54 protein-coding genes and 1 tRNA gene (2 of these 55 cut by a window edge) are annotated in these 56,318 nt (G+C 71.5%); 23 read left to right on the forward strand and 32 right to left on the reverse strand.

Annotation, left to right across the window (positions count from 1 at the left end; translation table 11 throughout):
* Positions 1-2,166, forward strand: the 3' portion of a protein-coding gene (locus tag AB0F98_RS10675) for a discoidin domain-containing protein (protein WP_357731983.1). 660 nt of this gene lie to the left of the window's left edge; only the last 2,166 of its 2,826 coding nucleotides appear in the window; its start codon lies off the left edge, out of view; its stop codon occupies positions 2,164-2,166.
* Positions 2,167-2,278: 112 nt separating this feature from the next.
* Positions 2,279-6,565 carry a discoidin domain-containing protein gene (locus AB0F98_RS10680; RefSeq protein WP_357731986.1) on the forward strand — a complete coding sequence of 1,429 codons (4,287 nt, stop codon included), beginning with the start codon at positions 2,279-2,281 and terminating at the stop codon, positions 6,563-6,565.
* A 60-nt stretch (positions 6,566-6,625) separates the two neighbouring features.
* Here AB0F98_RS10680 and AB0F98_RS10685 read toward each other — a convergent pair whose 3' ends face one another.
* Positions 6,626-7,390, reverse strand: coding sequence for a crotonase/enoyl-CoA hydratase family protein (locus tag AB0F98_RS10685; RefSeq protein WP_357731989.1), 765 nt, complete (start codon positions 7,388-7,390; stop codon positions 6,626-6,628).
* 62 nt (positions 7,391-7,452) lie between these two features.
* On the opposite strand from AB0F98_RS10685, the gene bluB reads away from it, so the two are divergent.
* A complete protein-coding gene (bluB, locus tag AB0F98_RS10690) occupies positions 7,453-8,100 on the forward strand; it encodes a 5,6-dimethylbenzimidazole synthase (RefSeq protein ID WP_357732479.1) in 648 nt (215 codons plus the stop codon).
* Positions 8,101-8,220: 120 nt separating this feature from the next.
* A complete protein-coding gene (locus AB0F98_RS10695; protein ID WP_357731992.1) occupies positions 8,221-9,072 on the forward strand; it encodes a Rieske 2Fe-2S domain-containing protein in 852 nt (283 codons plus the stop codon).
* Between the two features lie 73 nt (positions 9,073-9,145).
* On the opposite strand, the gene AB0F98_RS10700 is transcribed toward AB0F98_RS10695, so the two are convergent.
* The 12 genes from AB0F98_RS10700 to AB0F98_RS10755 form a co-directional block, all read right to left on the reverse strand.
* Positions 9,146-10,306: a LysM domain-containing protein gene (locus AB0F98_RS10700; protein ID WP_357731996.1), complete on the reverse strand. Its 1,161-nt coding sequence runs from the start codon at positions 10,304-10,306 to the stop codon at positions 9,146-9,148.
* Positions 10,307-10,319: 13 nt separating this feature from the next.
* On the reverse strand, positions 10,320-10,745 hold the full coding sequence (locus tag AB0F98_RS10705) for a hypothetical protein (RefSeq protein WP_357732000.1): 426 nt from the start codon (positions 10,743-10,745) through the stop codon (positions 10,320-10,322).
* Positions 10,742-11,224, reverse strand: coding sequence for a TadE/TadG family type IV pilus assembly protein (locus tag AB0F98_RS10710; RefSeq protein ID WP_357732003.1), 483 nt, complete (start codon positions 11,222-11,224; stop codon positions 10,742-10,744). The genes AB0F98_RS10705 and AB0F98_RS10710 overlap by 4 nt, the downstream gene beginning before the upstream one ends.
* Positions 11,209-11,619: a TadE family protein gene (locus AB0F98_RS10715; RefSeq protein WP_357732482.1), complete on the reverse strand. Its 411-nt coding sequence runs from the start codon at positions 11,617-11,619 to the stop codon at positions 11,209-11,211. The genes AB0F98_RS10710 and AB0F98_RS10715 overlap by 16 nt, the downstream gene beginning before the upstream one ends.
* Positions 11,620-11,726: 107 nt before the next feature.
* Positions 11,727-11,936 carry a hypothetical protein gene (locus AB0F98_RS10720; protein WP_357732006.1) on the reverse strand — a complete coding sequence of 70 codons (210 nt, stop codon included), beginning with the start codon at positions 11,934-11,936 and terminating at the stop codon, positions 11,727-11,729.
* 25 nt (positions 11,937-11,961) lie between these two features.
* On the reverse strand, positions 11,962-12,828 hold the full coding sequence (locus AB0F98_RS10725; protein WP_357732485.1) for a type II secretion system F family protein: 867 nt from the start codon (positions 12,826-12,828) through the stop codon (positions 11,962-11,964).
* A gap of 64 nt (positions 12,829-12,892) precedes the next feature.
* Positions 12,893-13,795 carry a type II secretion system F family protein gene (locus tag AB0F98_RS10730; RefSeq protein ID WP_357732011.1) on the reverse strand — a complete coding sequence of 301 codons (903 nt, stop codon included), beginning with the start codon at positions 13,793-13,795 and terminating at the stop codon, positions 12,893-12,895.
* Positions 13,796-13,799: 4 nt separating this feature from the next.
* Positions 13,800-15,344, reverse strand: coding sequence for an ATPase, T2SS/T4P/T4SS family (locus tag AB0F98_RS10735; protein WP_357732014.1), 1,545 nt, complete (start codon positions 15,342-15,344; stop codon positions 13,800-13,802).
* Complete coding sequence (locus AB0F98_RS10740) at positions 15,334-16,134, reverse strand: ParA family protein (RefSeq protein ID WP_357732018.1); 801 nt, start codon at positions 16,132-16,134, stop codon at positions 15,334-15,336. The genes AB0F98_RS10735 and AB0F98_RS10740 overlap by 11 nt, the downstream gene beginning before the upstream one ends.
* A gap of 2 nt (positions 16,135-16,136) precedes the next feature.
* Entirely contained in the window at positions 16,137-16,799 is a 663-nt protein-coding gene (locus tag AB0F98_RS10745) for an SAF domain-containing protein (protein WP_357732021.1), read from the reverse strand.
* 37 nt (positions 16,800-16,836) lie between these two features.
* The gene (locus AB0F98_RS10750; RefSeq protein ID WP_357732025.1) at positions 16,837-17,826 is read right to left on the reverse strand and encodes a hypothetical protein; all 990 of its coding nucleotides are present in this window, start codon (positions 17,824-17,826) and stop codon (positions 16,837-16,839) included.
* Positions 17,820-18,347, reverse strand: coding sequence for a hypothetical protein (locus AB0F98_RS10755; protein WP_357732488.1), 528 nt, complete (start codon positions 18,345-18,347; stop codon positions 17,820-17,822). Before AB0F98_RS10755 ends, AB0F98_RS10750 begins: the two co-directional genes overlap by 7 nt.
* A gap of 629 nt (positions 18,348-18,976) precedes the next feature.
* On the opposite strand from AB0F98_RS10755, the gene AB0F98_RS10760 reads away from it, so the two are divergent.
* Positions 18,977-19,789: an A24 family peptidase gene (locus AB0F98_RS10760; protein WP_357732028.1), complete on the forward strand. Its 813-nt coding sequence runs from the start codon at positions 18,977-18,979 to the stop codon at positions 19,787-19,789.
* Positions 19,790-19,810: 21 nt separating this feature from the next.
* Here the strand turns inward: AB0F98_RS10760 and AB0F98_RS10765 are convergent, their stop codons facing one another.
* Together AB0F98_RS10765 and AB0F98_RS10770 are read right to left on the reverse strand one after the other, a co-directional pair.
* Positions 19,811-20,440: a phosphatase PAP2 family protein gene (locus tag AB0F98_RS10765; protein WP_357732031.1), complete on the reverse strand. Its 630-nt coding sequence runs from the start codon at positions 20,438-20,440 to the stop codon at positions 19,811-19,813.
* A gap of 156 nt (positions 20,441-20,596) precedes the next feature.
* Positions 20,597-21,061 (reverse strand): hypothetical protein, encoded by a 465-nt coding sequence (locus AB0F98_RS10770; protein WP_076468897.1) that lies wholly within the window; start codon positions 21,059-21,061, stop codon positions 20,597-20,599.
* 260 nt (positions 21,062-21,321) lie between these two features.
* On the opposite strand from AB0F98_RS10770, the gene AB0F98_RS10775 reads away from it, so the two are divergent.
* Positions 21,322-22,470 (forward strand): low temperature requirement protein A, encoded by a 1,149-nt coding sequence (locus AB0F98_RS10775; RefSeq protein ID WP_357732035.1) that lies wholly within the window; start codon positions 21,322-21,324, stop codon positions 22,468-22,470.
* Positions 22,471-22,482: 12 nt separating this feature from the next.
* On the opposite strand, the gene AB0F98_RS10780 is transcribed toward AB0F98_RS10775, so the two are convergent.
* The 3 genes from AB0F98_RS10780 to AB0F98_RS10790 all read right to left on the reverse strand — a co-directional run bounded on the left by AB0F98_RS10780 (position 22,483) and on the right by AB0F98_RS10790 (position 26,962).
* Positions 22,483-23,553: a DUF916 domain-containing protein gene (locus tag AB0F98_RS10780; protein WP_357732039.1), complete on the reverse strand. Its 1,071-nt coding sequence runs from the start codon at positions 23,551-23,553 to the stop codon at positions 22,483-22,485.
* Between the two features lie 94 nt (positions 23,554-23,647).
* Positions 23,648-25,621, reverse strand: a complete 1,974-nt coding sequence (locus tag AB0F98_RS10785) for a metallophosphoesterase family protein (protein WP_357732043.1) — start codon at positions 25,619-25,621, stop codon at positions 23,648-23,650.
* Between the two features lie 123 nt (positions 25,622-25,744).
* Positions 25,745-26,962, reverse strand: coding sequence for a HupE/UreJ family protein (locus AB0F98_RS10790; protein WP_357732046.1), 1,218 nt, complete (start codon positions 26,960-26,962; stop codon positions 25,745-25,747).
* Positions 26,963-27,140: 178 nt separating this feature from the next.
* Between AB0F98_RS10790 and AB0F98_RS10795 the strand changes: the two genes are divergently transcribed.
* Positions 27,141-27,812, forward strand: coding sequence for a hypothetical protein (locus AB0F98_RS10795; protein WP_357732049.1), 672 nt, complete (start codon positions 27,141-27,143; stop codon positions 27,810-27,812).
* Between the two features lie 97 nt (positions 27,813-27,909).
* Here AB0F98_RS10795 and AB0F98_RS10800 read toward each other — a convergent pair whose 3' ends face one another.
* Together AB0F98_RS10800 and AB0F98_RS10805 are read right to left on the reverse strand one after the other, a co-directional pair.
* Positions 27,910-28,809, reverse strand: a complete 900-nt coding sequence (locus AB0F98_RS10800) for an SdrD B-like domain-containing protein (RefSeq protein ID WP_357732052.1) — start codon at positions 28,807-28,809, stop codon at positions 27,910-27,912.
* Between the two features lie 260 nt (positions 28,810-29,069).
* Complete coding sequence (locus tag AB0F98_RS10805) at positions 29,070-29,906, reverse strand: LppX_LprAFG lipoprotein (RefSeq protein WP_357732055.1); 837 nt, start codon at positions 29,904-29,906, stop codon at positions 29,070-29,072.
* A 278-nt stretch (positions 29,907-30,184) separates the two neighbouring features.
* Between AB0F98_RS10805 and AB0F98_RS10810 the strand changes: the two genes are divergently transcribed.
* Positions 30,185-30,256, forward strand: a tRNA-Lys gene (locus tag AB0F98_RS10810).
* Positions 30,257-30,365: 109 nt separating this feature from the next.
* Here the strand turns inward: AB0F98_RS10810 and AB0F98_RS10815 are convergent.
* Positions 30,366-31,295 carry an NADP-dependent oxidoreductase gene (locus AB0F98_RS10815; protein WP_357732058.1) on the reverse strand — a complete coding sequence of 310 codons (930 nt, stop codon included), beginning with the start codon at positions 31,293-31,295 and terminating at the stop codon, positions 30,366-30,368.
* A 50-nt stretch (positions 31,296-31,345) separates the two neighbouring features.
* On the opposite strand from AB0F98_RS10815, the gene AB0F98_RS10820 reads away from it, so the two are divergent.
* The 6 genes from AB0F98_RS10820 (at position 31,346) to AB0F98_RS10845 (ending at position 38,552) form a co-directional block, all read left to right on the forward strand.
* Positions 31,346-31,984: a helix-turn-helix domain-containing protein gene (locus AB0F98_RS10820; RefSeq protein ID WP_357732060.1), complete on the forward strand. Its 639-nt coding sequence runs from the start codon at positions 31,346-31,348 to the stop codon at positions 31,982-31,984.
* A gap of 174 nt (positions 31,985-32,158) precedes the next feature.
* A complete protein-coding gene (locus tag AB0F98_RS10825) occupies positions 32,159-32,644 on the forward strand; it encodes a DUF417 family protein (RefSeq protein ID WP_357732062.1) in 486 nt (161 codons plus the stop codon).
* A 197-nt stretch (positions 32,645-32,841) separates the two neighbouring features.
* Positions 32,842-33,030, forward strand: coding sequence for a hypothetical protein (locus AB0F98_RS10830; protein ID WP_357732065.1), 189 nt, complete (start codon positions 32,842-32,844; stop codon positions 33,028-33,030).
* 443 nt (positions 33,031-33,473) lie between these two features.
* On the forward strand, positions 33,474-36,113 hold the full coding sequence (locus tag AB0F98_RS10835) for a TIM-barrel domain-containing protein (protein ID WP_357732068.1): 2,640 nt from the start codon (positions 33,474-33,476) through the stop codon (positions 36,111-36,113).
* A 301-nt stretch (positions 36,114-36,414) separates the two neighbouring features.
* A complete protein-coding gene (locus AB0F98_RS10840) occupies positions 36,415-37,356 on the forward strand; it encodes a hypothetical protein (RefSeq protein WP_357732071.1) in 942 nt (313 codons plus the stop codon).
* A 113-nt stretch (positions 37,357-37,469) separates the two neighbouring features.
* Positions 37,470-38,552 (forward strand): NAD-dependent epimerase/dehydratase family protein, encoded by a 1,083-nt coding sequence (locus tag AB0F98_RS10845; RefSeq protein WP_357732074.1) that lies wholly within the window; start codon positions 37,470-37,472, stop codon positions 38,550-38,552.
* Between the two features lie 145 nt (positions 38,553-38,697).
* Here the strand turns inward: AB0F98_RS10845 and AB0F98_RS10850 are convergent, their stop codons facing one another.
* The 4 genes from AB0F98_RS10850 to AB0F98_RS10865 all read right to left on the reverse strand — a co-directional run bounded on the left by AB0F98_RS10850 (position 38,698) and on the right by AB0F98_RS10865 (position 42,728).
* Positions 38,698-39,855 (reverse strand): hypothetical protein, encoded by a 1,158-nt coding sequence (locus AB0F98_RS10850; RefSeq protein ID WP_357732078.1) that lies wholly within the window; start codon positions 39,853-39,855, stop codon positions 38,698-38,700.
* 112 nt (positions 39,856-39,967) lie between these two features.
* Positions 39,968-40,714: a ZIP family zinc transporter gene (locus AB0F98_RS10855; protein ID WP_357732083.1), complete on the reverse strand. Its 747-nt coding sequence runs from the start codon at positions 40,712-40,714 to the stop codon at positions 39,968-39,970.
* A gap of 92 nt (positions 40,715-40,806) precedes the next feature.
* Positions 40,807-42,006, reverse strand: a complete 1,200-nt coding sequence (locus AB0F98_RS10860; RefSeq protein ID WP_357732087.1) for a GNAT family N-acetyltransferase — start codon at positions 42,004-42,006, stop codon at positions 40,807-40,809.
* Positions 42,006-42,728: a protein phosphatase 2C domain-containing protein gene (locus AB0F98_RS10865; protein ID WP_357732091.1), complete on the reverse strand. Its 723-nt coding sequence runs from the start codon at positions 42,726-42,728 to the stop codon at positions 42,006-42,008. Before AB0F98_RS10865 ends, AB0F98_RS10860 begins: the two co-directional genes overlap by 1 nt.
* A 62-nt stretch (positions 42,729-42,790) precedes the next feature.
* Between AB0F98_RS10865 and AB0F98_RS10870 the strand changes: the two genes are divergently transcribed.
* Positions 42,791-43,879, forward strand: a complete 1,089-nt coding sequence (locus AB0F98_RS10870) for an AAA family ATPase (protein WP_357732095.1) — start codon at positions 42,791-42,793, stop codon at positions 43,877-43,879.
* A 111-nt stretch (positions 43,880-43,990) separates the two neighbouring features.
* Here the strand turns inward: AB0F98_RS10870 and AB0F98_RS10875 are convergent, their stop codons facing one another.
* Positions 43,991-44,548 carry an XRE family transcriptional regulator gene (locus tag AB0F98_RS10875; RefSeq protein WP_357732098.1) on the reverse strand — a complete coding sequence of 186 codons (558 nt, stop codon included), beginning with the start codon at positions 44,546-44,548 and terminating at the stop codon, positions 43,991-43,993.
* 61 nt (positions 44,549-44,609) lie between these two features.
* On the opposite strand from AB0F98_RS10875, the gene AB0F98_RS10880 reads away from it, so the two are divergent.
* The gene (locus AB0F98_RS10880; RefSeq protein ID WP_357732101.1) at positions 44,610-45,824 is read left to right on the forward strand and encodes a benzoate/H(+) symporter BenE family transporter; all 1,215 of its coding nucleotides are present in this window, start codon (positions 44,610-44,612) and stop codon (positions 45,822-45,824) included.
* 14 nt (positions 45,825-45,838) lie between these two features.
* On the opposite strand, the gene AB0F98_RS10885 is transcribed toward AB0F98_RS10880, so the two are convergent.
* From AB0F98_RS10885 to AB0F98_RS10900, 4 genes are all read right to left on the reverse strand, one after another.
* Positions 45,839-46,207, reverse strand: coding sequence for a hypothetical protein (locus AB0F98_RS10885; protein WP_357732104.1), 369 nt, complete (start codon positions 46,205-46,207; stop codon positions 45,839-45,841).
* Positions 46,208-46,285: 78 nt separating this feature from the next.
* Positions 46,286-46,537, reverse strand: coding sequence for a hypothetical protein (locus AB0F98_RS10890; protein WP_357732107.1), 252 nt, complete (start codon positions 46,535-46,537; stop codon positions 46,286-46,288).
* Between the two features lie 81 nt (positions 46,538-46,618).
* A complete protein-coding gene (gene mscL / locus AB0F98_RS10895; protein ID WP_357732110.1) occupies positions 46,619-47,089 on the reverse strand; it encodes a large conductance mechanosensitive channel protein MscL in 471 nt (156 codons plus the stop codon).
* A gap of 39 nt (positions 47,090-47,128) precedes the next feature.
* Positions 47,129-47,812 (reverse strand): FCD domain-containing protein, encoded by a 684-nt coding sequence (locus AB0F98_RS10900; protein ID WP_357732113.1) that lies wholly within the window; start codon positions 47,810-47,812, stop codon positions 47,129-47,131.
* Between the two features lie 50 nt (positions 47,813-47,862).
* Here AB0F98_RS10900 and AB0F98_RS10905 point away from each other — a divergent pair, with 50 nt between their 5' ends.
* On the forward strand, positions 47,863-49,146 hold the full coding sequence (locus AB0F98_RS10905) for an MFS transporter (RefSeq protein WP_357732116.1): 1,284 nt from the start codon (positions 47,863-47,865) through the stop codon (positions 49,144-49,146).
* Between the two features lie 10 nt (positions 49,147-49,156).
* Here AB0F98_RS10905 and AB0F98_RS10910 read toward each other — a convergent pair whose 3' ends face one another.
* Positions 49,157-49,513, reverse strand: a complete 357-nt coding sequence (locus AB0F98_RS10910) for an STAS domain-containing protein (protein ID WP_357732119.1) — start codon at positions 49,511-49,513, stop codon at positions 49,157-49,159.
* 165 nt (positions 49,514-49,678) lie between these two features.
* Here AB0F98_RS10910 and AB0F98_RS10915 point away from each other — a divergent pair, with 165 nt between their 5' ends.
* Genes AB0F98_RS10915 through AB0F98_RS10940 form a run of 6 tightly spaced genes read left to right on the forward strand, consistent with a single transcriptional unit; the run spans position 49,679 to position 55,276 of the window.
* Complete coding sequence (locus AB0F98_RS10915) at positions 49,679-50,536, forward strand: STAS domain-containing protein (RefSeq protein ID WP_357732122.1); 858 nt, start codon at positions 49,679-49,681, stop codon at positions 50,534-50,536.
* Positions 50,536-50,955, forward strand: a complete 420-nt coding sequence (locus AB0F98_RS10920) for an STAS domain-containing protein (RefSeq protein ID WP_357732126.1) — start codon at positions 50,536-50,538, stop codon at positions 50,953-50,955. The genes AB0F98_RS10915 and AB0F98_RS10920 overlap by 1 nt, the downstream gene beginning before the upstream one ends.
* Positions 50,952-51,371: an ATP-binding protein gene (locus AB0F98_RS10925; protein WP_357732129.1), complete on the forward strand. Its 420-nt coding sequence runs from the start codon at positions 50,952-50,954 to the stop codon at positions 51,369-51,371. Before AB0F98_RS10920 ends, AB0F98_RS10925 begins: the two co-directional genes overlap by 4 nt.
* Complete coding sequence (locus AB0F98_RS10930) at positions 51,359-52,381, forward strand: SpoIIE family protein phosphatase (RefSeq protein ID WP_357732131.1); 1,023 nt, start codon at positions 51,359-51,361, stop codon at positions 52,379-52,381. The genes AB0F98_RS10925 and AB0F98_RS10930 overlap by 13 nt, the downstream gene beginning before the upstream one ends.
* Complete coding sequence (locus AB0F98_RS10935) at positions 52,378-53,736, forward strand: sensor histidine kinase (RefSeq protein WP_357732134.1); 1,359 nt, start codon at positions 52,378-52,380, stop codon at positions 53,734-53,736. Before AB0F98_RS10930 ends, AB0F98_RS10935 begins: the two co-directional genes overlap by 4 nt.
* Position 53,737: 1 nt before the next feature.
* Positions 53,738-55,276, forward strand: coding sequence for a SpoIIE family protein phosphatase (locus AB0F98_RS10940; RefSeq protein WP_357732138.1), 1,539 nt, complete (start codon positions 53,738-53,740; stop codon positions 55,274-55,276).
* A 403-nt stretch (positions 55,277-55,679) separates the two neighbouring features.
* Here the strand turns inward: AB0F98_RS10940 and AB0F98_RS10945 are convergent, their stop codons facing one another.
* A protein-coding gene (locus AB0F98_RS10945; protein WP_357732141.1) for an AraC family transcriptional regulator crosses the window boundary here: on the reverse strand, positions 55,680-56,318 show its 3' portion. It continues 180 nt past the right edge of the window; 639 of the gene's 819 nt are visible here — the last part of the coding sequence; its start codon lies beyond the right edge, outside the window; it ends in the stop codon at positions 55,680-55,682.

Raw genomic sequence — 56,318 nt, forward strand, 5'->3', positions numbered from 1 at the left:
AAGCCCGCCAACGTGCTGGACGTGGTGACCGACTTCGGTGCCGACCCGACCGGTGCCACCGACTCGACGGCCAAGTTCCAGGCGGCGGTGGACGCCGGGAAGGCGCAGGGACGCGCGGTCTGGATCCCGTCCGGCACCTTCACCCTCTGGGACCACGTGGTCGTGGACGGGGTGACCCTGCGTGGTGCCGGCCCGTGGTACTCGGTGCTCGGCGGCCGGCACCCCACCGATCGCAAACGTGCCGCCGGCATCTACGGCAAGTACGTCCCCGGCGGCGGTTACAGCGGCGAGATCCGGTCCCACGAGGCCGGCGGCCCGAGCCGCAATGTCACGCTGCGGGACTTCGCCATCATCGGCGACATCCGGGAGCGGGTGGACGAGCACCAGGTCAACGCCATCGGCGGCGCCATGTCGAACTCGGTGGTGGACAACGTCTGGATGCAGCACACCAAGGTCGGTGCCTGGATGGACGGCCCGATGGACAACTTCACCATCCGCAACAGCCGGATCCTCGACCAGACCGCGGACGGGGTGAACTTCCACTGGGGAGTCACCAACTCGACGGTGACCAACACGTTCGTACGCAACACCGGTGACGACGCGCTGGCCATGTGGGCGCAGAACGTACCGAACGTCAACAACTCGTTCACGTTCAACACGATCGGCGTGACCGTCCTCGCCAACCATCTGGTGACGTACGGCGGGCGGGACATCAAGATCACCGACAACGTCACCGCCGACTCGGTCACCAACGGCGGCGGGATCCATGTCGCCAACCGCTACCCCGGCGTGAACGGCCCGACCGCGGTCTCCGGCACGATCACCGTCGCCCGGAACACGCTCATCCGCAACGGCAACTCGGACTACAACTGGCGGTTCGGCGTGGGCGCGATCTGGTTCTCCGCGCTCAACGAACCGATCCAGAACGCCACGATCAACGTCACCGACACCGACGTCCTGGACAGTTCGTACGCGGCGCTGCACTGGATCGAGGGCGCGACCAGCGGGATCAACTTCGACAACGTCCGCATCGACGGCACGGGCACGTACGCCCTGCAGGTGCAGGCGCCCAGCCAGGTGTCGTTCACCAACGTACGGGCCACCGGCGTCGCGCAGTCGAACCCCATCCACAACTGCGTAGGTAGCGGCTTCCAGATCACCCAGGGCCCGGGCAACTCCGGCTGGTACACGGCCACGCCGTACTGCGGCCCGTGGCCGGACCCGCAGTGGGGCGGCGGTCCGACCGATCCGCCCCCGACAGATCCCCCGCCCACCGACCCACCGCCCACCGACCCACCGCCGACGGGCGGGAATCTGGCGCTGGGCCGGACGGTCACCGCGACCAGCTCCACCCAGAACTACGTGGCCGCCAACACGGTGGACGGCAACGCCGCCAGCTACTGGGAGAGCGCGAACAACAACTTCCCCCAGTCCCTCACCGTCGACCTGGGCGCGGTGCGCGACGTCGACCGCGTGCAGCTGAAGCTCCCGGCCGGCTGGGAACGGCGTACCCAGACGCTGGCAGTGCTCGGCTCGACCGACGGCTCCTCCTGGGCGACGCTCGCCGGGTCCGCGGGCCACACGTTCGACCCGGCGTCCGGCAACAGCGTCTCGGTGGCCCTGCCGGCGGGCGACCGCCGGTTCGTCCGGCTGACGTTCACCGGTAACACCGGTTGGCCGGCGGGCCAGCTCGCCGAGTTCGAGGTGTACGGCGACGGATCCACCCCGCCGCCCACCACCCCGCCGGCCGGGAACCTGGCGGCGGGACGGCCGATCTCGGCGACCAGCCACGCCGACGTGTACGTCGCCGGCAACGCGGTGGACGGCAACCCGAACACCTACTGGGAGAGCGCGAACAACGCCTTCCCCCAGTCGGTGACCGTCGATCTGGGCAGCGCCCGACCGGTGTCCCGGCTGGTGCTGAAGCTCCCGCCGGCCCCGGCCTGGCAGACGCGTACGCAGACGCTGGCCGTGCTCGGTTCCACCGACGGCTCCTCGTTCAGCACGCTGAAGGGCTCGGCCGGCTACGCCTTCGACCCGGCGTCCGGGAACACCGTGTCGATCTCCGTGCCGGCGGGCGACCGCCGGTTCGTCCGGTTGACCTTCACCGGCAACACCGGCTGGCCGGCCGGTCAGCTCGCCGAGTTCGAGGTCCACGCCACCTGACGTGCGCCGGTGGGGCTCCGCCGCCGACCGGGGCCCCACCGACGCGCCCGCACCACCCCCCGCACCACCGCACACGCCTCTCCACGTCCCCGGGAAGAAGGTGTCCGCAACCATGTCCAGATTCCGTACCCGAGCGATCGCGGTACTGGCCGTGATCAGCCTGACCGTCACCGCGGCCCCGGCGCCACCCGCCGTCGCAGCGGGCGGCCCGAACCTCGCCGCCGGCAGGAACACCTCCGCGAGCAGCACCAACGCGCCGTACGTCGCGGCGAACCTGACCGACGGCAACCAGGGCAGCTACTGGGAGAGCAGCGGCGCCCTCCCGCAGTGGGCCCAGGTGGACCTCGGCTCCAGCCGGTCCATCGACCAGGTGATCCTCAAGCTGCCCGGCAGCTGGGAGGCGCGTACCCAGACGCTCTCCGTGCAGGGCAGCGCGGACGGCAGCGGCTTCAACACCATCGTCTCCGCCACCGGGCGGTCGTTCAACCCGGCTGGCGGCAACACCGTGACCATCAACTTCCCGGCCACCAGCACCCGGTTCGTCCGCGTCCAGGTCACCGCGAACACCGGTTGGTCGGCCGCCCAGCTCGCCGAGCTGGAGGTGTACGGCGCGGCGACCTCGTCGACCAACCTGGCGCTCGGCAAGGCGATGGCGGAGAGCAGCCACGCCGACGTGTACGGCGCGGCCAACGCCAACGACGGCAACGCCGGCACCTACTGGGAGAGCGCTAACAACGCCTTCCCGCAGTGGATCCAGGTCGACCTGGCCGCCACGGTGAACGTCAACCGGCTGGTGCTCAAGCTCCCCGGTGGCTGGGGCGCGCGTAGCCAGACGTTGACCGTGCAGGGCAGCACCAACGGGTCGAGCTTCAGCACCCTGGTCGCCTCGGCGTCGTACGCCTTCAACCGCGGCTCCGGCAACTCCGTCACGGTCGACGTGCCCAACGCCGCCACCCGGTACGTCCGCCTGCTGGTCACCGCGAACACCGGTTGGCCCGCCGGGCAGCTCTCGGAGCTGGAGGTCTACGGCCCGGCGACCGGCGACATCGAGCCGCCCTCGGCACCCGGCAACCTCGCCTTCACCGAACCGGCCGCCGACCAGGTCCGGCTCACCTGGACCGCGTCCAGCGACAACGTCGGCGTGACCGGCTACGACATCTACGCCAACGGGGTGCTGCGCACCAGCGTCGGCGGTTCGACGCTCACGTACACCGACACCCAGCCGGCCTCCGTCACGGTGACCTACCAGGTGCGGGCCCGGGACGCCGCCGGCAACCAGTCGGCGAACAGCAACTCGGTGACCCGTCCGGGCGAAACCGGTGACACGACGGCACCGACCGCACCGGGCAACCTGGCCTACACGCAGCCGGCGAGCGGGCAGATCCGGTTGACCTGGACCGCGTCGACCGACAACGCCGGGGTGACCGGGTACGACGTGTACGCCAACGGCACGTTGCGCGGCAGCGTCAACGGTTCCACGCTCACCTACACCGACAGCCAACCCGCGTCGGCGACCGTCTCCTACTTCATCCGCGCCCGGGACGCGGCGGGGAACGTGTCGGCGAACAGCAACATCGTCACCCGCCCCGGCAGCACGCCGGGCGGCACCAACCTCGCCGTCGGCAAGCCGATCACCGCCTCCTCGGTGGTGCACATCTTCAACGCCGTCAACGCCAACGACGACGACGTCACCACCTACTGGGAGGGCGCGCCCGGGGCGTACCCGAGCACGCTGACCGTGGCGCTCGGCGCGAACGCGACGATCAGCTCCCTGGTGGTGAAGCTCAACCCCGATCCGGTCTGGGGACCACGCACCCAGACGTTCCAGGTGCTCGGCCGGGAGCAGTCGGCGGCCGGGTTCACCACGCTGGTCGGGTCGGCCACCTACTCGTTCAACTCGACCAGCGGTAACACGGTGACCATCCCGGTCTCGGCGACCGCCGCCGACGTCCGGCTCCAGTTCACCGCGAACTCCGGCTCGTCGAACGGGCAGGTCGCCGAGCTCCAGGTGATCGGCGTACCGGCACCGAACCCGGACCTCACGGTCACCGGCCTCACCGCGTCGCCCGCGTCCCCGGTGGAGACCGACGCGATCACCCTCTCCGCCACGGTCCGCAACGCCGGCACGGCGGGCGCCGCGGCCACGGCCGTCGGCCTCTACCTGGGTACGACGAAGGTCGGCACGGCGAACGTCGGCGCGCTGGCCGCCGGGGCGTCGACCACCGTCTCGGCGAACATCGGCCCGCGCAACGCCGGCAGCTACGAGCTCGTCGCGAAGGTCGACGAGGCCAACACGGTGATCGAGCAGAACGAGGCGAACAACAGCTACACCAGCCCGAACGCGCTCACCGTCAGCCCGGTGGCCAGCTCCGACCTGGTGGCCTCGGCGGTGACCTGGTCGCCCGGCACGCCGAGCGCGGGAGCCACCGTCAACTTCGCGGTGACCATCCGCAACCAGGGCACCGTCGCCTCGGCCGGGGGCGCGCACGGCATCACGCTGACCGTGCTCAACGACTCGGGCAGCGTGGTCCGTACGTTGACCGGCTCGTACAGCGGCACCATCGCCGCCGGCGCGACCGCCGGGCCGATGAACCTCGGCGGCTGGACGGCGGCCAACGGCCGGTACACCGTCCGGGTGGTGCTCGCCGACGACGCCAACGAGCTGCCGGTGAAGCGGCAGAACAACACCAGCGAGCGTCCGCTCTTCGTGGGGCGCGGGGCGAACCTGCCGTACGACATGTACGAGGCCGAGGAGGGCACGGTCGGTGGCGGAGCACAGGTGCTCGCGCCGAACCGTACCATCGGCGACCTGGCCGGTGAGGCGTCCGGCCGACGGGCGGTCACCCTCAACAGCAACGGCGCGTACGTCGAGTGGACCACCAAGGCCCCGGCCAACGCGCTGGTGACCCGTTTCTCGATCCCGGACGCACCGGGCGGCGGGGGCATCGACTCGACGTTGAACATCTACGTCGACGGGGTGCTGCACAAGCCGATCAGCCTTACCTCGAAGCACATCTGGCTGTACGGCGCCGAGGCCGGTCCGAGCGACTCGCCGAGCGCGGGGCCGCCCCGGCACCTCTACGACGAGGCGAACGTCCTGCTGAACTCCACGATCCCGGCCGGCAGCCGGATCCGGCTCCAGAAGGACCCGGCCAACAACACCACGTACGCCATCGACTTCATCAACCTCGAGCAGGTGTCGCCGCGGGCCAACCCGGACCCGGCGCGGTACGCGGTACCGAACGGGTTCAGCCACGCCGACGTGCAGAACGCCCTGGACGCGGTGCGGATGGACACCTCCGGCACGCTGACCGGTGTCTACCTGCCGGTCGGCACGTACGAGACCTCGCAGAAGTTCCAGGTCTACGGCAAGCCGGTCAAGGTCGTCGGCGCGGGCATGTGGTTCACCCGCTTCCGGACGCCGACGTCGCAGCAGAACACCGACGCCGGTTTCCGGGTGGAACCCTCGGCCAGCGGGTCGTCCTTCGAGCACCTCGCCTTCTTCGGCAACTACACGAACCGCATCGACGGGCCGGGGAAGGTCTGGGGTGAGTTGAAGGACGTCGACAACATGACCCTGGACAACGTCTGGGTCGAGCACACCGTCTGTGCGTACTGGGGGGTCAGCGTCAGCGGCCTCACCATCACGAACAGCCGGTTCCGCAACACCTTCGCCGACGCGGTGAACATGACCAACGGCAGCACCGACAACCTGGTAGCCAACTCGGAGGGCCGCTCCAACGGTGACGACGCGTTCGCGCTCTTCTCCGCCACCGACCAGGGCGCGTCGACCGGCAACCACGGCAACGTGTTCGAGAACCTGACCGCCACGCTGACCTGGCGGGCGGCGGGCATCGCCGTCTACGGCGGCTACGACAACGTGTTCCGCAACCTCTACATCGCCGACCAGTTGACGTACTCCGGCCTCACCATCAGTTCGCTGGACTTCGGCTACCCGTTCATCGGCTTTGGAGCCAGCCCACCCACCCGGTTCGAGAACATCTCACTGATCCGGTCCGGCGGCCACTTCTGGGGTGCGCAGACCTTCCCAGCGATCTGGATCTTCTCGGCGTCGAAGGAGTTCCGTGGCATCCGTGCCACGGACGTGGACATCGTGGACCCGACGTACTCCGGGATCATGTTCCAGACCAAGTACACCGGCAGCCAGCCGGAGAACCCGGTCACCGACACCGTCTTCACCAACGTCTCGATCTCCGGGGCGCGACGCAGCGGTGACGCCTTCGACGCCAAGTCCGGCTTCGGCATCTGGGTCAACGAGATGCCCGAGCCGGGTCAGGGCCCGGCGGTCGGCTCGGCGACCTTCAACAACCTCCGCCTGACCGACAACGACGTCGACATCAGGAACACGACCTCGACCTTCACCATCATCCGCAACTGACCATCGGCGCGGGGACGCCGCCGGGGGAGCCCACTCTCCCGGCGGGGTCCGCCGTTCCGATCAGCCGACCGGGGCGCCGTGCCGGCCGGCACCGGCGGCGAACCGCGCCGCCCCCGCCACGGCGTCCGCGGCCAGCGACTCGATCCCGTACGTCAGCTCGGTCGCCATCGCCGCCGGCTCGGGCAGCCCGGCGCCGGCGAGCACCGCCGCCCGGTCGTTGCGCAGGCAGGTTTGCGGGTGCCGCGCCAGCTCGGCGGCCAACTGCTCGGCCTCCGCCCGCGCCGTACCCGGTGCGACCAGGCGGTTGACCAGACCCATGGCGTACGCCTCCTGCGCCGGCACGGGTCTGCCGGTGAGGATCAGGTCCATCGCCCGGCTCTCGCCGATGAGGCGGGGCAGCCGGACCGTGCCCCCGTCGATCAGTGGGACGCCCCAACGCCGGCAGAACACGCCGAGCACCGCGTCGGCCTCGGCGACCCGCAGGTCGCACCAGAGCGCCAGCTCCAGGCCACCGGCGACGGCGTACCCGGAGATCGCCGCGATCACCGGCTTGCCCAGGGCCAGCCGGGTCGGGCCCATCGGGCCGTCCCCGTCGGGCTCCACCCGGTTGCCGCTCGGCGTGCCGATCGCCTTCAGGTCGGCGCCGGCGCAGAACGTGCCGCCGGCACCCCAGAGCACCGCGGCCGAGGCGTCCGGGTCGGCGTCGAAGGCGCGGAACGCGTCGGCCAGCGCCCGCGCGGTCGGCCCGTCCACGGCGTTGCGCGCCGCCGGCCGGTCCAGGATCACCGTGGTCACCGGTCCGTGACGTTCGACCCGTACACCCATCGACACAGCATGCCTGCGGCGGTGCCGGTACACCAGGGGCTACCATGCCCGCGAACGTGATCATGAGGGGTGCCGTGAACACCGACCTGTACGACGTCATCCACCGCCGCCGCGACGTGCGGGCCCAGTTCACCGGGGCTCCGGTGCCCGACGACACGCTGCATCGGATCCTCGCCGCAGCGCACGCCGCGCCGAGCGTCGGTTACTCCCAACCCTGGGACTTCATCGTCGTCCGAGACCCGGAGACCCGGCACCGCTTCCACGAGCACGTCAGCGCCGAACGGGACACCTTCGCCGGCACCCTCACCGGGGAGGCCGCCGAGCGGTTCGCGCGGATCAAGATCGACGGGGTGCGGGAGTCCACCCTGTCGATCGTGGTCACGTACGACCCGGCCCGGGGCGGACCGGCCGTGCTCGGCCGGCACGCGATCGCCGACACCGGGCTCTACTCCGCCTGCCTGGCCATCCAGAACCTCTGGCTGGCCGCCACCGCCGAAGGGCTCGGTGTCGGGTGGGTCTCCTTCTACCGGGAGCCCTGGCTCGCCGAGCTGCTCGGCATCCCGGCCGGCATCCGGCCGATCGCCTGGCTCTGCGTCGGGCCGGTGACCCACCTGGAATCGGTGCCCGACCTGGCCCGGCACGGCTGGCGGCAGAAGCGTCCGCTGGCCGACGCGATCCACGAGGAGCGCTGGCAGCCGGTGGCCGACTGATCGGGCGCCCGGTGTCACCTGCGGAACCCGTCACGGCGGGATCGAACGGTGGTCACGCTCGGCTACGAATCCGTCCTCGGCGACCGGTTTGCGGCGGCGAGGACCGGGAAGTCGGTACCCGTGCGAGCACTCCTGACGAAAATCGAGCAGAACCCGCGGCTGGACCGGGTGGGTGACCCGCTGCAGCGCGCGGTCCAGGCGGTCCTGCGACCGCAGCGGATCCGGGACCTGCTGCACGGTGTCCCGCTGGGCCACCCGCTGCACCCGGCGATGGTGCAGGTGCCGGTCGGATCCTGGATCAGCGCGGCGATCCTCGACCTGATGCCCGGGCAGCGCCGGGCCGCCACGACCCTGACCGCCGTCGGCACGGTGAGCGCCCTGCCGGCGGTCGTCGCCGGGCTCAACGACTGGGCGGCGCTGGCACCCGACCAGCGCCGGGTGGGCCTGGTGCACGCCGCCGCCAACAGTCTAGGGCTGGCCTGCTACACGGCCTCCCTGGCCGCGCGCCTCTCCGGCCAGCACCGGCTCGGTCGCGCGCTCGGCATGGCGGGCCTGAGTGTCGTCAGCCTCGGCGCCTACATCGGTGGGCACCTGGCGTACAAGCAGGGCGCGCAGGTCAGCCAGAGCATCTCCGAGCTGCACCTGATCAGTCAGGGCTGGCATCCGCTGGGCGACATGGCGAGCATCCCGCAGCGGCAGCTGATCACCCGCGAGATCGACGACGTGTCGGTGATCCTCTACCGGCACGGCGACGACGTCACCGTGATGCTGGAGCGCTGCCCGCACCAGAGCGGCCCACTCGGCCAGGGCGAGGTGCAGCAGGTCGACGGGCACGACTGCGTGGTCTGCCCGTGGCACGGCAGCACGTTCCGGCTCAACGGCGGCGAGGTGGTGCACGGTCCGTCCGGCAACGACGGACAGGTGCTGCCCACCCGCATCCGCAACGGCATGATCGAGGCGCGGCTGCCCTGAGCGGCACGCCGGTGCGGCGGAGCGGGCGGTCGGCGCCTCCTCCTGCTGCGCGGCGGGCGGCGTCGGGACCGGTTCAGTCGCGGCGGTGTCGCCCGACCGGCAGCGCACCGACGGCGCGGGTGTGCGCTCCGGCCTGGCCGCTGGGCAGCGCGCGCACCACCCTCGTCGCCGTCCGGCCCGGCCGCGTGGCCGCACCCGGGGCGCCCGTTCGGATGCCGGCGGTGGCCGGGCGGCGGCGCAGCCCGAGGACGGCACCTATCTGCGCGCCGACGATGCTGGCCACGGCGAGCACGGCGGAGACCGCCAACGGGCGGTTCAGCCGGTCCGGCTCACCGGCGCGGGCCGCGCCCACCGTCATCGCGGGCGCCTCGGCGTCGGGCCGGGCGGAGTCGCCGGGCGAGTTTCCGGCATCCGGGGTGCCCGGCCGGGTCTCGTGTGCCCCGGCGACCCGCTCGGCGGCCGGCATGGGACGTGGCGAGGGTCGGCCCACGAGACGACCCGTGGCATGCGGTCGTAAGCCCCGGTCGGTCGCCTGTTCCGGCAGCTTGAGCAGTTGTCCCGGGCGGATCCGGTCAGGGTCGGCGAGCCGGTTGATTCGGGCCAGCTCGCGGTAGTCGGCGAACTCGTCCAGGTAGCGTTCGGCGACCGCGCCGAGGTAGTCGCCCTTCGCGACCCGATACACCGCAGCACCGCTCGCCCGCTCGTCCCGCCCGCTCGCCGTCGTCACCGTCACCGCGCCGGGAGCGATCGTGCCGGGAGTGGCGGAGAACGCGACCGGCGCCGCGCCCAAGGGCGCCGCGTGCACACCGGCTGCGGCCGGTCCGGCGTACGCCTGGGTGGCGACCGTGGCGGCGCTGGCCGCCGGGGCGGCGGCGACGATCAGCGCGACCGAGCCGACCAGGGCAGCCGCCGCGCGCTGCTGCCGGCTCATGCCCGGCAGCCGGGGCGCCGGTCGGCGCAGCGCCTGCGCGCCCAACTCGACGAGCACCGAGAGGGTGAACGTGGCCCAGCCGAACCAGCCGACGACGGCCAGCGCCCGCAGGAAGAGTTGCCCGTCGTCGCGGCTGGTCAGCGTGGCGCCGACCTCGGCGAGAGTCGGTACGTGGTCGGGGAGCGGATTGCCGGCGAGGGCGAGCAGCGCCACCGGGGCGCCCACCAGCACCGCACAGAGCACGATCAGCGCGCCGAACCCGGTGAGGATCCGTCCGGTCCGGCGTAGGGCGGAGCGACCCATGGCTGCCTTCCTTCTACGGTCCGGTGAGGGCACGCGCGGTCGCCTCACCGGTGACGGTGACGGTGTCGTCGAGGCCGAACAGGCCGAGCATCGACCTGCGGTACGTGACGGTGACGCGTACGCGGATCAAGGTCTCGCCGGCCACGACCGGGAAACTGACCGTGTGTCCGGCGCTGCCGGCGGCGGCGAGGTAGTCAGCCACCGCGACGCGCGCCTGCCGTTTGTCGATCCGCTTCGGCCCGCCGGCGATCGCGGTGGCCCGGTCGACGGCCTGCCCGCCGGCGCGGGCCGCCTCGGCGGCCAGGTTGTCGGCGCGTTGCAGGGTACGCAGCTGGCCGGCCCCGTCGTAGGAGAGCCCGATGATGGCGAGCACCCCCACCATCGCCACCGCGAGGAAGATGCTCACCCGCCCGGCGTCGCGGCCCGGCCCGGCGGTCATCCACGGCTCCGGTACCGGTCCAGCGGCGAGGTGAAGCTCGCCGAGACCGCGTTGCCGCTCGGCATGCCGGGCAGCACGGAGAGGTGCAGGTCCGCGTAGGACAAAGTGCAGCTCACCTCGACGGTGACCGTGGCCTCGCGGCCGGCCCGGCTGTGGAAGGCCGCGCCGAAGCTGGTGGGACGGCCGGCGACCGAGCCGCTGAACGTGAAGGTCGGGCCGTCGACGCAGGTCATGTCCTCCCACTTCAGCTGCTGCCGGGCCGCTTTCCGAGCCTCCTCGCGGGCGGTGCCGGCGTCCCGGGAGATGGAGGCGGCCCGGGCTGCGTCGTGGGCGGCGGCCTCGATCGCCTCGGCCGCCACCGCGCTGCGACCGGTCACCCCGGCCAGCACGATCAGCGCGATGAACGCTGGGGCGAGCACCGCCACCTCGATGGAGACCGAACCGCGTCCCTGGTCGTCGCGGGTCACGGCGTGGTCCACCGTTCCTTCGTTCCGTGGGCGGTTTGCACCACCGGGAAACTCACCAGCGGGATCACTGAGAGGGACCGGCCGCGGACGGTGCAGGTCACCTCGGCAGCACCGGTCCGGCAGGACGGACCGGGTCGCTCCCAGCCGACCAGCCAGTCACCAGAGGCGCGGAGGAAGCGGGTGGCCCGCCGGGCACCGGCGTCCGCGGGAGCCTGGTGCACCCGCTGCGCGTTCACCGCGCTCTGCGCGGCGTTCAGCGCGGTCGACCGGGCCACGAACCAGACGGCGATCTGCACCGAGGCGAAGAGCAGCACCAGGATCACGGGCATCACCACCGCCAACTCGACCGGGCTGGCGCCGCGGTCCGCGCCGCCGCCGGTCGTCCGCCGCAGCGCCGCGCCGGCCACCCGGTGGACGGCGCGGCGCGCGGAGCGGCCGGTCACGGACCTGCGGGGGCACCCGACGGCAGGTGCCGTCCGGTGCCCCCGGCGCTGAGCGGCTCGGTGCATCGCCGTTACGGCTTGGTCGGGTTGCTATGGGCCGGGATGCCGTTCATCCAGTCCTCCGCCTTGGCGAGGGCCAGACCGGTGACGATCGTCGCCACGAACACCAGGCCGAAGATGATGACGGCGGTCGGCACGGGGCTGTCCCCGCGTTCGCCGTCGCGGCGCAACTCGGCCAGGCGTGTCGTCAACGCGACGTGCACGTAGCTGAAGAGGGACATCGGCGTGCTCCTTCTCGGATCGGGTTCACATGCGGGCGATGAACGGGTAGACGACGAAGCCGAGCAGGACGAAGACGAGCAGCGCACCGGGGATGTCGAGGCGACTGGTCACCCCCTCGGCCCGGGCGAGGTTGTCGGTACGGATCTGGTCGCGCAGCGAGTCGGCCCGGCTGCGCAGGGTCTCGTGCACCTGCGCCCCCTCACTGCCGGACGAGCGCATGATCGCGCCGACGTCGCCGAGTTCGGGGATGCCGATCCGGTCGGCGAGGTCCCGCAGCTCGTCCCACGGCGAGTGCATCTGCATCTGGGCGATCCGCAGCGCCTCGGCGATCCGGTCGAAGACCCAGCCGTCGCAGACCGCCGCGGCCCGCTCCAGGGACTGCACCGGTCCGTGCGCGGCGGAGAGCTGCAACGCCACGAGGTCCAGGTAGGTGCAGACCGCCTGCCGGAACTCCTCCCGGGCCTTGGCGGCCCGAGCCAGGACGGACCGGTGCGCCAGCAGCGCCGCGACCAGGGCGAGCCCGAGACTGCCCAGCACCGGCACCGCCACTGGCAGGGAGATGCCGAGTACGAAGCAGGCCACCCCCAGCAGGGTCGGCGCGGCCAGCCCGACCAGCGCGGACAGCAGTAGCGACAGCGCGTACTGCTCGGGGCTCTGGTCGATCAGTGCGAGTTGCCGGTGCGGTGGGCGCAGCCACCGCGAGAACCCGCTGAGCCACTCCAGGCGTCGTCCGGCCGGGGTGGTTAGCGGTGTCGTGCCCACCGGCTGGTGCAGCCGACGGAGCGCCGGCCCGAGCGCCGGGGAGGCCGGCACCAGCTCGCGTACGACCAGGAACAGGCCGAGCCCGACGGCTGTCCCGCCACCCACGGCGATCCCGAGCTGCCAGTTCAGGTAGGTGATCACCGGCCCGGCCTCCCGTTCCGGTCCGTGGTTTCCAGGGGTCCGCTCCTCGTGCTCACGCGATCGCCTCCTCCGGGTCGGGGGCGGGCAGGAAGCGGGCCGGCCGCTGCGGCTGACTCATCGACCGCACCCAGACCAGCAGGCCGATGAAGGTGGCACCGAGAGCTGCCATCACCAGCTGGCCGACCGGCGTGGCGTACGGACGGATGTACTCGTCGTTGAGCAATCCGTAGCCGAGCGTGGCGAGGGTCATCCCGGTCAGGAAGCGCACCGCGAACCGAGGCTGGGTGCGTTTCGCCTCGATCTCCCGCCGGGTGGACACCTCGGCGGCCGCTGCGGCGGCGATCGAGCCGAGCACGTCACCGAGGCGGTCGCCCCGGTCGCTCAGGTGCAGGATCAGCGCGGCCACCACCTGGTCGCAGACCGGGTCGCCGATCTCGTCGGCGAACGCGAGCAGGGCGGAGCGGGCCAGCCAGCCGGCCTGGAGCCGGGCGGCGAGCAGCCGTACCTCCTCCTCGATCTCCTCCGGCGCGGTGCCGACGGTATGGATGATCGACTGTTGCAGTCCCTGCCCGGTGGCGGAGACGTCCTTGAGCCGGCGGGTCCACTCGCCGACCGCCTCGACCCGGGCGATGGCGTGTTGCTCGGCCCGGCCCACGTTGAACAGCCAGGGCGTGCCGGGCACCGCGACCGCGACCAGCAGACCCACCACGGGCAGGCCGGTGAGCAGGAACGCCGCCGCCCCGGCCACCAGCGCGCCGATCAGCAGGGCCTGGTGGTTGCGCTGCTCGGCGGGAGTGCCGCCCGACCCGTACCAGAGGCGACGCAGGCCGGGCCCGGCGCCGGGGGCAGGTCCGGGCGGTCGCCGGGTGCCGACGAGCGCGACCACTGCCAGGAGCAGCCCGGCCACGCAGGCCGCGCCGGAGACCACCGCGATCAGTTCGACGCCGTCGCGCACGTCGTCACCGCCGGGCCAGTCGGGTCTGCCGTGGCCGCCGCCAGGCGCCGGTACCGGCCTCGATCCAGCGGGTCAGCAACCGCGCGTCGTAGCCGACCCGGAGCAGTTGGTCGCGTACCCGTTCCGGCAGATGCCGGGGGACCGCCCGGCCGTCCGGCCCGGGGCCGAACACCGTGGTCGTGGTGATCCGGCCGACGTCGCCGGCACCGATCACCTCCTCGACGTGCGAGACGAACCGGTGTTTGCGGCCACCGATCGCGGTCTCGTCCTCGACGGTCACGTAGACGATCAGGTCGAGCGCGTTGCCGGCCATCCGGCGTGCCTGGTCGACGGTCATCTCCCGGCCGTGCGCCAGGGCCAGCTCCACGATCCGTTCGCCGACGCCGGCCGGCGTACGGGCGTGGATGGTGCACATCGAGCCCCGGCTGGTCGTCATGGCCTGGAGCATCGGCACGATCTCCCGGGACCGCACCTCGCCGACGATGATCCGCAGTACGCCCATCCGGAGTGAGACCGGGATCAGGTCGGCGATGGTGACCTCACCCGCCGGACGACCGTCCAGTCCCCGCTCGCCGTGCCCCTCGCGGGCCTCGAAGCTCATCACCGCCCGGTGCCGGGGTTGGCGGCGGGCCGGCAGCAGCTCCCGGCTCTCCTCCAGCAGCACGTACGGCTCGTCCGGCGGGATCTCGTTCATGAGGGCCCGGATCACGGTCGTCTTCCCGGCCCCGGCGAGCCCGGCGACCATGATGTTCAACCCGGCGCGCATGGACGCGCGGAGGAAGTCGCGCAGCAGCGGATCGATCATCTCGTCCAGGTCGGCCCGGGAACCGGCGATGTCGTCCAGGCTCACGTCCAGCGTGTTGTGCTTGCGGATCACCGCGTACGGGCGGTGGCTGACCAGGAACACCGCGGCGAGCCGGCTACCGTCGGGAAGTTGCAGGTCCAGGGTGGGCTTCGACGTGGAGAGCGAGCGTTCCGTGGCCCCGGCCCGCCGGGCCGCCGCCTGGAGGATCTCCACGAGCTCGGCGTCGCTGTCGGCGATCGGCTCAGCCCAGTCGGAGCCGCCGCCGTGCCGGGTGATGCGCACCTGGTCACAGCCGAGGATGTGCACCTCCTCGATGGTCTCGTCGACCAGCAGCGTCTGTAGCCGGCCCAGCCCGACCAGCTCGGCGGTCACCTGGTCGAGCAGGTTCCGCTCCTCTTCGGCGGGCATCGGCGTACCGGCCCGGCGGACCGAGTCGGCGTACTCCGAGACGACCGCCACGGCGAGCCGGGCCCGCTCGGTGTCCTCCTCGTCGGGGGTGAACTCCCGGCCGCGCTGCCACAGGGTGAGTCGTTCACTGAGCTGGCGGCGCAGTTCCCGGACCACCTGGAAGTCGACCCGTGGCCGGGGCGGGGAGGTGGTGGCCGCCCCGGGGAGCGGCGGTGCGTGGTGCCGGCCGTTCGCCGGGGCGAGCGGCGGCGTGACCGAGGTGGCGCTCGGCGGCGCGACCGGGCCGGCGGCCGGCGGCTGCTGCCGCGGGTCGGTTGAGACGGGCTCAAAGCGCATGTGGGACTCCCTGCGGGACGGGCCAGGCGAGCCGGGCTCGACGCCGGTCCAGCAGCGCGCCGACCGGCACCTCCAGCGCGGCGGCCGCGCGCATCAGCGGCCGTCCGGCCCGCACGTTTCCGCCGAACGCGAGCACCCGGGCGGTACGCGGGTCGTACGGCAGCCGGGCGATCACCGGCAGGCGCAGCACCCGACTGATCTCGGTGCGCCCGTGCCCGTCACCGACCAGCAGCAGCCGCAGGTTGCCCGGCGGTACCCGGTGCTCGGTGAAGTCCCGCTCGATCGCCTTGACCATGGCCTGCGCGCCGGAGAGGTCGGGCAGTTCGGCACGGGTGACCACGAGCACCACCGAGGCGGCGCGCAGCAGCGGCCAGGGCGGGTTGGTCACGTGCAGCCGACCGCAGTCGACCAGCACGTCGTACGGGGGTGTGCCCCGTTCCAGGCCGGTGAGGAAGTCGGCGAACCGTTGCCACAGTGGGGTGACGCTGCCGGACTGGACCGGGTCGACCACCCCGGGCAGCAGCAGCCGTTCCCGCCGGGGCGCGTCCAGGTCGACCAGTTGTGACCAGAACGCGGTCTCCAGGTTCCCGTCGCGCAACTCGCCGACGGCGAGTTCACCGATGCCGCGTGGCCCGTCGAGCGCGCCGCCGAGGAAGCCGGCGAGGATCGAACCCCCGGCCGGATCACACTCGGCGAGCACGAGCCGTCGGTGCCAGGTGAGTGTGGCGGCCAACGCGGAGGTGGTGACGCCCGGCGAGCCCTTGGCGGAGACGAGCGCGATGATCGCCATGCTCAGGCCGCCTCGGTGAGCACGACCGCGATCCGGTCCTGCGCGTTCAACGCCACCACCGCGGGTACGTCCCGGACGGCCAGCGCCAGGTAGACCACGATGTCGTCGTTCGTGTCGGAGGCACCCGTGTCGATGACCGTGGCCGGGAAGCGGGTCCCGCCGGCCGCGGCGGAGCCGCCCGCGCTGCCGTCCGGTGTGCTGACCAGCAGCAGCTTGTCGCCGGGGTGCAGTTGCCGGGCGGGCACCTCGGCCGGGCCCAGGCCGAGCGCGAGCTGCTGCTGGTCGGGGCCGAGCAGCGGGGCGTCGGTCAGCTGCCCCATCGTCAGCAGGCTGCCCGGGGCCAGCGACATCGCGGCGCGTTTGCCGAGCACCTCGTCGATCCGGTCGGCCGGCACGGGGCTGAGCCCCTGACCGCCGGCCACCTGCACCGGCCTCAGGTCGTCGGCGCTGAGCTGCCGGCCCACCTCCACGGGGCGGGCCACCGCCAGGTAGCTACCGGTGGCGCGTACCGAGGTGACCGCGAACGCGGCGCCCAACCCGCCGAGGGCGATCAGCAGTACGGCCAGGCCCAGCAGCCCCGGACGTATTCGCCGCTGCCGGACCACCCTGGGCGGGGTGACCGGGGCCTCGGCCGGGCTCGTTCCGTTGCGCGTCGCCAGGCTCACCGGGTCACCGCCGTTCCGATCGGCTCGTCTCTCGGGCTCATCGCGTCACCACCTGGAGTTCGTTGATCTGGATCGGGACGGTCCCCGTCCTCCGCTGCACCGGGATCACTCCCGTCTGGCCGCCGCCCTCCCAGGTCACCGTCCAGTACGTGGTGGCGCTGACCTCGTAGGTGTCGGCCTTCGGGTAGCCGCTGTGGTAGCCGCAGGTCGGCGAGCGTTTGCCGGCGTGCGGGCCGGTGACCTTGTACTCGGTGCCGGGGCCGGTGCAGGTGACCTGCTCGCCGTTGTCCATGTCCCAGACGATCCGGTCGAAGACCGCCGTGATCTCGACGGTCAGTCCCCGTTCGGTCTCGTCGTCGGAGATCACCGGACCGAACGTCTGCGCGGCGTTCTCCCCCCACATCCAGACCGGCAGGCCGACCAGTCCGGGGCCGGTGGCGCGGCGCGGTGCGACAGCGATCCGCGGCGGGCGGATGCTGATCCGGGCCAGCGCACGCCGGGCCAGCTCCTCGGGGTCGGGCGGGGCGCCGTAGCCGGGCGGGGGACCGTCGAGCAGTTCCTCGTGCTGGTCGCCACGGTCACCGCCGTTGCAGGTGACCAGGTACCACTGCTTGCCGTCGGGTGTGTCCGGCGGCGGGGGATCCTCCAGCTTGTAGTAGCAGCCGTCGGCGTTGTTGAACCAGCCGAGCAGGTCGTCGTAGCACTTCACGGTGCGGCCGTTCCACTGGCACTTGCCGCCGCCACCGCCTCCGCCGGAGTCCCCGCCCCCGCCGTCGCCACCGCCGTCCCCGCCGCCGGGGGTGCCCGGGTCGTCGTCCCAGACGCTGCAGTCGTGTTGCTCCGGCGGACACGATCCGCCCGGGTCGGCCCGCTTGGCCGCGGTCGCCGGTCCAATGCCGGCCACGACCAGCGCGACCGCCAGACCGAGACCGGCGACCCGGGCCATCCGGCGTCGGGCGTCGGCCCGGCGGGCTGCCCCGGCCCGTGGGGGCCGGGCCGGGGCAGCGTTTCCTCCCCAGGTCAACACGGCTGATCCTGGTGGGCGGCGCCGGCACTGATCAACCAGCGACCGTCGGGGTACCGGGTCGCGGTGGCGGTGGCGAGGTACCGTTTCGGGCCGCTGCCGGGGACGACCCGGCGGTCCTTCGTGTAGACCAGCCGGTACCCGGTCGCGTCGAGGCAGTCCTGGATCTCCACGGTGGCCGGTACGGCGCTCAGGCTGACCGCGGTCACGGTGGGGTCGGACTTCAACGTTCCGGTACGCATCGCGCCGTGCTCCTTCGCGTCACGAATTGCCATTCGGACCCGGGTCAACAGCGGATCCGCGAGGAACCTGGCCAGTTCCGGCGCGTACGGATCGCTGTGCCGACTCGCCGTGCGGGACGCGGCGAGATAGCCGGAATACGCGTCGAGCGCGGCTTTCCCCGCGGCCTGTTCATCGGCGTACCGGTCCGCGTCGGCTTCGGCGGCCGCGGGTTCCAGCGGCTGGACCACCGCCTCCCTGCCCGCGCCGCACGCCGTGATCGACGCCGTCGCCGTGACCGTCATCAGGCAGATTGCCGCTCGGCTGAGCTGCCTTCCTCGCACCGCCGTGCCTCCTCGGTGGCGACCCGGCGGTCACCTCCTCGTCGCCGCCGGGCATGCGGAAGCGCTCCCGAATGGTCACATCCGGGGTTGCGGAATGCGCTGCCGCATTTACCTTTACGGATCTTCTGCAAAAACGAAGCTGGATGCCGTCCCATCGTCTCGGTGAGGCTTGCGTCACACCCAAGGGGCGAGCATAGGCTGACGTTCGCCAATGCAACAGAGGAAACTCATCTGAATACTCTGAGTAATGACAGGTGGTGGTGGCGGGTGGCTGCCAGCCAGTCCGGCCGGGTCGCGTACCGACGGGTCGGCCCGCGCTCCGGCCGGCGGCATGGAGCGGCACGGGGTGAGGTCCGCGCCGGCCGGACGGTGGAGGCGACTCGACCCGCTCGCGGCATCTCGCCCGATCCGTCCCCTCGTCGTCGAGCGGTGTCGCCGCGTCGACCCCGGTCGGTCGCCGCTGCTGGGCTCGCCGTAGCGCAGTGGAGGCGCCCGGTCACTTTCCGCGCCATCCGCTACACCCAAGCGATCGTTAAGTTACGTTCCGTGTTCGTCCTCGGCGACTCGGGTGAGCAAGCCTGGTGGTGGTCATGGAGCTGAGCGGTAGCCTGCCCCGATCCGATCAGGAGCGCGCGTCGACATCGCGCGACGGCCCGGCCAGCGGTGGCGGACGACCCGGTGCCCGACGTGCCGCACTCGCCGGTCTCACGCTCACCCCGCTGCTGCGGCTGGCGGTGCTACGGCACGCCGTACCGGCCCGATCCGCCCGCAGCGCCGGATGTTCCACCTGCGGCGAGCCCGTCGACCTGCGGCGGCCGTGGCCGGCGCTCGGCCCGGCGGCGCGCTGCGGGCGCTGCCGGGCCCGAGTGGGTCCGCCACCAGGCGGCGTCGAACTGGCCACGATCGGGGCGGTGGCGGTGCTGGTGCTGCTCGGTCCGCCCGCGGCCGAGATGCTCGCCGTCGCCTGGTGGCTCGGCTGGGTTCTGCCGCTGTGCTTCATCGACGTCGCCGTGCACCGCCTGCCGGACCGGTTCACCTGGCCGGCGGCGGCCGGGGTCGGGGCACTGCTCGGGCTGGCGGCGATGAACGGCGCCGGAGCAGGCCCCTGGCTGCGGGCCGTGCTGGGCGGCGTCGGGCTCGCGCTCTTCTTCGCCACGACCACCCTGCTGCTGGGCGCACGGGGGTTCGGGCTGGGCGACGCCAAACTGGCCCTCGGCGTCGGGGCGCTGCTCGCCTGGCACGGCTGGCCGGTGCTGGTGGCCGGGCTGCTGCTCGCGCTCGGGCTGTCCGCCCTGGTCAGCCTCGGGCTCCTCGCGGCTCGCCGGGTCCGCTGGTCCGGTCATGTGCCGTTCGGTCCGTTCCTCGTGCTCGGCACGATCGCCGCGCTGCTCCTGACGGGATGAGCACCGAGCGGCCGCGACCGGTCAGCGGCGGGTGGAACCACCGATCGGGTCGGCGACCGGCGGCTCGGCATGCGACCGGCGGCGCAGCAGCGCGGCGACCGGCCGCACCAGCAGCGGGACGAGCAGCAGGACCACGCCCGTGCCGAGCAGCAGACCGGCCACCACGTCGTGCGGGTAGTGCACGCCGACGAAGACGCGGGAGAATGCGGCGAGCGCCGCCACGGGCAGTGCCACGAGGCCGATCCGGCGGGCGAGCAGCAGGGTGGCGACCGCCAGAGCGCCCGCGACCGTCGAATGGTTGCTCGGGAACGACCAGTCACCGGTCGGCGGGCAGGAGCCGGCGATGATCGCCTGAACTGCCGCGCGGCACGGCCGTTCCTCGTCGACCAGAGTCTTGAGCCCTTCACTGCAGCCGTACGCGAGGACGACCGGGATGGGCGCGACAAGAGCGAGCGCCCGGTCCCGTGGGCCGGCGCCGAGGCGGGTGACCGCGGCGACCAGCAGCAGCAGGCCGAGCAGCACGATCGCCCCCTCGGTGAAGTGCCCGGCGAACCACTGCACTGGCTGCGGACTGTCCGCCGCCGCGTCGACGATGTCCTGATACCAGTCGGCGCTGAACTCCGGTACATCGATCGTGCCGGTCCTCACCATGAATCACCTCACCAATCGTTGATACTCCGTCAACCCCGATGAAAGGTACGGATCACCGAGATTCAACAGCAGTGACGAACGGCGAGAGATTCACCTGGCTTTGGTCGCAGCGGCCGCACGGGCGGGTGGCCACGATCCGGGGCAGGTCACTGAGGATCAGGAAACCTCGAGTCCGCCGGACATCCGCTCCCGGACCTTCTCCAGCGCCTCGAAGGCGTACGCCCAGTTGTGGCACTTGAAGCTGCGCAGCCCGTCGATGGCGGTGTGGCAGTCGCTGCAACGGACATTGGGGATGGCGTCGGGCACCTCGGTGTTGACGTACTTGCGGTCACCGAGGATCACCATGGCGATCATCGTCCGATCGTGTACGCCGTCGAGCGCGGACGACACGATGTCGTACCAGGTCACCCGCCGGCCGCACTTCGGGCAGTCCGGCTCGTCGCCGCTGACCCAGAGCGGGGCGCCGATACTGCGCGGCGGGATGCCGAGCAGCTTCTCCAACCGCCGTACGTCCGACTCCGGGGTAGTCCAGCGGTGCCGGCCGGGTAGCGCGGCGGGCGAATCGTAGACGGCTCGGAACAGGTCGGGTTCGACCTGGACGGTCTCCCGCTGACTGGTCATCGCGTCCTCCTCGACGGTCGGTGCCCCCACCGTGGTTCGCGCACGCCGTGGGGTGCAGCCGGATCAACGACACGACCTCCCGCGGGGTCGTCCCGCACCGTGCCGCCCGCCGATCCGGCGTCGCGCACGCCGATCTCCGGCACGAGCATCTCGGCGTCGTCCCGTCGAGCCACGGCCCGTGCGGCCGTGTCCCCGTTTTCGCCACGCGAGCGTCGGGCCGGGTGGTACGACATCAGCGGAAGGCGGGCGGAGGAGCGCGGATGGTGAGCAGGCCCGAGCGGCTGCTGCGGCACCGCGAGGACCCGGCGAGCGCCACCTTCCTGGAGCTCTTCTTCGACCTCGCATTCGTATTCGCGCTCAACCAGCTGACCATGGTCCTGCTCGTCGACCTCAGCCTCGCCGCGGCGCTGCGGGCCGCGATCCTGCTCGCCGCGCTCTGGTGGTTGTGGGTGGCGACCACCTGGTCGGCCGACTGGTACGCCCCGGGCGCGCTGGTTCTGCGGGTGGTGCTGATCGGCGCCGCGCTGGGCGGTCTGCTCATGGGGGCGGCCGCGCCGAACGCCCTCGGTGGGCGGGCCGAACTCTTCGCCGGTGCGCTCGTCGCCACCGAACTGGGCCGGGGCCTGCTGGGCCTCCTGGCGCTGCGCAACCATCCTCGCCACCGACGCACCCTGCGGATCCTGTGCTGGTCCGTCGTCAGCGGCGCGCTGTGGATGGCCGGGGTCTTCACGCCGGCGGCGCGCGTCCCGCTCTGGCTGCTCGCGCTGACGACCCACTACCTCGGGCCCAGGCTCGGCTGGCCGGTGCCCGGGCTCGGACGAGCCACTCCCGAGGAACTCCAGCTCACCGGACGTCACCTCGCCGAACGCTTCCAGCAGGTCTTCGTCATCTCGCTCGGCGAGCTGGTCCTGACGGCGGGTCTCGGGTACACCCGCGCCGGCACCGGGGCGGCGCACACCGTCGCGTTCGTGCTGGTCTTCGCCACCGCGGTCCTGCTGGGCCTGCTCTACGTGACGCCGGCCGGCCAGCAGCTCGCTCCGGCGATCGAGCGCGCCGACCCGACCCGGTTCGGTGCCGAGTCCGCGTACCTGCACCTCGTCATCGTCGGTGGCGTGGTGGCCACCGCCGCCGGCGCGGAGCTGGTCATCGCCCGCCCGGGCGAGGCGGGGGCGGTGGCGTTCGTGGTGGCCGGGCCGGCCCTCTTCCTGACCGGGCGGCTGCTGCTCTCCACCGCCATCCACCGCCGCCTCTCCTGGCCCCGGCTGGTCGGGGTGCCCCTGCTGGTCGTGATCGGTGTGGTCACCGCGGGCCTTCCGCTGCTCGTCGCGACCGCGGCCACCACGGTGCTCCTCTCCGTGGTGGCCGTGGTGGAACGGGCGGGTGTCTTCACCGCGCGTCAGGTCGTCTGAACGCTCGGCGTGCTACGCCTTCGGTCCGCGGAGCGCCTGCTCGACGGCCTCCTGCACGCGGGCGTCCTCGCGCTGCTTGCGGCGCACCCGGTTGCGGCGGGTGAGGCGGATCGCCACGACGACGGCCGCGACCACCACGACGACCAGCAGCAACAGGGTCCACGGAACGACCCAGGTGTGCGCGGTGTCCGAGATCTTGTCGAGCGGGGTGATGGAGCCGGACGGGTCGGTGAGCAGCGGCGTGAGGGTGGCGGTCGCGGCGAGCCGGAACGCGGGACTCACGTCCTCGACCGGTACGGTGACCTGCCAGCTCTCGCCGGGCAGCAGTTCCGGCGTCTTCGGCAGGTCGTGGGCCTTGGTGCGCAGCAGCCCGAACGGGCCGGAGACCGAGGCCGCCTGCTGGCTCGACAGGGCGGCGTTGCCGGTGTTGTGGACCTTGTAGGTGATGGTGGCGTCGCCCCGGCCGAACGGGTTCCAGGTGCCCCTGTAGTCGACGTCGAAGTCCTCGATCGCGAGCGCCGGCTTCAGCTCGCCGCCGACCCGCAGCTTGATCCGGATACCGAGTCGCCGATCCACGTTGATGCCCTCGGCCTGGTCGGGCTGGGTCAGGGAGGTGAGGATGCCGCCGACGTAGTCGCCGGGTGTGGCGTTGTCCGGGACGCTGATCTTGATCGGTACGGTCGCGGTCTTCCCCGGCTTGATTGCGACACTGGCGCTGTCGGGGTGTACCCAGGCGCCGATGGCGACCGACTTCTTGTCCCGGGTGAGCAGGTCGAGCTGGCCGGCTTCGGTGGTGAAGCCGTCGGCGGCGTACACGGTGAGGTTCAGCGGGGCCTTGCCGCGGTTGGCGACGACCATCCCGTCCTCGATGGTGCCGCCGGGGTTGACGTTGTAGCTGTAGCTGGACCGGGTCGCACCGTAGCTGTTGGAGGCCGTCCTGACCGTCCAGGTGACGTCGCCGTCGGCTGCCAGGGCGGGACCGGCGCTCATGCCGGCGGCCGCGACGGCGGCGAGCAGGGACAGGACTGTCGTACGGAGGAGCTTGGCGGTCCGGGTCGTCCAGCGCGTTGCGGGCGCGTGCATCTCTGGTCCTTGCTAGGTGTGATCTTGGGGAGGGTCGAAACGGGTGGTGGGGTAGGCCCCGAAGGTGCCTACCCCGCCGGTGGAGCAGGTTCGATCAGCTGCTCAGGGCAGTGATCGTGAGGGTGGCGCGGTAGCTACCCTTGGCGACCTCGTTCGGGAACTTGAGGTCGAGGTCGGCACCGAGCTTCGCGGTACCGCGGGCGTGGCCCTGGTCGGCCGCACCGAGGCCGCGCGAGATCGCGAGACCCTGGCCCTGGTCGTCGTAACCGGAGGCCACCGGAGCGCCGGCCGTGGCACCGGCCCCGGCCGAGACGACCTGCGGCGACCAACCGAGGTACGAGCCGGCGATGGTCTTGTCGCCGTCCTTGAAGTCGCTCACGTTGGCCGAGATCGACCACGGGGCGAGCGAGAAGCGGCTGTCCGACACGAGGATCGGGTTGATCTTGCCGGTCGCCTCGAAGGAGAACGCGTCGCGTTCCTTCGCGGTGCCCAGGTCAACCAGGCCGTTGTAGCCGTCGATCGTCCAGCCGAACTCACCGGTCGCCGTGGGCACGTTGACCTGGATGTCCTGACCGTTGCCGTGGTACGGGTGGATCGTCACGTTGTCGACGATCGAGCCCACCGGCTGGCCCTCGGCGGTGTTGGTGCAGGAGAGGCCCTTCTCGACCGCCGCGTTCGGGGCCGCGCAGGTGCCGCTGCGGATGTTCTCCACGACGAGCTTGTCGGCCTTCACGCCCACCTTGACGTAGGTGCGGACGTGCTCCTGGTTCTGCACCGAGTTGTACCAGTACTTGTCCGGGTCCAGCGGGTCCGGACCGTTGCCGTGCGGCTTGCCCGCCTCGGCGGCGTTCGGCTTCTTGATGTCGTAGTACTTCGAGCCCGAGGCCGAGTTCGCCGTCACGTAGATGACGCCGCCGGGGCCGGGGAACACGTCGGCCGCGCCCGGCTGCTCGGCCGGGTTCTCCTTCTCGCCGTTCTTGATGGAGTAGCTGCGGGAGTAGCTGTGGTCGTGCCCCTGCAGCACCAGGTCGACACCGAGGTCGGAGAAGACGGTGGTGAAGTCCTTCCGCCGCTGCACGTTGTCACCGTCGGTGGCGTGGCTGGCCGGCGAGTAGATGGAGTGGTGGTAGACCAGCACCTTCCACTTCGCCTCGGCGCCGTGCTTGTTGATCACATCGGTGACGTACGCGACGTGCGCCGCGTCGCCGCCGAGCGAGCCGTCGGACGGGTTGGCGTAGCTGTTGCTGTTCAGGTCGATGAACAGCGTGTCCTTGTGGACGTACCAGAAGTCACCGCCCGAACGGGTCGCCGAGTCGCCGTTGTAGTACTGGCTCGAACGGTCCGTGTTCGGGGTGAAGTGGTGCTGCTCCCAGGACTTGCCACCGACGTCGTGGTTACCGATGGTGGCCGCGACCGGGTACTGCCGCAGCTCGTCGGGGGCGAGGAACGCGTTCCACTGGGACTCGTTGTTCGCCGACTCGACGTGGTCACCGCCGGAGACCAGCATTTCGATGTTCGGGTTCGCGGTGGTGGCGTAACGCAGGGTCTCCGCCCAGCCGGCCTGGTCCTTGGCGATGTCGCCGGAGGAGCCGATCTGCGGGTCACCGAAGAAGAGGAAGTCGTAGTCGCCCTCGAAGTCCTGCGTCTTGAACGCGTACGCCGTGGACCAGTTGCCCTCGGAGCCGACGCGGTACGAGTACCCCGTGTTCTCCTTCAGGTTGGTGATCGTGGCGTGCCGGTTGAACCCGGTGGTGGAGGTGTTCGCCGCGCCGGTGGCGTCGAACGTGATGGCATCGGCCGGGAACTCGCCGTTGACGATCGAAGCCGTCGGGGCGACCTGGACCTTCTGCGCGGTGTCACCCGAGGAGTACCAGGTCACGATGCGCTGGGTCTCGTTGGCGCCCACCCCGAGGACGATGCCGCTGTAGGAGGTGGCGTCGGCCGCGCTGGCGGCGGTGGTCAGGCCACCGCTGAGGGCCACGCCCATGCCGAAGATCGCCGCAGCGGCCCCAGTGGCCATGCGACGGCGCACAAGCCGGGAGGCCTGTGCCGAGGTGCTCAGTCTCATCAATTTCCGTCCTTTTCGGATGAGAGGTGTTGCGAGAGCGACCTCAACCTGTCGGTGTTCGGTGAACCGATCATGAATGCGGCCCGGCCGGTCGGTATCGCGCCCAGGAAGACCAGCGTTTTCTCAGAATCCGAATACACGCTGCACGAACCAGAAAAGCCCCATACCGGCCACACCCGCGGAAACTGCGCCGGTGGCCCAGAGGCCGACCTTCGGCGAGCGCCGGCGCAGCACCGCCAGCAGCGGAAAGACGACAGCGATGATCGCGAGTTGAACGATTTCGATTCCGACGTTGAACACCAGCAGCGACCACAGCAACTGCCAGGACCAAGCCTCATCGATGCCCAGCGCACCCGCGAAACCCAGACCGTGTACGAGGCCGAAGCAGAACACCACTGCGAGGCGGAGCCAGCCCGCGCGGTCCAAACTGAAGTGTCCGTGGCCCGCCGTCTCCAGATCCGTCGCGTGCCTGCCGCGACGCCAGATCCCGAACAGGTGCCAGGCGGCCACCACGGCGATCGACAGGGCGATGACGGGTTCCACGATGCCCGCCGGTGCGTCGACCAAGCCGAGCGCCGCCAGCATGAAGGTCACCGAGTGCGCCAGCGTGAAGCTCGTGGCCGCGAGCACGATCTCGCGCAACCGCCGTGATCCGGCGATGAGCGCCAGCAGGAACAGGATGTGGTCGAGCCCGGTCAGCAGGTGCTCGGCACCCAGGCGCAGGAACTCCCAGAACCGCTCGTACCAGGTCTGACCCGTCGAGAAGGACGGGTGCTCGGCGTCGAGCGCGGCGCTGCCCGAGCTGCCGTCGACGTCGTACGTGAGGATCGTCTTGGTGCCCTTGACGTACTCCTCCGAGTCGGGGAAGAGGCCGCTGCGCACCTCGTGCTCGGCGCCGCTCTCGGCACACGCCCAGTCGAGCAGCATCCCGGCGTACGGCACACCCTCCCGTACGCCGAGGGTGAAGTCGCCGACCTGCGTCGGAGCGCAGGTAACACCGTTCGACGCGACCGAGAAGCGCTTCGTGACATACCCGACCGTCGACTTCCGGTGGGCGTTCAGCGCCGCGACCATGCCTGTGGCGTCGCGATCGTCGAAAGCGGGCTGACCCTGCTTGAACAGCGGGTCGTCCTTCTCGTAGTCGGCGGCGGAGACGACGAAGAGGTCGTACTCCAGTTCCAGTTTCGTCCGTACCTGACCTTCGTCGCCGACCGTGACGTCGCCGTACACGGTCGACGTGAACCCGTGGGCGAGGGCCGGCCCGGCGCTCAGCAGGGTGATCACCGCGGCGGCGAGCCCGACGACGGTGACGGCGAGGCTCCTGCGAATACGTTGCGACATGCTCTTTCCTTCTGTTGGCCAGTGCACGGTGCATGTCGCGGATGAACGGCAACCGGGCGATCGACGAACCGTTGGCAAACAAAGACCCAGGTCAGGCCTGCGGCTGCCGGTATCCGGCAGGACCTGGGATAGGAAGGAGCCCGCACTTTCCGTACGCCTCGAGAGGACGACGACCACCTTGCGTCCCCCGCTTCGGGCCGTTGCGACCCTGGCCACGGTCGCCGCCCTGCTCACCGGCTGTGGCTCCGGCGACGACTGGTCGCAGCCCCGCCCCAAACCCAGCCCCGTCGGCGCCCTCGGCACCGGGTTCGTCGACCCCACCGACCCGCCCAAGCCCGAGGGGACGGTCACGCCGCGGCCCGGCTCCTGGAACTCGGTCCACCCGCCGAAGGGCTACCGGGTGGTGCTGCTCACCACGGGCGACGACGCCCCCACCAAAGCCCTCGTCAAGGCGGTCGAGGAATGGGCCGAGGACGAGGACGTCGACCTGCGGACGGTGGCCCCCAAGGACGCGCACGACTTCGTGCCGAGCATCGACCGGGCCGTCAAGATGAGCCCGGACCTCATCGTCAGCGCCGGCAACGACCTGATCGACCCGCTCGCGATGGTCACCGCGAACCACCTGTCACAGCAGTTCCTCGTCGTCGGCGCGGAGGTCGCCGAGCCCACCGAGAACGTGACGGCGGCCGACTGGTCCGGCGCGTCGTTCCGGGGCGAAGGGCTGGGCATGTCCTCGACGTACGACGCGAACTCCTTCACGGCCGAACGCTGCGCGGCGGCCATCCGGGCGGGCGTGGCGGCCGTACTCAACGACCTGACCGGCATCGTGATCTGGCTCGACCAGCACTGACGGCGCTGGACCGGCCGACCGCCGATGGTCCGGCGGCCGCATGCGGAACGGCCCCGGTGCACCAGCACCGGGGCCGTTCCGCGTCGATGCGCTCGGGTCAGCTGCGGGTGACCAGGCCGGCGTCGACCACGTACTCCCCGCCGTTCGTGGCGCTGAACTCGGCGCTGGCGGTCAGCAGGATGGGGTCCCGCTCGTACGTGTTCACCATGTCCGAGTCGGTGGCGTCGTCGCCGACGTCCGAGGCAGTGGTGTCGTACGTGTTGGCAGCCTCGATCCAGACCCGGTAGAGCAGTTCGGTGCGGGTGGTGAGCGACCAGGTCCCGTCCGGGTTGACCGTGGCCGTGCCCCCGCCGGTGGTCCCGCTCTGCTGGGACCCGACCTTCACACTCAGCACACCGTCCGGGCCTGGGGCGATGCCCGGTTCGCCCTCGTCGCGCTGCCCGTCCCCGTCCAGGTCGTGCCAGATCACGCCCCGCACCACGCAGGTGCCGGAGATCGGCACCGCTACCGAGGTGGTGTTGTTCTCGGTGTTGCTCTCCTTGCGCTGCGGCTCGACCGTCGCGGTGACGGGTACGCGGGAGCCGGGTTCGGCACCCGCCACCACGAACGGCAGCCAGACCCGCTCCGCCCATCCGGGCGCCAGCTCCGCGTGGGCGCAGGTGTAGCTCGTGCCACCCACCGCCGTGCAGGTCCACGCACCGTCGGACCAACCGGGCTCCGCCGTCCGGAGCCCTTCCGGCACGGACACGGTGAGGCTGACCGGGCCCGACGTGCCCGTGCCGCCGTTGCGGACGTCGATCTGGGTGCGGAAGGTTTCGCCCTCCGCCGGGTTCAACGCGTCGACCGTCATCAGGTTGACGAACAGGTCGGGTTCGGTACGTCCGGCCGCCACCGCGTCGGCCGGAACGAGCGCCGTCGAGGCCCCGGCGAGGGCGAGCGCGGACAAGGAGGTGGCAAGGGCCCGACGGATGGAGCGGGAGGGTGCACTGGCTGGCATGACGTCCTCAGGTCGCTGGGTCGGCCAGTCCGAACGGATGGCCGAGGTGGAGATCACCTCCACCACTCACTCGGCGTCCCGCGCATCGGGGTCGTTACGCATTTCGTCCGTCTATAGCAGACAGTGACAAAGATCACTGGGATGGCGAATGCGCAACGGTTCGCCGAGAGCCCGCCGCTCGCGTCCCCGGAGAGGATTCGTCCCGGAAACGGCGCTGCCCGGCCGGTGACGGTCACCGGCCGGGCAGCGTTCGGCACTGATCAGTTCCCTGCGGTCAGATCCCCCAGGCCCTTCAGCATCTCGGCCAGGTCGGCCGTCTCCGCCGGAGGCGGCGTGTCGATGTTCACCGGCTTGCCGTAGTCGGTGTAGTCGATCGTCATGTCGCTCATCGTGCCCATGACCATGTGCGTGCGGCGCGGCCGGTACTCCTCGTCGACCCAGAGGTCGACCGTGACCTCCTTGACGCCCTGCTTCGCCAGCTGCTCCTCGATCTGCGGCCGCATCTTGGCGTCGACCTGCCCGAGGTACGTCGCCACCGGAGCGGTCACGGTGTAGTGGACCGTACGCGCTCCGTTGACCGTCTCCTCGCCGACGACCTTGACGCCGTCGGTGGCCAGCAGCGTCTTGACCTGCTTGGCCGGGTCGACGTCCTCGAACTGCTTGGAGAAGTCCATCCCAGCCGGGGCGCCCGCGGCGGCCAGGTCGAGCTTCATCCAGCGCTTCCCGTCGAGTTCGGCGCGCTCCGCCTCCGGAACTTCGATGTAGACGGCTGTGCCGATCATCCGGACGGTCACCGGGGTGCCATCCGGGCCCGTCGTCTTCATCTCGGCCTTGACCGGGTCACCGAGGTCCAGCACGCCCTGCATCGAGAGCTTCTGACCGGCGGTCGTGCCCTCCATCGCCACGGTCACCGAGTCGCTCTTGTCGGTGGCGTCGATCGTCTTCTGCAACGAGCCCTTCAGGTCGCTGGCCAGCAGCTCCAGCACGCTGGGCTGCTTCGGCTCCTCCGACGACCCGGGCTTGGAACCACAGGCGCTGACCGCGAGCGCGGTGAGCGCGGAGACGGCCACGACCGTGGTCTTCTTCCAAAGTGACACGCGACAACTTCTTTCCCCGACGGATCCTGGGGACCACCCCAGATAGACGGGCGACACGTTATCCCACCCGGGCGACAGGAAGCCGCCCTGCGCGCGTACGCCCCGGAACCACCCGGCGGCGCCCGAGCGCCAGGCGCGGGGCGGAGCCGGTTCACGCGCGGCCATCGGGCTTCCTGGGCCGGGAGCCCCGGGCAGGGCCGCCGATCCCGTCGCTGCGGCGCACCTGCCCTGAGAGCCGCGCGCCTCGCCGTGTGGGTCGGGTAGCCTAGGTGGTCGTCGGGCCGCTAGCTCAATGGCAGAGCTGTGGACTTTTAATCCATAGGTTCAGGGTTCGAGTCCCTGGCGGCCCACTTCCTGCAGCTCAGCGGCCTGTTGTGCGGCCGAGGGAGTCCGGATCACGGGTGGTTCGGGAGCGAAGTGCGCGTTCCCGGGCGCCGGCACGTGGCTCGCCAGTACTGCCTACGGCTTCAGCACGATCTTGCCTCGCGCGTGACGGGACTCGCTCAACTCGTGGGCGGCGGCCGCCTCGTCGAGCGAGAAGACGGCGGCGACCGGCACCGTGAAGCGCCCCTGCTCGGCGAGCTCGCCGGCGGCGGCGATTCCTTCGAGCGACGGCGCGTCCGCGCCGGGACCGGAGCCGCGCGACAGGTGTACGCCGTACGCGGCGGCGTTGACGTCGGCGATGCTCACCACCCTCTCCGGGCTCGGCACCAGGCCGACCAGGTGGGGCAGCGACCCGGAGCCGGCGCTGTCAAGCACGACATGCACTCCACCGGGCACCAGAGCCTTCACCCGTTCGGCCAGCCCGGGGCCGTAGGTGGTCGGGATCGCCCCGAGCGAGGCGATGAACTCGTGGTTGCGCTCGCTGGCGGTGCCGATGACGGCTGCGCCGCGAGCGACCGCGATTTGGATCGCCGTCGTGCCGACGCCGCCGGCCGCGCCCTCGATCAGCAGGACGGTGCCGTGTCCGACGTCCAGCCGGTCGAGCACGCGAGTGGCCGTCTCGATGTTGCCGGCGGCGCCGCCGGCCTGCTCCCAGCTCAGTGCGGCCGGCTTCGGTGCCCACGCGGCCAGGACGGCGTATTCGGCGTTCGCGCCGCCCATCTGCGCGTAGTCGGTGATCCCGAAGACCTCGTCACCCACTCGAACCGTGGTCACCCCCGCACCGACCTCGTCCACCACGCCGGCCGCGTCTACTCCGGGCACGTGCGGCAGGCGGAGCGGAATCCACTCCTGGAACCGGCCGGCACGGACGTACGTGTCGGCCGGATTGACACCCGAGGCCCGGACCGTCACCCGGATCTGGCCCGGTCCGGCGTGCGGTTCCGGCATCTCGGCGACCTTCAGCACGCTCGCCGGACCGTATTCGGAGAATTGCAGCGCTCTCATGCCCGCGGACGTTAACGGGCCCAACTCTCCGCCCGAGTAAAGTGAGAGTGGTGACCGACGGTTTGTCTCACCCCCTGCGCACCGACGCGCTGGACAATCGCGGGCGCATCCTCGAGGCCGCCCGTGCGGTGTTCGCAGCCGACGGTGTGAACGCTCCGATGCGGGAGATAGCCCGGCGTGCGGGAGTCGCGCCCGCGACCCTGTACCGCCACTTCCCCACGAAGGAGAATCTGGTCACCGAGGCATTTACGGAGCAGATGCACGCGTGCCACGACATTGTCGACGAGGGGCTCGCCGACCCGGATCCCTGGCGCGGCTTCTGTCTCGTGATCGAGAAAATGTGTGACCTGCACGCGCGGGACGAGGGCTTCACCGCCGCCTTTGTCGCGGCCTTTCCCAAGGCGTTGGATTTTGAGGCGCGTCGCGAATACGCGCTCACGGCGATAGCTGAATTGGCCCGCCGCGCCATGGCCGCCGGCCGCCTGCGCTCCGACTTCGTCCTGGACGACGTACTCCTCGTGCTGATGGCCAACAGCGGCATCCGTGCGACCTCACCGGCCGCCCGGATCACGGCTTCCCGGCGCTTCGCCGCGCTCGCCATCCAGGCGTTCGAGGCCTCCCCGGGCGCCTCGCCGCTCCCACCGCCGGTGGGGTCGACGTCTCCGGCGTCGACGTCGGCCTCTCGCTGAGGACAGTCACAGGCGAGCCGAGTTTCCGTTACGCACGTCCCGATACCCAAGGTCACGCAGGTCCCACGCCCGGTCGAGGCGGGATGCGCTGTTCGCGCCCTCGGTGTGTGGCTGGCTGTAGCGGGTAATGGCTCGCAGCACACCGACCGTCGACCCAGCGACTAGGAGCGAGCGATGGGCACACGACACGCCTCCGCCGATGACCTCGCCTCTGTAGGCCTCTCGATTCTGCGCTCGGGACTGGCGACGAACATCTTGTGGATCGGTGCGCTCAAGTTCAAGCAGTACGAGGTCCAGAACGACGAGCCCTTGGTGACTTCGAGTCCGCTGTTCTCACGGCTCCGCCAGAAGTTGGGCGCACAGAAGCTCAACCGGCTCATCGGGATCACGGAACTCACCGTGGGCTCTCTGATCGCCGCGAAGCCGTTTGCGCCGAAGGCATCGGCGATCGGCAGCCTCGGAGCGGCAGGGATGTTCCTCACCACGCTCAGTTTCCTGGTCACGACGCCGGAGGCCCGGCAGGAAGGCCAGGGGGTATTCAGCATCTCTCAGCTGGGGCAATTTCTGTTGAAGGACACAGTGCTTCTCGGTGCCGCTCTGCTGACTGCTGCCGATTCGCTCGTCGCGGCCCGCCCTTCCGGCCGCTGCCGGACGTGGTGACCGCTGAGCGAGTCGTTCGGCATGGCGGCCGTTGGCGCGTCGCGGTTGCCGGTGGATGAGTCGAGCCGCCACGAGAAGATGCGGCACACCCTCGGTCGCACCGGTCCGTACCCCCGGTTTGCGGGTCGCATCTTCAGCGCGAGCGAGGTGGCCCTGGGTAGGCCCGCCCAGATCTGTTCCTGCGCGCCGCAGCGCGGATGGGCGGGCCGCCGAGTGCCTGCGTTGCGGTCGAGAACAGTCGCTACGGCGTGCAGGCGGCCCGCGCCGCCGGTATGCGGTCCTTCGGCTACGCCGGCGGGCTGACTCCGGCATCTTGGCTGGATGGTCCGGCCACGGTCGTCTTCGAGGACATGCGTAAGTTGCCGGTTCTGCTGGCTGCCGCGTGAGCCGTCGGGTTGAGCTCGCACACCGCTGGACGTGACAGCGCCGGCAATGGCGTCGCGGACGTCGAGTGAGCGCCACGAGATACCTGGCAGCGGCTCGACGGCGGCGCCGGGGGCGGCCCTACGGCGGATCGAAATGTCCGGCATCAGGCGTTGACAGCTGGACCGGTGCGACCGTTGACGGAGAGTAAGAGAGAAGGGACACCCGGCAGGGTCCGTTGACAGGTGTTTCAGCCTGGTGACAACGTTGTCATCGCCATATTTCCTCCATGTGAGACGAGGAGCGCACGTTGCTCTATCGGAATTCACGCCGCCGTGGCGCGACAGCAGCCGCCACGGCCGGCATCCTCGTCACGGGGCTGATACTCGCTCCGTCCGCACCGGCCCAGGCCGGCCCTAAGAAGGCGAAAGACGGAGCCGTTCGGTCCGGTGACGCACGTTTCGAGGTGCTGTCCCCGACTCTGATCCGCACCGAGTACCAGAAGGACGGCAAGTTCACCGACGCCGCCACGTTCAACGCCATCGGGCGCGATGACTTCCCCCGTACGCGTTTCACGAAGCACGTCGAGAACGGCTGGCTGAGCATCGACACCGGTGCGATGACGTTGCGTTATCGGGTCGGCTCGGGCGCGTTCAATGCCGACAACCTCACGGTGCAGCTCAAGACCGGCGAGCAGGTCGTGCAGGGCCGGCCATGGGCCGACCGCGCCGCCCCGGACTGCGCGTTCGGTGTGCTCTGCGAGGCCGAATCGTTGCAGCTCAACGGTCCCGGCGTGGCCACCGACCACCGGGGGTACACCGGCCGTGGCTTCGCGGCCGGTTTCGCCTCGTCCGGCGACTCGGTCAAGTTCGCGCTCGACGCTTCGGCTAGTGGCACGAAGCAGCTCACCGTCCGTTACGCCAACAGTGCCGGCGGCGACGGCCAGAACGTGACCCGCACCCTGACGGTGCAGGTCGACGGCGAGGCCGGCCCCACGCTGACGCTGCCGCCCACCGCGAACTGGGACACCTGGGACCTGGCCAGCGTGCCGCTCGACCTCACCGCGGGCCGGCACGAGATCACTGTCGTACGCGGCCCCAACGACTCCGGCAACGTGAACATCGACAGCCTCGCGGTGGTCAACCCGGGCGATTCGTTCCCGGCACCGGCCGCGCCCCAGCCGCAGCCCCTGCGGTTCGGGATGCTGGGTGAGGCGGAGACCGGCGCGCTGACCGGTGGCGCGAAGCCCGCGAACGACCACAACGGCGCCTCCGGCACGGGCTTCCTGGCCGGCCTGGAGAACACCTCGTCCGCCGTCGCGCTCACCGTGACCGATGTGCCGTCCGCTGGTGACTACCGGGTGCAGATCCGCTACGCCAACGGTCAGGCCGGCTCCCAGCCGATCCAGTCGCGCACCATGTCGGTCACGGCCGGAACGGCGGCACCGGCGACGGCGACCCTCCCGCCGACCAGCGGATGGGACTACTGGAACACGGTTTCCGTCCCGGTCCACCTCGACGGCGGCACCAACACCGTGACGCTGGGCTGCCCCACCGACGACAGCTGCAACGTCAACGTCGACACGGTCGCCGTCACCAGCGCCGACTCTCCGCTGCTCGCCCCGCACGCGCCGCTCGGCGGCTACCGCCGGGGCCTGGACGGCGTGAGCGGGTCCGCGCTCACCAGCCCGGGCCTGCTCTACCAGGACGGCTGGTACCTGCTCGACGACTCGGCCTCGGCCCTGCGCGACACCAAGCCGCGGCCCGCCGCCGAGCAGGACGGCTACGTCTTCGCGTACGGTCAGGACTTCACCCGTGGTCTGAAGGACCTGTCTACCCTGACCGGGCCCACGAAGCTGCTGCCGAAGTGGACGTACGGGGTTTGGTGGTCCGAGTACTACGACCGCACCGCCGCCGAATTCCAGGACCTCGTGGCCAAGGCCAAGGCCGAGGGCGTGCCGATGGACGCGCTGGTCCTCGACACCGACATCAAGGCGCCGGACAAGTGGAACGGCTGGAGCATCGACCCCACCCGCATCCCCGACCCGAAGGCCTTCTTCAAGTGGGCCAAGAAGGAGGGCCTGCACACGGGTATCAACATCCACCCGAGCATCCTCGGCTCGGACCCGAAGTTCGCACAGGCGCAGGCCACCGCGAAGGGCAAGCTGCAGCGCGTCGGCTGCAACGGCGGTGCGGACTGCTACGCGTTCGACTTCGGTGACCCCGACCAGCTCAAGGCGTACCTGCAGCTCCACGACGAGATGGTGCCGAAGGGCAGCAACGGCCCGAACCTCTGGTGGATGGACTGGTGCTGCGACAACTCGAAGTCCTCGCTCGACGGCGTGACTCCGGACGCGTGGATCAACCAGCAGTACGCCGACAAGACCGGCTTCGCGTTCTCTCGGGCGTACGGGTCGCTGCAGGCCGGTGGCTACAGCAGCCCGACCCCGGTGCCGACCGGACCGTGGGCGGACAAGCGCACCACGCTGCACTTCACCGGCGACACGACCTCCAACTGGCAGACCCTCCAGATGGAGGTCGGCTACACGCCGGGCGAGTCGGCCGCGACCGGGCTGGCCGCGGTCAGCCACGACATCGGCGGGCACACGGGTGGCCTGCAGCAGCCGGGCAGTGAGCCGGGCAGCACGAAGCTGCCGGACGACCTGTACGCCCGGTGGGTCCAGCTCGGTACGTTCCAGCCGATCGACCGGCTGCACTCCAACCACAGCGACCGGCTGCCCTGGCAGTACGGCCCGGAGGCGGAGGCGTCGGCCAAGAAGTTCCTGAACCTGCGGGAGGAACTGCTGCCGTACACCTACGCCGCGGCTCAGGAGGCCACCCGCACGGGTACGCCCATCGTCCGCTCGATGTACCTGGCGTACCCGAACGAGCAGGCCGCGTACGCCACCGCCGGTTCCGAGTACCTCTACGGTCCGGACTACCTGGTGGCACCGGTGACGACGCCCGGCAACACCGCCACCACGTCGGTGTGGTTCCCGCCGGGCAACGACTGGACCGACATCTTCACCGGGAAGACATACCGGGGCGGCACCACGCAGAACATCACCACCACGCTGGACACCATGCCGGTGTTCAAGAAGCACTGAGACAATCCGGTCCCAGACCGGCACCCGACCACCACCGGCTCTCCCAGGCCGGATTGAAGGACGGGCCCGGACGCCGGCCGGGTGGGGAAACCCACCCGGCCGGCGTCTTTTTCGACGTGGCGGCGCCACGAGCGGCCGACCGTCGATGCCACACGGGCCAGAATCCGAGCCGTTCGAATGCCGGGCCTGCGTACCTGCTGCGCCGGGGGCGGGGCGTGGGCTTCAGCCCGGAAATCGACCGCGGACTGTCGGTCGCCGCCGCTATCCTCCCTGCACTGTCCACAGCAGACGAGGAGGACATATGATCCGAACCCTTCGACGCGGCGCGATCGTCGTCGCGTCCGTCATCGGCCTGACCAGTGCGCTCCTGGTGCCGGCGCCGGCAAGCGCGGCGCCGGCCCCCGAGAGTTCCCTGTCCTGGTCGATCGAGCCGTCGGACGGGCAGGGCGAGCCGCTCAGCGGCGTCCTCACCGAGCCCGAGGCCAGCTTCCAGAGCCTGCGCGACGGGAACATCCATCGCCTGAACGTCTCGTCCGCGGGCCCCTACTGGTCGATCTCGATCGCCCCGCCGGTGGGCGAGCAGTTGCACCCGGGGATCTACCCGAACGCCGAGCGGGCCGGCTTCCAGACTGGCCGGGCTCCCGGCCTGGACGTCAGCTACGGCAGCAGCGGCTGCAACGAGGTCTATGGCCGGTTCACGATTCACCAGATCGGATACGACGCGGCCGGCACGATCAACATGCTGGAGGCGACCTTCGTACAGCGTTGCTCGCCGGGCGCGCCTGCCATCAAGGGCACCCTGAAGTACAAGGCGACTCCGCTGTCGTACCGGTGGAACCTCACCGACCAGGAGCCCGCCACTGCCGATTCGCACACCTACCGCGGGGCCACCAGCACTTTCTGGGCGCAGACGTTCTGGAGCAGCTCCGTGCGCTTCGGTGCCTCAGGCGACCGGATGAACGACATCGTGGAGTTCTCCCCACCACAGGGTGAGCGGCTCACGGCCGGCACGACCTACCGCAACGCGCAGCCGGTCGGTGAGCAGGATCCGGGACGGCCGGGCCTGTCCGTGGAGCGCCTCCGCTGCCGGCCGACCACCGGCGTCTTCAAGATTCTTGAGCTGGAGTACGGCGCTGATGGCGAGCCGGTCGCGTTGTCGGCGACCTTCACCATCACGTGCACGGAATATCCGAGCCCGGAGAACCCGGACGTGCTCAAGGGCGTAATCCACTTCCACGCGTGACCTGTCTCCACGGTCGGGGTGCCGGGCGTACCCGTCACCCCGGCTATCGTGCATCCGGGCTGATCAGGCGAGGAAGGCACGTATAGGGGCGGTCTGGGCGGGTACGGTCGGGCATGCGGATCGTGGTGGTCGGGGCCAGTGGCAACGCCGGGACGGCGCTGTTGCGCCGGCTGCGCCGGGAGCGGGACGTGGAGCTGGCCGGAGTCGTCCGGCGGCTGCCGGGGCCGGACTCTGGGGAGCCGTACGACCAGGTGGAGTGGCACTCCTGCGACATCGGCATGCCCGGCGCGGCCGACCAGCTCGCCGAGGTGTTCGACGGGGCCGGGGCGGTCGTGCACCTGGCCTGGCAGATCCAGCCCAGCCACGACCAGCGGGTGTTGCACCGGACCAACGTCGGCGGCAGCCGGGCGGTGATCGACGCGGTGGTCCGGGCCAAGGTGCCGGCCCTGGTGTACGCGTCGTCGGTCGGCGTCTACGCGCCCGGCCCGAAGGACCACCCGGTGAGTGAGCGTTGGCCGGCGACGGGAGTGCCCGAATCGTCGTACAGCCGGGACAAGGCAGAGGTGGAGGTGTTGCTCGACGACGCCGAACGGGAGCATCCGGAGCTGCGGGTGGTGCGGATGCGACCCGGGTTGAACTTCCAGCGGGAGGCGGCCACCGAGATCAGCCGCTACTTCCTGGGTCCCCTGGTGCCGGTTCAACTGCTCCGGTTCAACCGGATCCCGCTCGTACCGACCCACCGCCGGCTGCGGATGCAGGCGGTGCACACGGACGACGTCGCCGAGGCGTACACCCGGGCGGTCCTGGGCGATGCGCGCGGCGCCTTCAACCTGGCGGCGGACCCGGTGCTGACGCCGGAGCTGGTGGCCCGGCACTTCCACGGTTGGACCGTGCCGATCGCCGCGCCGGTGCTGCTCGCGGCGGCGAAGCTGACCTGGTACGCGCGGCTGCAACCGATCGACGCCGGCTGGGTGCAGCTGGCGCTGAGCTCGCCGCTGATGTCGAGCGAACGCGCCGAGGCCGAGCTGGGCTGGCAGCCACGGGTCGACGCGCTCGCCGCACTGAAGGAGCTCTTCACCGGGATGGCCGAGCGTGCCCACACTGCCAGTCCGCCCATGTCCGGCGCACCCGACCTCCCCGGCCGTCCGGCCGCCCTCCTGAAGGGCAACCCCACCGCCCACCAAAACCCCTACTGACCCCACCCCCACCCCCGGGATCCCCGCTCCGCTCCGCTCCCGCCCGCTCCTGCTGCGGTGATCATGAAGTTATCGTCGCGACACGCCGATGCGGCGGGCAATAACTTCATGATCACCGGCGAAAGGGCCGGGGCCGGGGAGGGGGTCAGGTTAGGTGGGCGCCTAGGAAGAAGATGCCGGGGTGGCCGGGGGTCTCGAACTGGCCGCTGCGGTTACGGCGGAGCGTGGAGTCGTCGATCGTCATCGTGCCCGTCCGGTCGTTGCTGACGAAGAAGATCGCCCCGCCACCCTCATTGGCCTTGTTGTTCTCGATCACCGTGCCGGCGATCCGGACGGTGAAGCGGTTGCCGTCGCAGTAGATCGCGCCGCCGCTGCCGCCGCCCGGCGTACCGGACTTCGCCGGGTTGGCGCCGTTGCCGATCGCCTCGTTGCCGGTGAAGACACTGTTCAGCACGGTCCACGACACGCCGATGCTGCTCAACGCGCCGCCGTTCGAGCAGGAACCGTTCTCGAAGGTACTGTTGACGACGTACACCGGCTTGTTCTCGTACTGGCTGAGCACCCGTAGCGCGGCACCGCCCAGGTCCGGCCCGGTACGGTCGCAGCGGTTGCGGACGAACCGCGCGTTGACCACCTTCACCCGGCCACCCCGGACGAAGACCGCGCCACCCCCGCCGCCCTCGGCCTGCTCGCCCGTGGAGTTGCCCTCGGCGATGGTGATGTTCTGGACGGTGAGCTGCGGGTGGTCCTGGTTCTGGCAGTGTGAGGTGGTCCAGCCCTGCGCCTCGTCGCACGTGTTCATGTAGAGGATCCGCCGCTTGTCCTGACCGCTGAGGGTGACCTTGCCACCGCCGTCCAGCACCACCTTCGGCCCGTTGGCGTTGCGTACCTTGGCCGTGGCGGTCATCCGGATCGTCACCGGATCCGGTCCGCAGTCGAAGGTGATGACGCCGCCGGCCGCGACGGCCTTCACCACGGCGGCCGACGTGCAGCTCGCCGGGGTTCCGCTACCGACCGTCCGGGTCGGCTTCGAGGTGTCCACGGCTCGCGCCTCGGCCGGTACCGGCGCGCCCCCCTTCGGGTTCCCGGCCCGGAACGTCGTCGCCGGCCGCTTCGACGGGGATGGGCTCGGGCTGCCGAACCCGGTCCGGGCCGCCGGGGCCGCCTGCTGTGCGCCCGTCGGCGACCCGGGGCTGACCGAGGGGGTGACCGGCGGCGTCGTCGTTGTCGGGCCGGCCGTGCCGCAGGCAGACAGGGCGAGGAGGCCGGCGGCGAGGAGGGCGAGGGGGGAACTGGTGCGCACGCCACGATGCTAGGGAGCGGGCGCCGTGCCGGACGGCCGCGCCGGGCCGGCTTAACCCGTTGCTAAGCCGCCCGCGACCGGATCGATGCGAGCGGCAGGGCGAGCGCCGGCTTCAGATGTGGCCCAGGGCGTACGCGGTCAGGAAGCCGGCCACGGTGATCAGACCGACCAGGAGGTGAGCGTCCTCGAACGCCTCGGGAACCATGGTGTCGGTGATCATCGCGAGGATCGCCCCGGCGGCGAGCGCGGTGATCCCGGCCAGCAGCGTCGGCGACGCGCCGCCCAGCAGGACGTTCCCGCCCAGCGCCGCCACCCCGCTGAGCAGCGCGATACCGCTCCACAGCAGGAAGACGAACCGTCCGCTCCGACCGGCCCGCCGCATCCCGGCGGCGCTGGACAGCCCCTCGGGGACGTTGCTGAGAAAGACCGCGACCACGGTGACCAGGCTGACCGCGTTGCCGGCGAGCAGGCTCGCGCCGATCACCACCGATTCGGGGATGCCGTCGAGTACCGCGCCGACGGCGATGGCTTGACCGGAACCGGGCTTCTCCCGCTCCGAGGGTTGCCGACCGGAACGTTTCCGATGGCGGGCGCCCCGCCGGGCCAGGGCGACGTTGGCGAGCGTGTAAGCCACGGCGCCGCCGGCGGCCCCGATCGCGGTCGGGAACACCCCACCCCGCTCGTGCGCCTTGTCGATCAGTTCGAACGCGGCGGCGGACAGCAGCACGCCCGCGCCGAACGCCATGATCGACGCGTTGATCCACCGCGGTACGTGGGTGTACCACCCGACCGCCGCCCCGATCAGCAGGGCGGACCCGGCGAGCAGCCCCCAACCACCTGCCTGCAACCACTCCGGCACTCCGGGACCGTACCCGTGCCGGACGCGGCCGGAAACCGGGACGCGGCCGGAAACCGGGTTCGTGGCCGGAAGCCGGGACGCGGTCGGAACTCTCAGAAGTCGGCGAAGAGGTACGGCAGCTGGCGCGGGAAGATCCGGCGCAGTTCGGCGGCGGCGTCGGCCGGCACCTGCCCGAGCCCGCGCAGGTGAACCTCGATCGGGTCGAGCACCCCGTACGCCAGCGCGGAGAGCCCGGCGGCGGTGAGCGTCGCCGTCGGCACGGACGTGATGGTGGTCGTACCGTCGAGGAGCTCCAGCGAGCCGGTGGTGCCGTCGAGCAGGTGGGTGCCCGCCAGCCAGCGGTCGTCGGTCAGCTCGACGCGTACCCGCCCCGGACCGGCCGGCAACCCGGTCAGCGCGTCCAGTGCGAGCAGTCGGGCCATCGGCGCCGAGGAACCCGGTCGAGCCACCCGTGCCTGCACGTGCACGGCGAGGTCGGTTAGCCACAGCTCCGGCAGCTCGTCGGCGGCGAGCTGGAGACTGACCCGCTCCACCTGGTCGACGTGCCGGGCGAAGAACTGCAACAGCAGGGCCCGGGCGTACGGGTCGGCGACGAGCAGGTCGTCGGCGGTCAGTTCGCCACCGTGTTCGTCGATCCAATACGTGACCACGCCGGCCAGCGCCCCGTCGACCCGGGCGGTGAGCAACCAGCGGTCGTCGTCGTCGCGCAGCCGGACGTCCCGGTAGTCGGGGAAGAGCGCGAACCCGTGCCGGTCGTGCAGGCAGCGCTCGGTGAACTCCCGCCACGCCGGGTAGCCAGTGCCGATCCGTTCCCAACCCACCTCGCCGGGAAGCTCGGCGCGGAGCAGCGGGGACAGGTCGACCGGGGAGAAGGTGGCCGTACGCGGCTTGGGTAGCCCGACGTAGCCGAACCGCGCGTAGAAACTGGGGCGGAACGGGTAGAGCGCGGTCAGCGGGTGACCCTCGTCGCGCATCTCGTCGAGGAGCTGGTGCAACAGCGTCCGGACGTGCCCCTGCCGGCGGGCCAGCGGGTGGGTAGCCACGCCCGCGACACCGGCCATGGGCAGCACCGCGCCACGCAGGTTCTGTCGCATCGGGATGGCCGAGGCGGCCGCCAGGGTCTCCCCGTTCTCCTCGACGATCAGCGTCCGGTTGCCCTCGTTGTACGGCAGGTAGTTCCGGAACTCCTCAGCCCGGCGCGAGCTCCGCGGAGTCGCCTCGAAGGCGTACGCACCCAGGACGAAGCTGGTGGTCAGACGCTCCTCGGAACTGATCCGGCGGACGGCCGCCATCAGGCGACCAGAGTGACGTCGGAGACCACCACTGTCACGTTGTCCGGCGCACCGGCCTGGTGCGCGAGCTTGACCAGCTGCTCACCGCAGAGCTGCCGATCGCCGTACGCGCCGAGGGTCACCGCGATCGCCTCGTCCGCGACGTAGTCGGAGAGGCCGTCGCTGCACAGCAGCAGCCGGTCACCGGCCTGGACGGTCAACGTGCCGATCGTCGGTGGACTGTCCGCCCCCTGCACGGCGCGCGTCACGAGAGACCGTTGGGGGTGCTGCCGGGCCTGGTCGGGCGTGAGCGCACCCTGGTCGACCAGGGCCTGCACGAACGTGTCGTCCCGGGTCAGCTGGGTCAGCTTGTTGTCGCGCAGCAGGTAGCAGCGTGAGTCGCCGACCTGCGCCAGCACCAGCGTCTCACCGGCGAGCAGGGCGGCCGTCAGCGTCGTACCCATGCCGTCACGGGCGGGATCGACGGTGATGGCGGCGTGGATGCGCTGGTTGGCGGTGCTCACCACGGCCCGCAGCGCCTCCATGGCCGGCTCCGTCTCGGCCGGCGGAGCCAGCTCGTCCAGGATCCGGATGACGATCTCGCTCGCCACCTCCCCCGCGGGTAGTCCGCCCATGCCGTCTGCGACGGCGACCAGCCGGTCACCGGCGAGGGCGGAGTCCTCGTTGTTGGTCCGGACCAGGCCGATGTCGTTGAGGATGGCCGAGCGGAGGATGAGCGTCATGCGCCTAGCTTGCCAAGAACACCCCACCCGCGTCTCTACGCACTACTGCGTAGGGTTGAGGAATGATGCCGGTGTCGCTGGTGGGGCGCGCCCGTGAGCTGGCCGAGTTCGACCGGGCATGGTCCACCGTGGTTGCCGGGCGACGGGCGACGCCGACCGTGGCGGTGGTCACCGGCGGCGCGGGAGTGGGCAAGAGTCTGCTGGTCGCCGCGGCCCTGGACGCGCTGACCCCGCGTCCGGCGGTGGTGCTCTCCGGCGCCGCGCGGGTACACAGCCCCGCCCCGTACGACTGGCTGGCCGCGGTGCTCAGCGGACGAGACACCAGCCTCCTCGACCTACCGCCGGACGCGCTGGCGTGGTTGGCCCAGCATCCGACCTCGCCCCTGGAGCGGTACGCCCCCGGTGCCCTGCTCCGGCTCGCCGTCCGGACGGTGCGGCTGCTCGTCGGCGCCGGCCCGGCCGTGCTGGTGGTGGAGGATCTGCACGCGCTCGACCCGGCGAGCCTCAACCTGATCGGCGAGCTGGCCACCGCCGCCGAACTGCCCGCCCTGCTCGTGGTCGCCACCCGGCCCGCCGAGGAGGCCGTCGCGCCGGACCTCGCGGTCCGCGCGCTCGCCCGGCTCTGCGGCGTACCCGGCGCCGTCCGCCAGCACCTCGGGCCGCTGCGCAGCGCCGAGGTCGCCGAGGTGTTGAGCCAGGTGTACCCGGGTTCGCGCCCGTCCGGGCGGCTGGTGACCGCGGTCTGGCGGCGTACCGGTGGCAACCCGTTCGCGCTGACCGAACTGCTCGCCGCGCACGCCGGTCAACCGATGGCGACGCTGATCGCCACTTCCGGCGCCCGGCAGTCGGCTCGTCCGGCGGGCTCTCCCCGCTCGATGGAGCCGACTCGGTCCGTGCCCCGTCCCGCCCGTCCGGCAGGAACGTCCGGTGTCGACGAGGTGGAGCTGACCGGCCGGGAGGTCGAGGTGCTCGGCTGCCTGGTGGCCGGGATGTCGAACAAGCAGGTGGCGAAGGCGCTCGGCATCTCGGTGCGTACCGTCACCGTGCACGTGTCCAACCTGCTCCGCAAGACCGGGGCGGCCTCGCGGACGGAGGTCGCGCTCTGGGCCGTACGGCGGCGGCTTCCGGTGCCCGCGCCGGTCGAGCGCTGAACGGCGCGGTCCGGGTTCGCGCCGGTCGGATCCGGCGCGTGCGGCCGTCAGCGCCGGTCGGATCCGGCGCGTGCGGCCGTCAGCGCCGGTCGGGTCTGGCGCGTGCGGCCGTCAGCGACGCGGGTAGCGCAGCAGCAGACTGGCGGTGACCTCCTCGTCGCCGACCGCCGCGTAGCTGTGTGGCACGTCGGAGTCCCAGCGCAGGTACCCGCCGGCCGCGGCGGTCGACGGCGCGTCCGCCGGACCGGCGCGCAGCACCCCGGAGAAGACCGTGACGTGTTCGGTGACGCCGGGCTGGTGCGCCGGGGAGAGCTGCCCGGCCCCGGGGGAGACCCGCATCCGGTAGAGCTCGTAGGTCGCGTCGGCGTCGGTGAACACCTCGAGCAGAGTGGCGTGCACCGCCGCGCCGTGCACGGTGGGGGCCGCGGCCGGTTCGGCCAGCACCGCGGTCAGCGGTACGCCGAGCTGGGCGGTGACCGCGTAGAGCGTCTCCAGCGTGGGATTTCGGGTGCCGTTCTCCAGGCCCGACAGGGTCGCCTTCCCCACTCCGGCCAGCCGGGCCAGGGCGGACAACGAGATCCCCTTCTCCTCGCGCAGTCCACGTACCCGGGCGCCGATCACGCTCGGATCGGCGTCGAGGGCACGGCGGCCTGGTGGTGGCTGAGGCACCCCGCTATGGTGCTACAAACCACTGTTCCGTAAACGGAACGGTGTGGGAGGGGAGCGTGGCGTGGCGGGACGGCTCCAACCGGTGCTGGCGGGCGTGGTCACCGCGCTGGTCGGCTTCGCCAGTTCGTTCACCGTCGTACTGGCCGGCCTGCGGGCGGTCGGGGCCGACACCGAGCAGGCCGCCTCCGGGCTGCTGGCGCTCTGCGTGGCGTCCGGCCTCGCCGCCACGTGGCTCGGCCTGCGCCACCGGATGCCGATGAGCGTCGCCTGGTCCACCCCGGGCGCGGCCTTGCTGGTCGCCACCGGGCCGGTGCCCGGCGGCTGGCCCGCCGCTGCCGGAGCATTCCTCGTCTCCGGAGTGCTGATCGTGGCGGCCGGGCTGGTCCCGCCGCTCGGCCGCGCGGTGGCGGCCATCCCGAAGCCGATCGCCGGCGCGATGCTCGCCGGCGTGCTGCTGCCGCTCTGCGTCGCACCGGTACGCGCCCTGGTCGAGGTGCCCCGGCTGGCCGGCCCGGTGGTCGTCGCCTGGCTGCTGCTGCACCGGTACGCCCGTCCCTGGGCGGTGCCCGGGGCACTGGTGGTCGCGGTGGTGGCGATCGCCTCGACCTCGTCCGGCGCCGGCCTCGGCGCGGTCGGCTTGCGCCCTGTGGTCGAGCTGACTCCGCCGTCCTGGAACGTGCCGGTCCTGATCGGACTCGCGCTACCGCTCTTCCTGGTCACCATGGCCGCGCAGAACGTGCCCGGCACGGCGGTGCTGGTCGGCTACGGCTACCGGCCGCCGTTCACCGCCGCACTGCGGACCACCGGTGTCGCCAGCCTGCTGGCCGCACCGGCCGGCGGTCACGCGGTGAACCTCGCCGCGATCACCGCCGCACTGGCCGCCGGCCCGGACGCCCACCCCGATCCCGATCGACGGTGGATCGCCTCGGTGACGGCGGGGGTCGGTCTCGCAGTGCTCGGGATGGGCGCCGGAGCGGCCACCGGGCTGGTGGCGATCGCCCCGCCGGTGCTGATCGAGGCGGTCGCCGGGCTGGCCCTGCTCGGTGCGTTGGCCACCGCGCTGACCTCAGCGGTGACCTCCGCCGCGGCAGAGCCGGAGCGACGCGAGGCGGCCGTGGTCACCTTCGTGGTCACCGCCTCCGGGGTGACCCTGCTCGGCGTGGGCGGCGCGTTCTGGGGGCTGGTCGCCGGCTGCCTGATGCTCCTGCTCTTCCGCCGCCGACGTGCCCAGCCGGATCCCGTACCGGACGCGGAGCCGGTGCTGAGCCGGCGCTGACCGATCGGTTCGGGTCACTCCTCGGCGGGCAGGTTGGCGGCCGGGACGTCGAGGCGTACCCGGCCGTCGGTGACGGTGCCGATCCAGTCGGCCGGCACGTAGACCGCCCCGGTGCCGGCGAGTTCGGTGCTCACCTTCAGGTATCCGCCGTGCATCAGGCGGGCGGCCAGGTCCGCCGGTACGTCCGGCTCCCGGACCGCGGTCGACTCGATCAGCTCGTCCAGGCTGCTGCCCGGGTCGGCAGTCGGTGTCTGCACCGTCACCGCGTTCGGGTCACCCCGCTGGACGAGATCCACCGTGCCGACCTCGACTCCGTCGGCGTCGATCACCGGCATCCCGGTGGTGATCCGGGAAATGGTCTGCTGGTCGCCCTGCTGCCTCATTCCGACGCGGTTCCCGGGGCGACGCGACGCTAAACGCCACCCGGGGCCGACCCGCCGGGTGAGCCCTCTTCCCGGCGGTCAGGTGCTCGGTGGGCCCCAGCCGCCCGGCGGGCGGGGCGACAGCTCACGCCAGCTGTCCGGGCCCTCGAGCAGCGCGCGGACCGTCTCCTCGGCCTCGTCGGCACTGTCGTACTCGTAGAAACGGGAGACGCCTTCGGCACCGCCGGCCCGCTGCTCGACGTGCCACCGGTCGCCGTCCACGCGGAGGAACACGTCCCGCCGCGCCAGCCGCCCCCATTTCCCGTTCCACCAGTGCTTCCGCTGCTCCATGCGCGGACTCTATCGAACATACGTTCGAGAATGTGCGGCCCCCACGGGAATCCCGCAGGGGCCGATGTGTCGCTGCCGGATTCAGCGCGCGGTGGGCGGTTCGTGCCGGCCGAGCATGTCGTCGAGCGCGCCGCGCTGCGCGGCGGGCGTCCGGTGACCGGCCGCGACCAGCGCGTCGCGGATCTCGGTGAGCAGCTTGACCTCCTCGCTGGGCGCGGCGGGCGGCGGCTCCTCGCCCCGCCGCCGCCGCTCGGCCAGCTTGTTCATCGGGTAGACGACCAGGAAGTACAGCGCCGCTGCGGTGAGCAGGAAGGTGATCAGCGCGTTGAGGAACGCAATCCAGTCGAACGCGATGCCGCGGATCTTCGGGGCGGTGCCCGAGATGCCCTTCGTGCTCCCCGTCACGAGTAGCACGAAGACCCGGATCAGCGGGTCGAGGAACGACTTGGTGAGCTGGGTGACCACGCCTGTGAACGCGGCACCGATGACGACACCGACCGCCAGGTCGACGACGTTGCCCCGCATGATGAAGTCTTTGAAGCCCTTGAGCATCCGTACTCCCGCGCTGTCCGGTTTTTTGTCCGGGACAACCTATGCCTTGGGCAGTGGCTCCAGGAAAGCCCCGGCCTCACGGGCCGCCCCCTCGGGATCACCGGTCCGGATCGCGTCCACCAGTCGGGCATGGTCGATGGGGTGCTCCGGCGTCATCGTCGCGCCGACCGTCTGCACGAGGCTGTTGCGCAGCGCGGTGCCGACCGAGGCGTACAGCTCGGCGAGCATCCGGTTGTGCGCGGCGGCGACCACCGCCGTGTGCAGGGCGATGTCGGCCTCCACGAACTCGTCGGCCCGGCCAACGCGCCACGCCGCCTCGCGGGCCGCGAGCGCGTCGTCGAGGGCGGCCAGGTCCTCGGGCGTACGCCGCAGCGCGGCGAGCCGGGCCGCCTCCACCTCGAAGGCGCGGCGTACCTCGATCACCTCGGTCATCCGGTCGTCGGTGAGCTGACGGGCCACCACGGGAGCGAGTTCGTCGGTGGACACCACGTACGTCCCGGAACCCTGCCGGCACTCCAGCACCCCGGCGTGCTGGAGCGCCCGGACCGCCTCGCGAACCGTGTTGCGCCCGACCCCGAGCGCCGCGACCAACTGGGGCTCGGTGGGGATGCGGCTGCCGACCGGCCACTCGCCGGCCAGGATCCGCTCTCTGAGCTGGGCGATCGTCTCGCGTATCCGCTGCCCACGGGGCGGCACCGGCGGGGAATCGACTGATGGTGTCACTGGTTACATCACCGGCCCGGAATTCATCCCATGATTGTAGGTTCAACCGCATGACACCGCCGCCCCCACCGGTCGCCGCCGGTTCCGCGACCGTCGCCGACGTGCCCACCGGCCCGGAGTCGCCGGCGCTCGGGCCGCGTCCCGCCGGCCGTCCAGCCACCGGAGGGGCGCTGGTACTCGCCGGCATGCTCCTCGTCGCGCTCAACCTGCGCGCCGCCGTCACCAGCCTCGGAGCCCTGCTCGACGAGGTGCGGGACGGCATCGGGCTCTCCGGCACGACGGCGGGCATCGCCACCACCCTGCCGACGATCGCGTTCGCCGGACTCGGGGCGCTCACTCCGTGGCTGGTCCGCCGGTTCGCGCCCGCCCGGATGCTGGTGGCCGGAATGGTCGTCCTCGTCATCGGCCAGGTGCTGCGGGCGGTCACCGACTCGGCGGTGGTGTTCCTGCTCACCAGCGCCCTGGCCCTGGCCGGCATCGCGGTCGCCAACATCCTGCTGCCGATGCTGGTCAAGCAGCACTTCCCGCACCGCGCCGGGCTCATCACCGGGGCGTACACCATGACCCTCACCGCGGGGACCGCGGTGGCCGCCGCCACGGCGGTGCCGATCGCGCACGCGTTCGGTTCGTGGCGCGCCGGCCTGGGCGTCTGGGCCGCGCTGGCCGTGCTGGCGGTGCTTCCGTGGGTGTCGTTGGCGCGGCGCGCCCGATCGCCGCGAGCCGCGGCCGTCACCGCCGGGCAATCCCAGGCCCGGATCCGGCCCGCGCGGACCCGGCTCGGCTGGGCCATGGCGATCTACTTCGGCGCGCAGTCGCTCAGCGGGTACGCGATCATGGGCTGGCTGGCCCAGCTCTTCCGCGACTCCGGCTTCCAGGCCGAGCAGGCCGGCCTGCTGCTCGCCGGGGTGACCGCGCTCGGCGTGCCGATCGCCATGCTCATGCCGACGGTGGCCGGTCGGCTGCGTACCCTGCACCCGCTGGTGCTTGGGCTGACCGTCGCGTCGACCCTGGCGTACGTCGGACTGGCGCTGGCGCCACACGGCGGCGCGCTGCTCTGGGTGGCCCTGCTGGCGGTCGGCCAGGGTGCCTTCCCGATGATCCTGGCCGCCATCGGGCTGCGCGCCCGCACGGCAGAGGGAACTGTGGCGCTCTCGGCGTTCGCGCAGAGCGCCGGCTACGTCATCGCGGCACTCGGCCCGTTCCTCGTCGGCGTGCTCTACGAGCGGACCGGCGGCTGGACCGCGCCGATCGTCCTCCTGCTGGTCGCCCTCGCGGTGCAGACCAGCGCGGGCATGGTGATCGCCCGTCCCCGGCACATCGAGGACGAGCATTGAGTCGCAACGGTCAGGAGGAGGCGGGTGTCGGGTCCCCGGCGACCGCCTGTTCGACCGTCGGGTACGTCTGAAGCACCTCGACCAGGCCGCTGACCTCGAGGATGCGCAGCACGCCCCGCCGGGGCGCGGCCAGCCGGACCACGCCACCCACCTCGTCGCAGCTGTTCTTGGCCCGTACGAACACCGACAGCCCGGTGGAGTCGCAGAACGAGACCTCCGCCAGGTCGAACACCAGGCGGCTGCGGCCCTTGTCGAGCAGGTCGGTGATCTGGTCCTGCAGCTGCGGTGCGGTCGCCATGTCCAGCTCGCCAGCGACCGACACGACGACCACGTCGCCGCGCTGTTCCGTGTGCACCGTCAGGGACATTCGCCAGACCTCCTGTTATCGGTGGAACGGTATCCCACGATCCCCGCGGTACGCAGAACGGGCGCGGCGATCTGGTGGCCAGCATCATTCCGTTGCTTCGCGGCAAGTAGTTGGGCGGGTTCCGGTGATAGAGTCCGCCCGGTCCGGGTCGAGGGGGGTTTGGTAATGGCGTTGAACGCCGAGGAGAGCGGCCGGCTCGCAGCTCTGCTGACCGAGCACGTCGACCAGGTCACGCAGCGCTGGACGGAGACCGTGGCGGTGTCGCTGCGCGGCCGGCTCAGCCAGGCCGAACTGCGCAGGCAGCTCCAGGAACTGCACCGGGCCATTCTCACGACGGCCGAGAACGGGATCGTCGACCTCGACGCCGAGCACGCCGCCGAGCTGCGTGCCGTGCTCGGCGAGCTGTCCCGGGGGCGGGCCCGGCAGGGGTTCTCCGCCACCGAGACGGCGATCAGCGTCTACGCCCTCAAGGAAGTGCTGCTGGACCTGCTGGAGGCCCGCGGCGGCGAGAGCGTCCTTCGCGATTTCGTGGCGTTCTCCGGCCTGATCGACCAGATGGGGCTGTTCACCTTCGAGAGCTTCGTCCGTACCCGGGAGGGTCTGATCGCCGACCAGGCGGAGCAGCTGCTCGAGCTCTCCACCCCGGTCGTCAAGCTCTGGGACGGCGTGGTCGCGGTGCCGCTGGTGGGCACGCTCGACTCGGCCCGGGCCCAGGTGGTGATGGAGCGGCTGCTCCAGACCCTGGTCGACACCGGCTCGCCGTACGCGATCATCGACATCACCGGCGTACCGGCGGTGGACACGCAGGTCGCCCAGCACATCTTGAAGACCGTGGTGGCCGCGCGGCTGATGGGCGCGGAATGCATCATCTCCGGCATCCGGCCGCAGATCGCCCAGACGATCGTGGCGCTCGGCATCGAGTTCGGCGACATCGCCACCAAGGCGAGCCTCGCCGACGCGTTGCGTCACGTGCTGCGCCTGTCCGGCGTGGAGACGTCGCGCCGCTCCCGCCGGGGGGCCTGATGGAGCGGGTACCGATCCTCAAGATCGGCGACATCCTGCTGGTCTCGATCCAGGTCGACATGTCCGACCAGACGGCGCTCCAGTTGCAGGAGGATCTCGCCGAGCGGATCGTGGCCACCGGAAGCCACGGCGTGATCATCGACATCACGGCGCTGGACATCGTCGACTCGTTCGTCGGGCGGATGCTCTCCACCATCGCGTCGATCTCCAAGGTGCTCGACGCCGAGACCGTCGTGGTCGGGATGCGTCCGGCGGTCGCCATCACCCTGGTCGAGCTGGGCCTGTCGCTCAACGGCATCCGCACCGCGCTCAACGTCGAACGCGGCATGGAGCTGATCGCGGCCGCGCGCCGCGACGAGTCGCAGGACGACGAGTTCCACGACGAGATCGACGAACCCGAGACGACGGATTCACCGTGACCACGGGCATCGACCTGAGTCAGCCGCGGGCGCAGGCGATCCGGAGCGACGAGGACGTGGTACGCGTCCGACAGTTGGTGCGTACGGTGGCGGTGGCCGCGAAGCTGTCGCTGGTCGACCAGACCAAGGTGGTCACCGCGGCCAGTGAGCTGGCCCGGAACACGCTGGTCTACGGCGGGGGCGGCAGCGTCGAGGTGACGACCGCGGACAACGGTCGGCGCCGCGGGGTGCGGATCGTGTTCGCCGACTCCGGGCCGGGGATCGCCGACCTGGACCTGGCGCTCACCGACGGCTACACCACCGGCGGTGGGCTCGGCCTGGGGCTGAGCGGCGCACGCCGGCTGGTCGACGAGTTCGAGATCGACACCGGGGTGGGCAAGGGCACTCGGATCACCGTCACCAAGTGGGCTCGGTGAGCGAGGACGCGGTCACCGACCGCGGGCTCTGGTTCCGGATGGAGTCGGGCAGCACCGGCAGCGTCGTACGACGGGCCGCCGAGCGCCTCGGCAGCCAGCTCGGACTGGGAGAAGCGCGCACGGCGGATCTGGTCATCGTCGTCGCCGAGCTGACGAGCAACCTGGCCAAGCACGCCGAGGACCCGTCGCTGCTGCTCCGCCCCGTCCGCCGGGCGGACGAGGCGGGTGTGGAGCTGATCGCCGTCGACTCGGGGCCGGGCATGGCGGACCTCACGATCTCCTCCCGGGACGGCCACTCGACGGTCGGCACCCTCGGCATCGGCCTCGGCGCGATAGTCCGGCAGGCCACCTGGTTCGATGGCTACTCGCTGCCCGGCCGGGGCACCGTCCTCGCCGTCCAGGTCTGGCCGTCGGGGATCGGCGAGACGCCCTGGGTCGGCGGACTGACCCGTCCGCTCGGCGGCGAGACGATCAGCGGGGACGGGTACGCCGTCCGGGTGATCGAAGGGCGCCGCCAGGTGCTGGTCTCCGACGGGCTGGGGCACGGCCCGCTGGCCGCCGCCGCGACTGACACGGCGATCGCGGCCTTCCACAGCGCCCCGGCCGGGCCGCCGGCAGCGGTGGTGCAGCACCTGCACCGGTCCATGTCGCACACCCGGGGAGCCGCTCTGGCGGTGGCCGAGCTGGGCCCGTCGGCCGGTGTCCTGCGCTACGCCGGCCTGGGCAACATCGCCGGACAGGTGATCACGTCGGACGGGCGGCGCCGGGGTCTGGTCTCCCTGCCCGGCATCGCGGGTCACCAGCGCCCGACGGTACGCGAGTACGACTACCCCTTCGACGCGGGCGCCCTGCTCGTGATGCACAGCGACGGCGTGGTGGATCGGTGGCAGCTCGACGACTACCCGGGGCTCGTCGAGCGCTCCCCGCTGGTGGTCGCGGCGACGCTGCTGCGGGAAGCGGGCACCCGGCGGGACGACGCCTGTGTGCTGGTGGCGAGGGCACCGGCATGAGCGCCGTTCCCGGCCGTCGGCCGCTGCTCCAGATGCCGCTCCGCGCCGAGCACGACATCTTCGTGGTGCGCCAACGGGGCCGGGAGGTCGCCGCCGCGGTGGGCCTGGAGCATCAGGACCAGGTGCGGGTGGCCACCGCGCTCAGCGAGGTGGCCCGGGACCTGCTGGGTGTGGCCGGTGGCGCGGACGTGACGTTCCACGTCGACGAGGCGCCCGACGGCCGGCAACACCTGCGGGTGGACCTGGTTCCGGTCCGTCCGCTGCCGCACGACCGCTACGAGCCGCAGTCCGGCGCTGTGGTGCGCCTCATGGACAGCCTGGGCGCGATCGGGGTCGGTCGGGATACGGTCGTGAGGATGTCCCGACGCGTCCCGGCCACCGCGCAGGCGCTGACCCCGGAGCGCCTCGACGAGCTTCGTGCTGAGCTCGTCCAGAGCGCCCCAGGCAGCGCCCTGGACGAGTTGGCCGCGCAGAACCAGCAGTTGATCGCGGCCCTCGACGACGTACGTCAACAGCGGGACGAGCTGGCGGTGCTGAACGAGGAGCTCCAGGAGACGAACCGTGGGGTGCTCGCGCTCTACGGTCAGCTCTCCGAGGAGCTGGAGGAGACCAACCGCGGCGTGGTGGCGCTCTACGCCGAGCTGGACGAGAAGTCGGCCCAGCTGCGGGCGGCGAGCGAGTCCAAGAGCAGGTTCCTGGCCAACGTCAGCCACGAGCTGCGGGCTCCGGTGACGGCGATCATCGGGCTCGGCCGGCTGCTCGCCGATTCCGCGTCGGACCCGCTGACCCGTGAGCAGTCCCAGCAGGTGGAGCTGATCCGCTCGTCGGCGACCGACCTGCTCACCCTGGTCAACGAGCTGCTCGACCTGGCCAAGGCGGAGTCGGGCCGGATCGAGCTGAACCTGGCCGAGGTGGACCTGCGGCCGGTCTTCGGGCAGCTGCGCGGCACGCTGCGCGCGGTCGCCACCCGCCCGGAGGTGGAGTTGGTGGTGGAGGAGCCGCCGGCCGCCACGCTGCGCACCGACGAGGTGCTGCTCGGTCAGGTGCTGCGCAACCTGCTGCACAACGGGTTGAAGTTCACCGAGCGGGGCGAGGTGCGGCTGCGCGCGCTGCGACGGGACGACCACTTGGCCCTGACGGTCACCGACACGGGTCCAGGTATCGCGCCTGAGCTGCACGAGCGGATCTTCGAGGAGTTCTACCAGGCGCCGGGGGCGACCCGCGTCGGTGGTACCGGGCTCGGCCTGCCGTACGCCCGGCGGCTCGTCACCCTGCTCGGCGGCACGCTGGAGCTGACCAGCGAGCCCGGCCGGGGAAGCACCTTCACCGTCACCCTGCCCGTGGGCGGAGCCTGACGTGCCCACCCAGCCGACCGTGCTGGTGGTCGACGACAGCCGGACCAAGCGGTACCTGCTGGTCAGCTGGCTGACCCGCGCCGGCTTCCAGGTGATCGAGGCGGAGAGCGGCACCGAGGCGCTGACCCGGGTCGAGACCGACCAGGTCGACCTGGTGGTGCTCGACGTCCGGCTGCCCGACCTGAACGGCTTCGAGGTCTGCGAACGGATCAAGAACTTGCGTCCGGCGACACCGGTGATCCACGTGTCGGCGCACGCGGTGGACGTGGCGGACCGGGCCCGGGGACTGACGCGGGGCGCGGACGCCTACCTCGCCGAGCCGATCGAGCCCGACGAGCTGATCGCCACCGCGAACGCGGTGCTGCGTTACTACCAGGCCCGGCAACAGGCCGAGTTGCTCGCCGCGAGGATGCTCGCGCTCGCCGACACCACGGTCGCGGTGCACGCCGCGTCGACCTTCAGGCAGCTGCTCGACGCGGCTGCGGCCGGGGCCGCCGAGATCTTCAAGAGCCCGGCGGCGGTGGTCGCCGAGACCGCTGACGGCGAGTACCTCGCCGGGGTGGCCGCAGGCCGTGGTTTGGACGTCACGATCGTGCCGTGGGTGGTCCACGACGACAGTGTCGTTCCGGTCGGCACGACGGTCCGGGTCACCGATCCGGCCGAATGGGCGCTGCTGGACTGGCCGGCCGGCGACACGGTGACGGTGGCCGCCGCCCGGTTGCGGGAGGACCGGCCGCCGCTCTACGTCGTGGTTCCCACCAGGACTCAGACCGCCCGTACTCCGGCGCTCGTACAGCTCGTGCAGGCCGTGGCGGCGGCGGTGGAGGCCCAGCGCTCGTACGACGAGGAGCATCGAATCGCGGTGACGCTTCAGCGCAGCCTGCTCCCGCGACGGATCCCGGAGATCAACGGTCTCGACCTCGCGGTGCGCTACGAGCCGGCCAGCGCGCGAACCGAGGTGGGCGGCGACTTCTACGAGCTGGTGATGCTCGATGGGCGCCTGCTGCTCGCCGTCGGTGACGTGGCTGGGCACTCGCTGCACGCGGCGACGGTGATGGCCGAGCTCCGGCACGCCGTCCGGGCGTACGCGGTGGAGGGGCACCAGCCGGGCGCGATCCTGCACCGGGTCAACGAGTTGATGCGCACGTTGCTGCCGAACGAGTCGGCGACCCTCTGCGTGCTGTTGCTGGAGCCGGCGACGGGGCGGATCCGGCTGGCCAGCGCCGGCCACCTGCCGCCGGTGCTCAGCCTCGACGGCAAGGTCGAGTTCGTCCAGCACTCCGCGCCGCTGCTCGGCGTCCGCGCGGATCGCCCGGAGGACCTGGAGTTCGTGCTGCCGGTCGGGGCGACGTTGGTCCTCTACACCGACGGCCTGATCGAGCGTCGGGACGCGACCATCGACGAGGGGCTGGCGGCGCTGGCGGACGTCGCCGCGCAGGTCGACGACGACCTGGACCGGTTCTGCCAGCGGCTGCTGGTGGAACTCGCCCCGCCCGAGATCAACGACGACGTCGCGGTGGTCGTCCTGCGCCGCAGGTGAGAACGTCTGGCGCCGCGGTTGCACAGCGTGACCGTGGACCGTTGAACACGTAGGGTCGTCGCGAGCCTCGGTCGACCACCACCGCTTCGCTCGCTTTGCTCTGCACCCGAATACGCACCACAACTCTGACCTGCGCCTTCTTGGCGCGGGTCGATGCGTGGCCTGCTCGGAAGAGTAACTGTGGGTTAGCGGCGCGTATGTGGGTGCAGAGCAAAGCGTCCGAGTGGGGGTGGCCGGACGGTAGGCCGCGTTACGCTGCGTGACGCCGGTGTCGGCGCCGGCGTCGGGATCGACGTCGGCATCGAGCTCGGAGCGGCCCGCGGTTGGTTTCGCGGTCGGAGCCTGCCCCGCGGTCGGTGTCGGGCGGGGGCCGAAGGTCCGGGCGCGGGGCGGGCGTGCCGGGTCAGGCGAGCGAGCGGGTGTACGCGGCGGGGGACATCCCGGTGGCGGCGGTGAACTCCCGCACGAGGTGCGCCTGGTCGCTGTAGCCGAGGTCGGCGGCGAGCCGTGCCCAGTCCGGCGCCGGCCCGTCGGCGGCCTGCTCGATGACCTCCTGGATCCGGTAGCGCCGGATCACCCACTTCGGGCCGACGCCGACCCGGTCCAGGAAGAGGCGTTGCAGCCGGCGGGTGGTGAGCCCGTGCCGCCGGGCGAACGCGTCCACCCGGAGCACCGTGCGGTCGGTGCGGATCTCCTCGACCAGGCGGATCACCTCGTCGGTGACGGGGTCCGCTGCTTGTGGTTTCCAGCCGGTGAGCAGTCCGTCGAGACGGCGGCAGCGGTCGGCGTCCGTACCGTCGCAGACGCCGCCGCTGTGGTCGCGGGCCGGTGGCCAGTGCTCGGCGAGGTCGGCGAGCAGCCGGCGGCGGCCGGTCAGTTCAGCGACCGAGCCCTGCCAGAACGGGTGGAAGCCGCCGGGCCGGAACTGGACGCCGCTGACCCGGCCGGTGCCGGCCAGGGTGATCGAGAAGAGGGTCAGCCCGACGCCGGCCACCTCGCCGGACTCCGGGCCGTCGCCGTCGCGGCGGAAGACCACGTTCAC

It is taken from the genome of Micromonospora sp. NPDC023737, from assembly GCF_040639715.1.
Classification (GTDB): domain Bacteria; phylum Actinomycetota; class Actinomycetes; order Mycobacteriales; family Micromonosporaceae; genus Micromonospora.

Bases quoted from the DNA above. Each gene is read 5' to 3' on its own strand.
- AB0F98_RS10845 (WP_357732074.1), top strand. From the start codon at position 37,470: ATGCGGATCGTGGTGGTCGGGGCCAGTGGCAACGCCGGGACGGCGCTG.
- AB0F98_RS10780 (WP_357732039.1), bottom strand. From the start codon at position 23,553: ATGCACGCGCCCGCAACGCGCTGGACGACCCGGACCGCCAAGCTCCTC.
- AB0F98_RS10935 (WP_357732134.1), top strand. From the start codon at position 52,378: ATGAGCGCCGTTCCCGGCCGTCGGCCGCTGCTCCAGATGCCGCTCCGC.
- AB0F98_RS10830 (WP_357732065.1), top strand. From the start codon at position 32,842: ATGGGCGGGCCGCCGAGTGCCTGCGTTGCGGTCGAGAACAGTCGCTAC.
- AB0F98_RS10680 (WP_357731986.1), top strand. From the start codon at position 2,279: ATGTCCAGATTCCGTACCCGAGCGATCGCGGTACTGGCCGTGATCAGC.
- AB0F98_RS10865 (WP_357732091.1), bottom strand. From the start codon at position 42,728: ATGACGCTCATCCTCCGCTCGGCCATCCTCAACGACATCGGCCTGGTC.
- AB0F98_RS10860 (WP_357732087.1), bottom strand. From the start codon at position 42,006: ATGGCGGCCGTCCGCCGGATCAGTTCCGAGGAGCGTCTGACCACCAGC.
- bluB (WP_357732479.1), top strand. From the start codon at position 7,453: ATGAGGGGTGCCGTGAACACCGACCTGTACGACGTCATCCACCGCCGC.
- AB0F98_RS10870 (WP_357732095.1), top strand. From the start codon at position 42,791: ATGATGCCGGTGTCGCTGGTGGGGCGCGCCCGTGAGCTGGCCGAGTTC.
- AB0F98_RS10915 (WP_357732122.1), top strand. From the start codon at position 49,679: ATGGCGTTGAACGCCGAGGAGAGCGGCCGGCTCGCAGCTCTGCTGACC.
- AB0F98_RS10700 (WP_357731996.1), bottom strand. From the start codon at position 10,306: ATGGGTCGCTCCGCCCTACGCCGGACCGGACGGATCCTCACCGGGTTC.
- mscL (WP_357732110.1), bottom strand. From the start codon at position 47,089: ATGCTCAAGGGCTTCAAAGACTTCATCATGCGGGGCAACGTCGTCGAC.
- AB0F98_RS10825 (WP_357732062.1), top strand. From the start codon at position 32,159: ATGGGCACACGACACGCCTCCGCCGATGACCTCGCCTCTGTAGGCCTC.
- AB0F98_RS10885 (WP_357732104.1), bottom strand. From the start codon at position 46,207: ATGAGGCAGCAGGGCGACCAGCAGACCATTTCCCGGATCACCACCGGG.
- AB0F98_RS10905 (WP_357732116.1), top strand. From the start codon at position 47,863: ATGACACCGCCGCCCCCACCGGTCGCCGCCGGTTCCGCGACCGTCGCC.
- AB0F98_RS10910 (WP_357732119.1), bottom strand. From the start codon at position 49,513: ATGTCCCTGACGGTGCACACGGAACAGCGCGGCGACGTGGTCGTCGTG.
- AB0F98_RS10890 (WP_357732107.1), bottom strand. From the start codon at position 46,537: ATGGAGCAGCGGAAGCACTGGTGGAACGGGAAATGGGGGCGGCTGGCG.
- AB0F98_RS10800 (WP_357732052.1), bottom strand. From the start codon at position 28,809: ATGCCAGCCAGTGCACCCTCCCGCTCCATCCGTCGGGCCCTTGCCACC.
- AB0F98_RS10760 (WP_357732028.1), top strand. From the start codon at position 18,977: ATGGAGCTGAGCGGTAGCCTGCCCCGATCCGATCAGGAGCGCGCGTCG.
- AB0F98_RS10920 (WP_357732126.1), top strand. From the start codon at position 50,536: ATGGAGCGGGTACCGATCCTCAAGATCGGCGACATCCTGCTGGTCTCG.
- AB0F98_RS10775 (WP_357732035.1), top strand. From the start codon at position 21,322: ATGGTGAGCAGGCCCGAGCGGCTGCTGCGGCACCGCGAGGACCCGGCG.
- AB0F98_RS10685 (WP_357731989.1), bottom strand. From the start codon at position 7,390: ATGGGTGTACGGGTCGAACGTCACGGACCGGTGACCACGGTGATCCTG.
- AB0F98_RS10840 (WP_357732071.1), top strand. From the start codon at position 36,415: ATGATCCGAACCCTTCGACGCGGCGCGATCGTCGTCGCGTCCGTCATC.
- AB0F98_RS10790 (WP_357732046.1), bottom strand. From the start codon at position 26,962: ATGTCGCAACGTATTCGCAGGAGCCTCGCCGTCACCGTCGTCGGGCTC.
- AB0F98_RS10740 (WP_357732018.1), bottom strand. From the start codon at position 16,134: ATGGCGATCATCGCGCTCGTCTCCGCCAAGGGCTCGCCGGGCGTCACC.
- AB0F98_RS10785 (WP_357732043.1), bottom strand. From the start codon at position 25,621: ATGAGACTGAGCACCTCGGCACAGGCCTCCCGGCTTGTGCGCCGTCGC.
- AB0F98_RS10735 (WP_357732014.1), bottom strand. From the start codon at position 15,344: ATGCGCTTTGAGCCCGTCTCAACCGACCCGCGGCAGCAGCCGCCGGCC.
- AB0F98_RS10815 (WP_357732058.1), bottom strand. From the start codon at position 31,295: ATGAGAGCGCTGCAATTCTCCGAATACGGTCCGGCGAGCGTGCTGAAG.
- AB0F98_RS10755 (WP_357732488.1), bottom strand. From the start codon at position 18,347: ATGACGGTCACGGCGACGGCGTCGATCACGGCGTGCGGCGCGGGCAGG.
- AB0F98_RS10720 (WP_357732006.1), bottom strand. From the start codon at position 11,936: ATGTCCCTCTTCAGCTACGTGCACGTCGCGTTGACGACACGCCTGGCC.
- AB0F98_RS10765 (WP_357732031.1), bottom strand. From the start codon at position 20,440: ATGGTGAGGACCGGCACGATCGATGTACCGGAGTTCAGCGCCGACTGG.
- AB0F98_RS10770 (WP_076468897.1), bottom strand. From the start codon at position 21,061: ATGACCAGTCAGCGGGAGACCGTCCAGGTCGAACCCGACCTGTTCCGA.
- AB0F98_RS10705 (WP_357732000.1), bottom strand. From the start codon at position 10,745: ATGACCGCCGGGCCGGGCCGCGACGCCGGGCGGGTGAGCATCTTCCTC.